This window comes from Pelagerythrobacter sp. Soil_C_18, from assembly GCF_057657235.1.
Map to the genome: position 1 here is coordinate 1 of NZ_JBDGIU010000002.1, position 55,080 is coordinate 55,080.

Below are 55,080 nucleotides of genomic sequence, written 5' to 3' on the forward strand. Positions count from 1 at the left end.
CGCGGGCGAGGGCGGCGGCCCCGGTCGCCGAGCCCGAACCCGCTTCGGAGCGCCGCGCCCCCGCCGCTGCCGCTACGACCGCACGCGATCCGGCACGGGCCGCAGCTTCAGTGCCGACTGAAGCCGAGGCTCCTGCGATCGAGGCTTCGCTCCCGGTCGAAGCGGCGGCTGCATCGGTGCCGATGGTAGCCAGCGCCCCGGAAACTGCGGCGATCGAACCGGTGCCCGATGCGGACCCGGACTGGATCGCCCTGATCGCTCTGGCCCTCGTTGGTCTGATCCCGCTTACCCTCGCGTTCCTCGCCTTCGCTTGGTTCCGCCGCCGGTCGCGCCGGGCGGGCGAGCTCGAAATGGCTGCGGCGGAACGCCAGGCCGAGCCGGTTGCAACGGCGCCGGTCGAGAACGAACCCGCTCCGGTCGCCGGGCTCGCCGCCGTGCGCGAGCCTGAGCCGGAACCCGCTCGCGACGTCCGCAATCCGTTCGATTCCTATCGCGGTCAGCCTGCGAATGGCGCGGCGGTGGTGCTGCCGCCGGAGCTTCCGGAAACCTTCGAGGAGCGCGACGCGCTGCTCAAGCAGATGATCGCGGCCAAGCCCGACCGCGCCAATCCGTTCCGCTCGACGAGGGCCCGAGCCCGGCGTGCGCGGCTGATCCTCCAGTCGCTCGGCCGCAAGTTCGAGAACGCCCGCCCGCGGATCGACTTAAGCGAGTACACCGCGAACTGGCCCGCCTTGGCGCGGCGCCCTGTGCGCTACGCCTGACCCGCGAGGGTCGCAGGGAAGGGGCGCTCCGTGAGGGGCGCCCCTTTTCTCGTGCGTACCTTCGCACTTGCAACATTTGCCGCCTTGCGCGAGAGGCGGGCTATGACCGAGCAGACCCTGATCGAAGCCGCCCGCGTATCCAAGGCCTGGCCGTTCCAGGAGGCGCAGCGTCTGCTCAAGCGTTATCCCGACGGGAAGCCCGGCGGCGCTCCGGTCCTGTTCGAGACCGGTTACGGTCCTTCGGGCCTGCCGCATATCGGCACCTTTCAGGAAGTCCTGCGCACCACGCTGGTCCGCCGCGCCTATGAGGCGCTGATCGGCGCGAAGCCGGAAGATGGCAAGACGCGCCTCGTCGCATTCTCCGACGATATGGACGGGCTGCGCAAGGTGCCCGACAACGTGCCCAACCGCGACATGCTGACCGGGCACCTCGGCAAGCCGCTGACTCGCATTCCCGATCCGTTCAACGCCGGTTTTGACAGCTTCGCCCACCACAATAACGCCAAGCTGCGCGAATTCCTCGATCGCTTCGGGTTCGAGTACGAGTTCATGTCGTCGAGCGAGCACTACAATTCGGGCGGGTTCGACGATGCGCTGCGGCAGGTGCTGCGCAGCAATCAGGCGATCCTCGACATCATGCTGCCGACCCTGCGCGAGGAGCGGCGCAAGACTTATTCGCCCGTGCTGCCGATCAGTCCGGCCACAGGCGTCGTGCTGCAGGTGCCGGTCAAGGTGGTCGACGCAGAAGCGGGTATTGTCCGCTTTACCGACGAGGACGGGACGGTCGTCGAGCAGTCGGTGCTCGGCGGCTTGGCCAAGCTGCAGTGGAAGGTCGACTGGGCAATGCGCTGGTACGCGCTCGGCGTCGATTACGAGATGTGCGGCAAGGATCTGACCGACAGCGTCACCCAGTCGGGCAAGATCGTCCAGGTGCTCGGCGGCCGCAAGCCGGAAGGGCTCATCTACGAGCTGTTCCTCGACGCCAACGGCGAGAAGATCTCGAAGTCCAAGGGCAACGGCCTGACCATCGAGGAGTGGCTGACTTACGGCAGCGAGGAAAGCCTCGGCTTCTACATCTTCCCCAATCCGAAGAGCGCCAAGCAGCTCCACGTCGGCGTGATCCCGCGTGCCGTGGACGATTACTGGCAGTTCCGCGCGCGCCTGCCCGAGCAGGAGCTCGACAAGCAACTCGGCAATCCGGCCTGGCACCTGCTGCGCGCGAATGGCGGGTTCGAAGGTGTGGAGGCTCCGGGTGCGGGCGACACCCTGCCGGTGACTTACGGGCTGCTGCTCAACCTCGTCGGTGTGCTCGGTGCGGGTGCGACGCGCGAGCAGGTCTGGTCGTACCTCGGCAACTACATCGCCGATCCCGATCCGGCCAAGCATCCAGAGCTGGACGTGCTGGTCGGCACCGCGCTTGCCTACAACCGCGATTTCGTAGCGCCGACGCTGGAACGCCGCGCGCCCACCGCGAACGAGGCGGCTGCGTTGCGCAGGCTCGACGAGGCGCTGGCGGATGTCGGACCGGGCTCTGAGGCTGAGGACTTGCAGACGATCGTCTACGAGATCGGCAAGGACGAACAGTTCGGCTTCGAGTCGCTGCGTGACTGGTTCAAGGCGCTCTACGAGACGCTCCTCGGGTCGAGCCAAGGGCCGCGCATGGGCAGCTTCATCGCGCTCTACGGCATCGAGAACAGCCGCCGCCTGATCGCCGAGGCGCTCGCGCGCGTTTAAGGCTTCCGCCTATCCGCTCACCCCCACTTGCGGGTGCGGTACCATTTGGTGATCACGTACTTCACGCCGCTCTCCACGGGAGTGCCTGCGTGCATGGTATCCTCGTTGGGCATGCCATCGGGCAGGGCGTTGTTCCATGTCAGCAGCACGCCGGGCTTCGGCGGGATCTTGATCTCGGCCTCGGTGAAATGCGTCTCGCCCCCGGCCTCGACCGCGTTGAGGAAGATCATGGCCGTCCAGCTTCGCTGGCCGCCGCGCTTGCGTTCCATCTTCCAGTAGTCTTCGGTGGTGTAGAACCAGTCGTTGTGCGGCTTGAATTCCTGGCCGGGCATGTAGCGCTGGCCCTGGATCGCCTCGCCCGTCTCGGGCTTCATGCCGAGCAAGTCGTCGATCCGCCGCGAGACGCCCGCCACGAAGGGATCGCGCGGGTCGAGATTGCCGGAATAGGACGTGCGGAAGCCGGTCGAGTAATCGGTGTCGTAAAGCGTGCTCGGCTGTGCGACGGCGTCGATCATCAGGATCAGCCTTTGGCATTCGGGTGCGCTCAGGAACTCCCCGACGGCGAAAATCTCCGCCTTGTCGGTCGGAACCTTGTAGGCTTGGGGATCCGCCTCGAGCCGTTTGCGGACGGAGGCGCCGACGCGCTTGAGCGCGTCCTTGTCGGGAATAGTCGCGGTCTTCGTCATATGGCGCTTCCCTACCAGCGCTTGTGTATGCTTCAAGAGTTCCGGAAGCCGATGGCAGAATACATCGGATCAGAGGGAGATGGATCATGAACGAAGCTTCGGGACATCGCTATTCGGGCGTCGCTATGCTGTTGCACTGGCTGCTGGCGATCGGCGTGTTTGCGCAGTGGCGTATCGCCGTAGCGGCGGAGAACGCGCCTACCGACGAAGCCGGCAGCGAGATCATGGCCAATCACTTCTCGCTGGGCGCGACTCTGCTGGTGATCGCCCTGGTGCGCCTCGTGTGGCGCTTCATCCAGCCGAATCCGCCGCTCGCGGCGCATCTTTCGACATGGGAACGCTGGCTGGCAAAGATCACGCACACGCTGTTCTACGTTCTCCTGATCGTCATGCCGCTGGCCGGCTGGCTCGCCATGTCGAAATACGGGAGCGGAGTGGACGTGTTCGGCATCTTCACCCTGCCCGCCATGCCGGTCGAAAGCGATCCGGAAGGTGCGCGCGAGATATTCCATATCCACGCGGCCGCGGGGGTCACTCTGCTGGTGATTACCGCGTTCCACATCCTCGGCGTGCTCAAGCACACCCTGATGGACCGCGACGGCAATCTGTTCCGCATGCTGCCGTTCGGAACGCCCAAGGCCTGAGGGCACATGCAAGAACCCCCGCCGGTTCGCGCCGGCGGGGGCTTGCAAAGGGCTGCCGGGCTGAGAAACCCCGGCAGCGGGGGGAAGCAGCTTACCAGAAGAAGTCGTGGATCACGTCGACCACTTCGCCGGAATATGTGTTCACCAGCAGTACGTCGTCATAATAGCGGACCCAGCGATAGGGGCCGTGCGCCGGCGGCAGGCGGTACTGCCACGGATCGTTGATCCAGTAGCGGTTGCTGTAGAACAGATTGCCGAGCCGGAACCCGATATTCACCCGGTTATAGCGATAGTTGCGATATGGCGAATAGTAGCGTCCGACGCGATAGACATGCCGGTTGGACGCGCGGTAGCGATTCCAGTCGTAACGATTGTTGTCGCGCCAGCGCCGGTTCCAGGAGCGATGGTCTTGCCGGTCGCGCCTGTCGTCCCAGCGGTCACGGCGGTTGTCACGGCGATCATCCCACCGGTCGCGGCGGTTATCACGGCGGTCCCGCACGTTCTCACGACGATCCTGATTGCGATCGCGCCAGTTTTCGCGACGGTCCTGGTTACGGTTACGGTCCCGCCGGTTCTCGCGGCGGTCCTGATTGCGGTCGCGCCGATCCTCACGGCGGTCTTGCCGCTGCTCGCGCCGGTTCTCTTGGCGATCGCTTCGCGCGCCGCTCTGCTGTACCGCGCGGCGCATCGCATCCCAGCGAATCCGCTCGTTTCCCTGCCGGGCGTTGCCCCGGCGGTCGTCGCGGTCGCGGTCACGGGCTCGTTGCTGCGTTTCAGCAGAAGCGGCAAAGGCTTCGGTGGGCAGGGCGGTCAGCGCCATTGCGGCCGCTACGGCTGCCATCGCGCTTCCTTTGAGAAATTGTCCAAGTGTCATGTCGTGGGTCTCCGTTCGTCGAGAACGCCGCGCCCACCGCCAGCGGCCCCTCTGATAAGATGAGGCTCTTTTACGGCGGGCCGAATGAGCGGAAACTGAACCGGTGAGTACGGGTGTCGTTCAGGTTCGACGCGGTTATTCTTAACATCCTTTAGTGCCGGGGTGGGGTAACCCATTTCATCACACCCCCGGCAAAAGGCGTCCACCAACCCGTCCTGATCCCTGCCGCCGCCAGGGTATCGCTGGTCCACTGATTGCAGGTGTTGCCGAGGTGATAGGTGCCGGGTGCATCGTAGAACACGTCCCAGTCTTCGTACCCGGCGTGGACGGTGCGGCGGCCGGGTGGGGCGACCTGCGACTCGATTCGCCGGACGAGGCGGGCGTATTCCGCGGGTCGCAGGCGCAGGACCCGCGCGGTTTCGCCCGGAGCAGGGCGGACATAGTGCGCAACGTGGAGGAGGCCGTCGCCGCCGGTCGCCGCGTTGATCGCGGTGGGCAGCGAAAGGTCGGCCCAGGTTGGCGTGTTCAGGAACACCTCGCGCTCGCCCCAACTGACCGAGACGTGCGTGTAGGGCCGGTCCGGCACCGGCAGGTCGGCGGCGGGGAAGTCCGCACGCCAGTCTTTCTCCGGGCTGACCAGCGGCATGACGATGGCGGTGTGGACGCCGTTGGTCTCGATCATGATCTCGACGCCGCGTTCCGGCTCCGTCCAGTCTCCATTGCGCGGGATGGAGGAGCCGATCCAGGCAAATGCCATGAACAGGCCGATGACGAGCGCGAGCCAGGCAAGGACCTTTCCCGTGACTCGCCAGACTCTCCTGTTCGCGAGCACCCGCAGGCAGTCGCGGAGCCCCGCCCCTCGGAAAAGCGAGGGGGAAGGCGAGGTCACCGCGCCGTCCGTCGCCGCAGCCAGAGGATCGACCAGTCGCCGTTCACCAGCCGCGACGCCAGGCGAAAACCTTCCCGCCGGTAAACTCGCCGCACGCGTTGCTCCTGCGTTTGGAGCAGTCCGGCGAGGAGCAGATTCCCGCCCGGCGTCACTGCGCGTGCGAAATCAGGCGCGAGTTCCACTAGCGGTCCCGCGAGGATGTTGGCGATCAGCAGATCGTACGGCGCGCGAGCCCGGAGCAGCGGATGGTGCATCCCGTCGGCGACCACCATCGCCAGTTCGCCGAGCCGGCCGCCGGCCGCGAAGCCATTCGCCGCCGCGTTGTCCTCGACCACGCCGACGCAGGCCGGATCGAGGTCGCTCGCGGTCGCCAGCGCGCGAGGCCAGAGTGCAAGCGCGGCGAAGGCGAGTAGGCCGGTGCCGGTACCGATGTCGGCAAAGTTGCGCGGGGCGACGCCGCTGCGCTTCATCGCGTCGAGCATGGCTAGGCATCCCGCGGTCGTCACGTGCTGCCCGGTGCCGAACGCCTGACTGGCGGGAATCGACAGGTTCACCACGCCCGACGCGTCGCTCGGTGCGTGCTCGGGCGTGTGGACGAAGAACCGGCCTGCACGGATTGGCTCGACGCCCAACTGGCTCTCTGTCACCCAGTCTGTCGGCGGCAGTTTCTCGGCAAGCAACTCCGGCGTGCCGCCGGCGAACAGAGCGGCCACCATGGTCCGGTCGGCACGGGTCGGTTTGCGCGGAAAGTACGCGTCGAGCCGCCAGTCCAGCGGCCTGTCTTCCGCCACCTCGCAGCCGGTGAGCACGACCTCGTCGTCCCAGTCCGGCGCATCCTCCTGCGCGACGAGTGCGGCCTGGACCGACGGCTTGTGGGCGAACGCGGTGAGTTTCCAGCTATCGGGCATGGACGCTCACTAGCCCGATCGTTCGCCCGGCGGAAGCGGCGGTAGGCGGCCGGGGATTACCGGACGTAACTCGCTCCGTTCGCGTCCACCGTCGCGCCGGTCATGCTGGCGGGGGCGTCTAGGGCGCAGAAGACGGCGATGGCGGCGATCTCGTCCGGCTCGGCGACGCGGCCCAGGGGGATGTCGGCGAGGAGGTCCGGCCCGCCGCGGCTGGCGAGGTAGTCGCCCGCCATCGCCGTGTCGGTGAAGCCCGGTGTTATCGCGAAGCTCAGAATGTCGTCCTTGGCATAAGCCCGGGCGATCGTCTTATGCAGCGCAAGCATGCCTCCCTTCGCGGCGGCGTAGTGCCAGTGGGCCGGCGAGTCGCCACGGTGCCCTGCGCGGCTCGCGACGTGGACGATACGGCCGGGTACGCCCCGCTCCAGCCAGTGCCGCACCGCGAAGCGCGAAAGCTGCGCGGCCGAGGTGAGGTTGATCCGCAGCGTATCCTCCCACCCATCGAGCCATTCGATGTCGGAACGGTCGAGCGGATTCGCCTGGAACAGGCCGGCGTTGTTGATCAGCACGTCGATCTCGCCGCCGGCGCGGTCCAGCGCCTCTTCCCATAACATGTGCGGGGCGGTCGGTTCGGCGAGGTCGGCGCCGATGGTCTGCGCATCGTGCGCCGTGCTGGCGTGGCCGACCACGCGCGCTTCGCGCGCTTCGAGTTGCGTGCGGATCGCGGCGCCTATGCCGCGGCTGGAGCCGGTGAGGAGGATCGTGGGCATTTCCGGCGCTTATCGCACCGTCACCTGTCCGTCATCCCTGCGCAGGCGGCGATCCAGCTTCCCGTGCAGGAACTGCGCCCGCCCGTGCGGCGATGACGGGAGGGGGATTATCGCAAGCGAGCCTTGCACGTGCCTTGTCTCGCCAGTCGATTGCGCTAAGGGGAGGGCGCAATTTCAAGGGCAACCGGACAATCGCCATGGCCGAAAGACCACTCTCCCCGCACCTCAGCATCTGGAAATGGGGCCCGCACATGCTGGTCTCGATCCTGCACCGCGTCACCGGCGACGGGATGGCGATCGTCGGGCTGGGCGTGCTGCTGTGGTGGCTCGGCGCGCTGGCGAGCGGGCCGGAGGCCTACGCGACCTTCACCGGGATCGCGACCTCGTGGTACGGCTACGTCGTCCTGGTCGGTCTTTCCTGGGCGTTCTTCAATCACATGACTTCGGGCCTGCGCCACTTCGTGCTCGACATTGGCGCGGGGTACGAGCTTGGCCTCAACAAGGCCTGGTCCGTCGCGTCCCCGATCATCGGCATTGCCCTGACGGCGGCGTTCTGGGCCGCCCTGCTGCTTCTCTGAGGACTTGAACCATGGGTAACGGAACCTCGATCGGCCGCGTACGTGGGCTGGGCTCGGCGCACGAGGGCGTGCATCACTGGCTGCTCCAGCGCTTCACCGCGATCGGCAACCTCATCCTCGTGCTATGGCTGGTCGGCTCGATCCTGCTGCTGCCCGATCTCTCGTACGCGACTGTCACCGGCTATCTCTCGCACCCGCTCGCCGCGACCGCGATGGCGCTGCTGATCGTCAGCCCGTTCTGGCACGCACGCCTCGGCCTGCAGGTGATGATCGAGGACTACGTCCACACGCCCGGCAACAAATTCGCGGCGATCGCGCTGCTCAATGTCGCGACGGTCGGCGGCGCGGCCTTCGGCCTGCTCTGCGTCGCCCGCATCGCATTCGGAGGAGCCGCCTGATGGCCAACCCGGCACCCAAGACCGCCACCAACAACGAACCGACTCAGAAGGCCGGGCAGCAGCCGGCCTATCCGATCGTCGACCACACTTACGACGTGATCGTGGTCGGCGCCGGCGGCTCGGGCCTGCGGGCGACGATGGGCGCGGCCGAAGCCGGCTTGAAGACGGCCTGCATTACCAAGGTATTCCCGACCCGTTCGCACACAGTGGCGGCGCAGGGCGGCATCGCGGCCAGCCTCGGCAACAACACGCCCGATCACTGGTCGTGGCATATGTACGACACCGTCAAGGGCTCCGACTGGCTCGGCGACCAGGACGCGATCGAATACATGGTGCGTGAGGCGCCGCAGGCGGTCTACGAGCTCGAGCATGCGGGCGTACCCTTCAGCCGCAATGAGAACGGCACGATCTACCAGCGTCCGTTCGGCGGTCACATGCAGAACATGGGCGATGGGCCGCCCGTGCAGCGGACTTGTGCCGCAGCGGACCGCACGGGGCACGCGATGCTCCACGCGCTCTACCAGCAGAGCCTGAAGTACGATGCGGACTTCTTCATCGAATACTTCGCGCTCGATCTGATCATGGACGGCGGCGTATGCCGCGGCGTCATGGCGATGTGCCTCGACGATGGCACGATCCACCGTTTTCGCGCCAAGGCCGTCGTTCTGGCGACTGGCGGCTACGGCCGCTGCTACTACACCGCGACGAGCGCGCACACCTGCACCGGCGACGGCGGCGGCATGGTGCTGCGCGCCGGCCTGCCGCTGCAGGACATGGAGTTCGTGCAGTTCCACCCGACCGGGATCTACGGCGCGGGCGTGCTCATCACCGAGGGCGCGCGCGGCGAGGGCGGCTACCTCACCAACTCCGAAGGCGAGCGCTTCATGGAGCGCTATGCTCCGAGCGCGAAGGACCTTGCGAGCCGCGACGTCGTCAGCCGCTCGATGGCGCTGGAAATGCGCGAAGGACGCGGCGTGGGGCCGGAGAAGGATCACATCTTCCTTCACCTCGATCACATCGATCCCAAGGTGCTCGCGGAGCGCCTGCCGGGCATCACCGAGAGCGGGAAGATCTTCGCCGGCGTCGATCTGACGCGCCAGCCGCTCCCCGTCACGCCCACCGTCCATTACAACATGGGCGGCGTTCCCTGTAACTATCACGGCGAGGTCGTCACCATCGGCCCCGACGGCAACCCGGAAACGGTCGTGCCCGGGCTGTTCGCGGTGGGCGAAGCGGCCTGCGTGTCGGTTCACGGCGCGAACCGCCTCGGTTCCAACTCGCTGATCGACCTGGTGGTGTTCGGCCGCGCGACTGGCCATCGCCTCAAGGAGATCATCAAGCCGGGCACCGGCCACGAAGAGCTGCCGCAGGACAGCGCCGATCTCGCGCTCGCGCGCCTCGATCATTTCCGCCACGCCAGCGGTGGTTCGCCGACCGCGGAAATCCGCGCCGAGATGCAGAAGAACATGCAGAAGCATGCCGCAGTGTTCCGCGACAGCAAGCTGCTTTCCGAAGGCGTCGAGCTGCTCCGCAACGTCAACAAGCGGATGGAGGACATCCACGTCTCCGATCGTTCGCTGATCTGGAACAGCGATCTGATCGAGACGCTCGAGCTCGACAACCTGATGGCGCAGGCGAACGTGACCATCGCCTCTGCCGAGAACCGCAAGGAAAGCCGCGGCGCCCATGCGCACGAAGACTTCCCCGAGCGGGACGACGCCAACTGGATGAAGCACACCGTGGCATGGTTCGAAGGGTGGGGCGGAAACGGAGGCGCGGTGAAGATCGATTACCGCCCGGTTCACGAATACACGCTCACCGACGACATCGAATACATCAAGCCGAAGAAACGGGTGTACTAACCATGCAGATCGCGGTCCTGACGTTCGACGGGTACAATGAACTCGACTCGTTCGTCGCGGCAGCGATCCTCAACCGCATGCATGGGGCGGGGTGGAAGGCGCACATCGCGGCCCCCACGCCGCTCGTGACGTCGATGAACGGCGTGACCGTCGAACGTCAGAAACCGCTCGAATTCGCGCGCGAGGCGGATGCGGTGATCATCGGCAGCGGCATCCGCACCCGCGAGATCGCGGCCGATCCCGTCATGCTGGCACGGATCGAACTCGATCCTGAGCGGCAACTCATCGGGGCGCAATGTTCGGGCACGCTGCTCCTGGCCAAGCTGGGCCTGGTCGGCAACCTGCCTGCCTGCACGGACCTGACCACCAAACCATGGGTGATCGAAGCGGGTGTGAACGTGATCGACGCCCCGTTCGTGGCGCACGGCAATGTCGCGACGGCGGGCGGCTGCCTCGCTTCGCAATATCTCGCGGCCTGGATCATTGCGCGGCTTGCCGGAGAGCGTGAAGCGGAAGAGGCGCTGCACTACGTCGCCCCTGTCGGCGAGAAGGACGTCTATGTCGATCGCGCCATGGCCGCAGTGCGGCCCTTCCTCGGCGCGGCGGTCGCGGCCTAACCGGAGGAATGGCGATCCAGTCCGGCGTTCGATGAGGGCCATTCTACTGCTTCCTCTGACGGCGCTTCTGGCCAGCGCCTGCGCTGCGCTGCCGCCACCGCCCGAGAACCTCGATCTTGATCCCTTCTATACGAAATACGTCGAGGCTGATGGCATTCCCATCGTCGGCTCTCCGCGCGTCGCCGACGAGGCTCTGGTCAATGCCCGCTCGATCGTCGAGGACATGCTGGCGCATCGTCCCGATCTGGCCACGGTGCTCGCGCGCAAGGACTATCGGGTGGCGATCCTCGCGGAAGAGGAGGCGATCACCGATCTGCCGGAAAACGCGCACTGGACCAAGCCTGCGCCCGACGACCCGCGGCTGACGCGCTGCGAGCGGAAGCACTATGAGACGCGGATCGGAAGCCTGACCGACCGCGAGTACTGGAACGCCCGCGCCCGAGGCATCGGCGGCGTCCACACGGTCGGGGCGGAGGAGGACGTGCTCGGCAAGCGCACGAGCCGCTATTTCGGCGAGACGATCCTCGTTCACGAGTTCGCGCACAACGTCCTCGAGGCAATTCGCGCCGCCGACCCGCAACTCTACGCCGAGGTCGAAGCTGCTTATGCCAAGGCACTCGAGGAAGGTCTCTGGCGTGACGAATACGCCAGCACGACCGTGCAGGAATACTGGGCGGAAGGGACGCAGTTCTGGTTCAACTCGAACCGCCTGGCGGTCTTCGACGGCCAGCAGATCCTGAACCACGCGGATCTGGAGACATACGATCCGCGCCTCGCCGCGGTCCTGCGCATGGCATACGGCGAACGCCACCGCCTCGCCGCAGACCCATTCCACCGCCACCCGGCGCGTGTACCGCCTGGGCCGATCCCGGAGAACACTGCCGAGGTGTGCTGAGGCGGCCGGCGCTCCGGTCGATTTTCCCGGCCAGACCTGTAGAAGGGGCGAGACCCCATCAGTCCCTGCCGAGTCGAGACCATGAACATGTCCACCCCAGTCGAGAGAACGCGCGAGGAGGTTCGCCAGGCGCGTGAAGCGAAGCGTGCGGCGGCCGCGGCGCTCGGGGTGGACGAACATTATGTTTCGGAGCTGGTCGAGCGGTTCTACGCCGCCATTCGCGAGGACGACCTGCTCGGCCCGGTCTTCGCGGAGCGGGTCGAATCGTGGCCCGAGCATCTTTCCCGGATGAAGAGCTTCTGGCGCTCGATCCTGTTCAACAGCGGCGAGTTCTCCGGGAATCCGATGGTCAAGCACGTGGTCATCCCTGGCCTGGAGGAACGGCACTTCGCCCACTGGCTGACGCTGTTCTACGCCACGCTTCGCGATCTGGAGGGCGATCCCGGTGCCTCGTCGCTGGTCGGCGAACGCGCGCGGGCGATTGCCGACAGCCTCCTCACCGGCATAACCATTCGCCGCGAAGGAATTGGCGGCTCGCGAGCGGGGGAAGGGCTGCCGCGTATCTGACGCGTAGGTCTTGCCGGCGCTATTCGCCGGGCGCGCGCGAGTCCGCCCGCCGTGCCTCGATGATCTTCACCGGCTCGGCGAGCATCTGGCCCTTCATCCAGCCTTCGCCCTTGTTCGGGTCGGTCGGCGCAGCGTGAATCGCGCGGACGACGTCCATTCCCTCGACGACATGGCCGAAGGCGGCATAGCCGGCGCGCAGCTCGGGATCTTCCGAGGTGGGATCGGCATCCATTCCCGCCTGCTCCTGCAGCATGATCGAGAAGTCGCCGGTGGCCGTGCCGGGCGCGTTCCGCGCCATGGAGAATGCGCCCGCGGTGTGAAGCACGCCCGTCTCGCTCGTCGGCTCGTGCGCGATCGGGGGAAGGACGCGCTTCGGATCGTGCTGCGTACCCGCCTGGATGAGCCCATTGGGTTGCTCACCCCAGTCGAGCCGCATGGCGCGGTAGAAGACGATCCCGTCGAAGCGGCCCTCGTCGACATAGCGCAGGAAGTTCGCGGCGGTGACAGGTGCCCGCTCGGTCTCGATCGCGGCGGTGATGTCGCCCATCGTCGTCTCGAGCACGACGAGGGTCGTTTCGGGTTCGGCTTCCCGGGAAGGTTGAGGGCCCGCCGCCTCCTGCGCCAAGGCGCCGGAAGCGAGTACGAAGGGCAGGGCGAGCGCGGCGAATCGTCTGAACATGCCGCGATTATGCCGGACTTTCACCGCAGCCGCAGCATCTCGCGGTCGAGCTGATCGATGGAGGTCACGCCCATCAGGCGCATACCTCGCTCGATCTCATCCTTGAGCAGCATGAGCGCGTGCTCCACGCCCGCCTGTCCGGCGGCGGCCAGCGCGTAGAGATAGAGCCGTCCGCCCGAGGCCGCGGTGGCGCCCTGCGCCAGTGCCTTCAGCACGTGTGTCCCGCGCCGCACGCCGCCGTCGCAGATCACCTCGATCTCGCCGCCCACGGCATCGACGATCTCCACGAGCTGGTCGAACGGCGCGCGGCTGCCATCGAGCTGGCGGCCCCCGTGGTTGGAGACCATGATCGCGTCCGCCCCGATCTCCACGGCGCGGCGCGCGTCGGCCACGCTCATTACACCCTTGAGGCAGAACGTGCCGCCCCAGTCCTGCCGGATGCGTGCGGCCGTGTCCCAGTCCATCGCGGTGTCGAGCATGGTGTTGAAGTATTCGGCGATCGAAACCGCACGGCCCGTGCCTTCGCGGACGTGCGTATCGAGGTTGGGCAGGCGGAACTTCTCGCGGAATACGTAATCGAGCGCCCAGCGCGGCCGCGTGGCGTAGGACCAGACCGCGCTCGGCGTGAAGCGGGGCGGGGTGGTGAAACCGCTGCGCGCGCACCGCTCGCGCTTGCCGGCGACGATCGTGTCGACCGTCAGCGCCACGGCATCGAACCCGGCGGCCTTGCAGCGCTCGATCATCGAGGTGTTCAGCCCTGCGTCCTTGTGAACGTAGAGCTGGAACAGCTTGGGTGTTGACACGAGTGACGCGATCTCTTCGATGCTCACGGTCGCGAGGCTGGAGATCCCGAACCACAGGCCGAACCTCTCGGCAGCGCGCGCCACGGCGCGCTCTCCCTGCCAATGGAACACGCGCTGGAGCGCCGTGGGGCTGAGCATCAGCGGCAGCGCGCTGCGGCGGCCCATGATGGTGCAGCTCGTGTCGATCTCGGCCACGCCCGCGAGCACGTTAGGCACGAGGTCCACCTCGTCGAACGCAGCCGTGTTGCGGGCGCGGGTGATCTCGTCGTCCGCCGCACCGTCGATGTAATCAAACACCGGCCACGGCAGCCGCCGCCTCGCCAGAAGGCGCAGATCGCCGACGTTGTGGCAGTCCGACAGACGCATGAGTGGGCTCTACCAGCAGCATCGGCAGGCGCCAATCGGTTCATCCACGCTTAATGTTTACAGGCGTAGTCGACAGGTCTACAAACGTAGACGCAAAACCGGGGAGGTTTTCGTGGCGAAGTCCGAAGAAGACGAACGGCCCGAACGCATCAGCGATGCCGAGCACGCGGTGATGGAAGCGCTCTGGGCGAAGAGCCCGCTGACCGCCGCCGAAGTGTGCGAGGCGGTCTGCGCGGAGCGCGACTGGAGCTTGCCGACGGTCAAGACGCTGCTCTCGCGGCTTGTGACCAAGCAGGCGGTCGCTACCAAGCCGGATGGGCGGCGGTTTCTCTATACCCCGCTGTTGGCGCGCGCTGACTACCTCGGAGATGAATCGCGGCGTCTGGTGGACCGGTTGTTCGGCGGCCGCGCTGCGCCGCTCTTCGCTCATCTCGCGCAGGAGGAGGCGTTGACCGACGCCGACATCGCGGAGATCGAGGCACTGCTGAAGGAGCTGAAGCAATGACCTGGCTTCTCGATACGCTCGTCTGGACCGCCACGCTGATCGCGCTGGTCCTCGTTCTGCGGCGCCCGGTCGCGCGCCATTTCGGGGCGAAAGCGGCTTACGGACTGTGGCTGCTGCCGTTCCTGCGCCTGCTGCTGCCGCCGATCACGCTGCCGGCCTCGCTCGCGCCCGATACGGCGGCGGCGCCCGTCGCAGCGCCTTTCGAGGCGACCTATCTCATCATCGATCAAGCTGCCGCCCCGGACGGGATGGGTGCAGCAGTGGAGGCAGCGTCGCCGACAGTCCCCTGGGCGGCGGCGCTGCTTGCACTGTGGCTCGCAGGCGCGGCGGTGTTCCTGTGGCTGCGCTTTTCCGGGTACCACCGGATGCGCCGCGTGTTGCTCGCCGGAGCGGTGCCGGTGGGCGAGGCAGGCAAGATTCGCCTGGTCGAGACGCCGGAGACCAACGCTCCCATCGCGTTCGGCGTGCTGGACAAGGTCGTGGCGCTGCCGCCGGGCTTCATGGCTCAGCGCGATCGCGCCGCACGCGACCTGGCGCTGGCACACGAGCTTGCTCACCACCGCGGGCACGACCTGTTGGCGAACTTCGCCGCGCAGCCGCTGTTCGCACTGCACTGGTTCAACCCGCTCGCCTATGCCGGGTGGCAGGCGATGCGCCGCGATCAGGAGGCGGCGTGCGACGCCCGCGTGGTCGAGAAGAGCGACCGCGAGACTCGCGCCGCTTATGGCCAGGTCATCGCCAGCTTCGCTGCCGGTCCGCGGGTCGCGCTCGCCGCACCGATGGCCTGTCCGGTCCTGGGCGACAAATCGATCATCCACCGTTTGAGGAGCCTTACCATGTCCGAGATCACTCCGCGCCGGCGTATGGCCGGGCGCGCACTGGTTGCCGCCGGGCTTCTCGTCCTGCCGTTGACGGCTTCGATCAGCTATGCGGAAACCATAACGCTACCGGAGCCGCCCGAGCCACCGGCTGCGCCGACCGCTCCTGCCGACGTGCCGCTGGCCCCGCCCGCTCCCCCGGCACCTCCCGCACCGCCGGCACCGCTTCCGCTTCAGGTCGTCGGCGACCATCCTGATGGTGAGCACCGCCACATCGTCGTCCATCGGCTCGATGGTGACCACAAGGGGGAGCCGATGGTCGTCAAGATGCAAGGTGACGGCGCGACTTGGGAGGGCAGTGCTCCGCGCCTCTCTCCTGAAGCGCGAGCAGCTCACCTCAAGGCACTCGAAGAATTCGAGAACGAGTTCGGCGAACTTGGTAAACTCGGCAAGCTTGGCAGCTTGGGCGAGCGTATCGGACACCAAGTGCGCATCGCTCTGGCTGACATGCCTGAGGTCCCGCGCGTGATTGAGGGCTGCAGCGGCACCCAGGTGATCCACGAGAGCTCCGAGGATGGACGGCAGGTGATCCGCATCTGCACCGCCGCGATCAACGCCGAAGCGATGCGCGGCTTGCGCGAGGCTCGGGCGGAGATCGCTCGCGACCGAGCGATCTCAGCGGAGATGCGGGCGCGCGTGCTGAGTTCGCTGGACGAGTCGATCGCGCGGATTGCCGCGAAGAACTAAGCCGCGGCGGTTCAACCACCCACTGGCTGCACGACTTCCTCGGAAACGAAGGTGATCCCCCGGTCGCCTTCGTTTTCCGTTCCTGGTTTCTCGACGGCGGGCGCAGCTTGCGCATTGGCGGCGCCGAACGCGAGTTGGGTTTCGGCCCATTCGACGCGGTCGTCCTTCGTCACGTCGATCTTCGCGAATGCGGGGCGGGCGGGATAGGCGCAGCCCATCTGTTCACCCAGGCCTTTGAGATAGCCGCGCCGGATCAGCCCGGCGACGATCGCCGCCTCGAACTCGCGCTGGTGGTCTGCGGCGCCAGTAATCTCGCGCACGATGCTGCGGAAGGGAATGAACGATCCCACCGCGCTTTTGGCAATGCGGCCGACTGAGATGTCGTCACGGTCCTCGTCGGCGATGTCGAGGTCGGCGCCGAGCACGGCATCGAGCTGGGCGATCGCCCCCTCGACTTCGCCGCATTCGTCCAGCCCTTCGTTCGTATAAGGCGACTGCGCCGCGGTGAGCAGGATTTCCGGAATCGGATCCTTAGCGAGGTTGAGATCGGTAAGCGGCGTGGTGGCGATGTCCTTCATGTCCGGATCGCGGTCGCGCACGTTCGCCTGGTCGCGCGCCGCGAGCGGCGCGCCGGCCAGGACCGACGCGAGCGCGAGCGCCCTAGCGCATGTCGAAATATGCATCGCACACACTATCATCGGCCTGCTCCATTCCGCGCCGCAGGGCTTCCGAGCGCTGTGCGCTCGAACCGTGGGTGAAGCTTTCGGGGCTGACCTGCTGCCCCGCCTGCCGCTGGAGCGTATCGTCGCCGATCGCGCTCGCGGCGCGCAGCCCTTCCTCCATATCGCCGGGGTCGATCAGGTTCCGGTTCTTGCCCGCCCAGACGCCGGCATAGCAGTCCGCCTGCAGTTCCATCCGCACCTGCAGCTCGTTGGCGCGGCCCGGGTTCTGCGACTGCGCGCTGCGCACCTGCGCGGCGAGTCCGGTGAGATACTGGATGTGGTGCCCGTATTCGTGCGCCATGACGTAGTAGCGGGCAAAGTCGCCGCCTGCGCCGAGCTCGCGGGCGAGCGTGTCGTAGAAGCTCGTGTCGATATAGATGCCCTGATCCGCAGGGCAGTAGAACGGGCCCATCGCGCTCGAGGCGCCGCCGCAGCCGGAGTTGGTGCCGCCGGCGTAGAACTCGAGCACCGGGTCTTGGAAAGCGATCCCCGCGCGCTCGAACTCGGGTTGCCAGGTGCGGTTCAGCGAGTCGAGCGCGTTGCAGCCTTCGAGAGCATATTCGTTCTGTTCGCAGACCTGGGTTTCCGACAGATCCGATTGCGGCTGCTGCCCGGCCGGCGCGTTCTGCTGGACGCTGTCGATCGTGCCGAGCATCTGGCCGGGGTCCACTCCGAACACCAGCGCGGCGACGACCACGATCACCAGCGTGCCGCAGCCGACCTTGCCGCCACCGCCGCCGGGAAACCGGCCGCCACCGCCGCCGCCCTGGCGTACGCGAATATTGCGCGGATCGAACCGGTTGAGCCTCATCAATTCATCTCCCCGAAGGCGCGTCCGCCGATAGTATCTGGACAGGTGCAGACTTGCCCGCAAAAGCCGTTTAGGCAAGGCTTTGGTCATCAAATCTGCAGGGGGTATAGAATGTTCCTTTCAGGCAAGCGTGCGCTCGTCACAGGGTCGACCTCCGGGATCGGCCTTGCGGTCGCGCGCGCGCTGGCGGCCGAAGGGGCGGAGATCGTGCTCAACGGCTTCGGAGAGGAAGCCGAGATCGCCCGGCTGTGCGACGAACTCCGCGCGCAGCATGTGGGGACGGACCTGACCACGCGCGAAGGATGCGACGCGCTGTTGGATGGGGCCGGGCCGATCGATATCCTCGTCAACAATGCCGGGATGCAGCACGTCGCGCCGGTCGATGCCTTCCCGGTCGAGAAGTGGGACGCGATCATCGCGCTCAACCTGACCGCAGCGTTCCACACGGTGCGCCGCGCGGTGCCGCACATGAAGGCGCAGGGCTGGGGACGGATCGTCAACGTGGCGAGCGCGCATTCGAAGACCGCATCGCCGTTCAAGAGCGCCTATGTCGCCGCCAAGCACGGGCTCGACGGCTTCACCAAGACGATCGCGCTGGAACTCGCGCGGAGCGGAGTGACGGCGAACTGCGTCAGCCCGGGCTATGCCTGGACACCGCTGGTCGAGAACCAGATCCCCGACACGATGAAGGCACGCGGTCTGTCGCGCGAAGAAGTGATCGACGACGTGCTGCTGGCCAAGCAGCCGACCAAGAAGTTCGTCCAGCCTGCGGAAATCGGCGCACTCGCCGTGTTCCTGTGCCGCGATGAAGCGGGCAACGTCACCGGTGCCAACTGGAGCATCGATGGCGGCTGGACCGCCGAGTAGCCGGCCGGTGGGGGCAGGGGCGCATATGCACCGCTGGGCGGTGATCCTTCTCGCGGTGGCCGCCGTGAGTTGCGCTCCTGCGCGGATGGATACGGCGCCGGCCGACAGCCTCGAGGTCATCGAAAGCGAGCTGGCGGCTGACGTCGCCGTGCTGGCGAGCGACGGGTTCGAAGGCCGCCGCCCCGGTACGGACGGCGAAGCGAAGACGCTGCGCTATCTCGCGCAGCGGTGGCAGGCGGCCGGGCTCGAGTCGGGCACGAACGATCCGGCGAATCCGTGGTTCGCGCCGGTGGCGCTGCAACTCATCATGCCGGAGCACTTCGAAGCCGCCTTCTTCCGCGGCCGCCGCAAGCTCGCGCCGCCGGAAGGTTCGGTCCGCCTCTACACCTCCGGACGCCGCTCGCTGCTCGAACGCAGTCCGGCGGTGTTCGTCGGACGCAGGGGGGGATCGCTCGATCAGGCCGAGCTCGCCGGGCGCATCGCAGTGATGCTGTGGGATCATCCACGCAAGGTAGAGCAACGCGAGGCGCTGCTGGAGAAAGGCGCCGCAGCCGTGCTCGCGATCGTCCCCGATGCCGCAGAGCTGGCGGAGCTCGCCGATCTGCGGAGCAAAGGCTCTTACCGGCTGGCGGGCGCGGAAGACGGCGCCCAGCTCGACGGGCTCGTGTCGCGGGAAGGCGCGGAGGCGCTGCTGGGCGCCGAGCACTTCGCGGCACTTTCCGCCGCTGCAGGGCGCGAAGGCTTCAGACCCGTTCCGCTCGACATCGAGGCGCGCCTGGAGGCGACCTCGCTCTCGCGCGAGGTGCGCACGCACAATCTCATTGCGCGCCTGCCGGGCCGCTTGCCAAACGCTGGCGCGGTGCTGCTGCTCGCCCACTGGGACCATTTCGGGCACTGCGCAGAAGGGCAGGGGCCGGATGCGATCTGCAATGGGGCGGTCGACAATGCCAGCGGCCTCGCAGTGCTGGGCGCAATCGCAAAGCGGCTCGCGCAGGGGCCGCAGCTCGACCGGGACGTCTATTTCGTGGCAACCACGGCGGAAGAGTGGGGCCTGCTGGGCACGCGGGCCTTCGCGCAGGATCCGCCGTTGCCGCTCGATACCATCGTTGCTGCGTTCAACGTGGACACGATCGCCGTGGCGCCGCGTGGCGGCCCGGTGGCGATCGTGGGGCACGGTATGACGGCCCTGGACGACGAAGTGGAGCGCATCATAGCCAGCCTTGGCCGCAAGCTTGGCGATCACGACTACGCCAACCGCTACGTCCGCAGGCAGGATGGCTGGGCCCTGCTGCAGCACGACGTGCCCGCGCTGATGGTCTCCAGCGCCTTTGCCGATCGCGAGGCGATGGAAGCCTATATGCGCGACCGTTATCACCGCACCGGCGACGTCACCGACGCGATGCAGTTCGGCGGCGCGGCGGAGGACGTGCTGCTGCATCTGGCGCTGGTGCGGCACTTCGCCAGTCTCAGCGGTTACCAGGCCGCCTAGCCATAAATTCCCGCTCACCCCTAGCGGGGGCCGGTACATGCGGTTACATGGGCCGCCACGATTCTCCCGGCGAAAGATTTTACGTGGCTTCGATCGACATCCCCCTCGGCCTTACCTTCGACGACGTGCTCCTGCGTCCGGCCGAAAGCGACATCCTCCCATCCATGGCGGACACGAGCACGCGGCTGACGCGCGACATCGCGCTCAATATCCCCGTGCTGTCCGCCGCGATGGATACGGTGACAGAGGCGGACATGGCAATCGTCATGGCACAGCTCGGCGGGATCGGCGTGCTCCACCGCAATCTTACCATCGAGCAGCAGTGCACCGCGGTGCGCGCGGTCAAGCGGTTCGAGAGCGGCATGGTGGTCAATCCGATCACCATCTCGCCCGACGCGACACTGGGCGAGGCGCAGGCGCTGATGACGCAGCACCGGATCAGCGGCATTCCCGTGACCGACCGCGGGGGCACGCTGGTCGGCATACTGACCAATCGCGACGTGCGCTTCGCCGAGAACCCGCAGCAGCCGGTGCGCGAACTGATGACGACCGACAATCTCGCCACCGTGCCGCTCGGCACCGGGCAGGACGAAGCGCGCCGCCTGCTGCACCAGCGGCGGATCGAAAAGCTGCTGGTGGTCGACCACGACTATCGCTGCATCGGGCTGATCACGGTCAAGGACATCGAGAAGGCCGTAAACTATCCCAATGCGACCAAGGATGTCAGCGGACGCCTGCGCGTCGCAGCGGCGACGACCGTGGGCGACAAGGGTTTCGAGCGGACGCAGGCGCTGGTCGACGCGGAAGTCGACGTGGTGATCATCGACACTGCGCACGGCCACAACAAGGACGTCGCACGCGCCGTGGAGAGGGCGAAGACTCTCTCGAATTCGGTCCAGATCGTCGCTGGCAATGTGGCGACGGCGGAAGCGACACGTGCGCTGATCGACGCGGGCGCGGATGCGGTGAAGATCGGCATCGGCCCGGGCTCGATCTGCACCACGCGGATCGTTGCGGGCGTCGGCGTGCCGCAGCTCACCGCGATCATGGAATGTGCGGAGGAAGCGGCGAAGTCGGGCGTTCCGGTGATTGCCGACGGCGGCCTGCGGACGAGCGGTGATGCGGCCAAGGCGCTGGCGGCGGGCGCCTCGACCGTCATGGTCGGCTCGATGCTCGCCGGCACGACCGAGAGCCCCGGAGAGACCTTCATTTATCAGGGCCGTAGCTACAAGGCTTACCGCGGCATGGGCTCCGTCGGCGCCATGGCGCGCGGCAGTGCCGACAGGTACTTCCAGCAGGACGTCTCGGCGATGAAGCTGGTGCCCGAGGGGATCGAGGGGCAGGTGCCGTTCAAGGGGCCCGCGGCGGACGTGATCCACCAGCTCGTCGGCGGCATCAAGGCGGCGATGGGCTATACCGGCAGCGCCACGATTGGCGATCTGCGCACGCGCGCGAAGTTCGTCCGCATCACCAACGCAGGGCTGAGCGAGAGCCACGTGCACGACGTCGCCATCACCCGCGAGGCGCCGAATTATCCGACGCGTTGAGCCTGGCACGCCCCTCCTCTTCAGGGGAGGGGTAGCGAGCCTAGTCGCAGCAGGGTGGTGCCGAAGCACGGCGCGCCGCTTTGCGTCGTGCCACCTTCCCCCGACCCCCTCCTCTGAAGAGGAGGGGGAGAGATGACCCCCGCCGCGCGGGTGCAGGCCGCGATCGAACTGCTCGATGCCGTCATCGTTGCAGCACGAGGTAAGGGCGCGCCGGCGGACCGGTTGATCGCCGATTACTTCCGCCAGCGCCGCTATGCCGGGAGCAAGGACCGGCGCGCGGTGCGCGAGCTCGTTTATCGGGCGATCCGCGTTTGCGGGCCGGTCCCGTCCAGCGGCCGTGCGGCGATGATCGCGCTGGGCGCCGAGGACGAAGCGATCCTGCAGCTTTTCGACGGCTCGCCCCATGGCCCGGCACCGCTCGCCATCGGCGAAGTCGGTGCGGAACCCGGTCTCGCGCCGCGATGGCTGGTCGAGGCGCTCGCGGGCTCCGATGTCGGGGGAGATGAGGCCGCGGCCCTGCTGGACCGCGCCCCGCTCGATCTGCGGATCAACACGCTCAAGGCAGGCCGCGAAAATATCGACCTGCCCGAACAGGGCGAACCGCTCGCCGCACCGAACGCATTGCGCTTTCCGGCGGGCACTTCGGTCGATCAGTGGCCCGCGTACCGCGAGGGGCTGGTCGAGATCCAGGACCATGGCAGCCAGCTCGCCTGCATGGCCGTGGAGGCTCAGCCGGGGGAGACGGTGATCGACCTCTGCGCGGGGGCGGGCGGCAAGACGCTGGCGCTGGCCGCTGCAACGCAGAACCGCGGCACCCTGATCGCAAGCGATACGGACCGCGCGCGGCTGACGAACCTTGCACCGCGGGCCGAACGGGCAGGCGCGGGAATGATCGAGACGCTGCTGCTGAACCCGGGCCGCGAGATGGAGGCGCTCGAACGCTTTGCGGGCGCGGCCGACGCGGTGCTGGTCGATGCGCCATGCTCGGGCACCGGCACATGGCGCCGCAATCCCGAGGCGCGCTGGCGGCTGGACCAGGCGCAACTCGCGCGGTTCGCGGAGACGCAGGACCGGTTGCTCGGCCTTGCTGCGCAGCTCGTGCGGCCGGGCGGGCGGATCGTCTACGTCACCTGTTCGCTGCTCGACATCGAGGGCGCGGACCGCATCGCGCGTTTCCTTGCCGATAACCCCGAATGGCGCGCCGACCCGCCCGATCTTCCCCTTGGCCGGAAACGGGGGAGCGGCGTGCGCCTGACGCCATTCCACGACAATACAGACGGATTTTTCATCGCGCGTGCAGCCTTGCCGTGTTAACCGGCGGCACTATGGCAGAGGAACCATCTGCAAGTGCCCGGGCCTACCAGGAGTTGATCATGCGTTTTGCCCCCGCAGCCGTTGCCCTTTCGCTGGCCGTTGCGCTTACTGCAAGCGTCGGGATGGGAGCGGAACGCGAAGCCGACCCGCGCGCGGCGGCGCTGATTGCGGAAGGTCGCGCGGCACTCGCCGCCGACCAGCCGCAGCGCGCGATCGACGCGTTCGAAGCCGCACTGGCAGTCGATCCCGGCTATACGCCTATCTTCCTCGATCTCGCTCAGGCGTCGCGTGCCGAGGGGCTGCAGGGCAAGGCGATCCACTATTACCGCGAAACGCTGGCGCGCGATCCGGGCAATCTCGCGGCGATTTCCGGCGAAGGCGAAGCCTTGCTGGAGAAAGGCGCCGTCGAGAAGGCGAAGGCCAACCTGGCGAAGCTCAAGAGCATGTGCGGCGAGGGCTGTCCCGAGACCCGCGAACTCGCCGCATCGATCCAGCGCGGGCCCACCGCGCCGGTGCTGACGGCCGAGGCGATCATGCCCGAAGCGCAGGTATCGCAGCAGAATTGATCGTCTAGCGAGCGCCGCTCGCGCGGGAGTTCGCGCGGCGCACTACACCAACTCTCGGAACGCTTCCACGACCGCGCGATAGACGCGCTTCTTGAACGGCACGATCAGTTCGGGAAGCTGCTCGGGCTCGACCCATTTCCAGTCGCAGAATTCCGGCGGGTCGTGGGCTTCGAGGTCGATGTCCGTATCGCTGCCGCCGAAGCGGGCGAGGAACCAGACCTGTTCCTGCCCGCGGTACTTTCCGCCCCAGAGCTTGCCCATCAGCTCCTCCGGCAGGTCGTAGCGGACCGGCTCCTCCATCCGCTTGAGGATCGAGACATGCTCGGCCCGCGCACCTGTCTCCTCGGCCAGCTCGCGCAGTGCGGCAGCCACGAGGTCTTCGCCCTCGTCGACGCCGCCCTGCGGCATCTGCCACCAGTCGCCTTCCTTGTTGTCGATGCGGCGGCCGACGAAGACCTTGCCGTCGGCGTTGACCAACATGACCCCGACGCAGGGGCGGTAGCCGAGTTCGTCCATGTGCTTTCGTGCCTTAACTTGCGTGCCGCTCGAGCATCAGCCTGATCGCGGCGAGGAAGGAATCGAGGTCCTTCTGCCCGCTCGGGATCGCCTCGCGCAAGGTGGTAAAGCCATGAATGATCCCGGGAAACTCGAGATAGCAGACCTCCGTCCCCTGCCGGATAAGGTGCGCGGCATAGCTGCGGCCCGAGTCACGCAGCGGGTCGAGCCCTGCTGTGCACAGGACGGTGGGCGGCGCGCCTGAGCAGTCGCCGGCCATCGGCGTGTGGCGCGGATCGCTCGGATCGCCGCCGTAGTTGTCGGTGAACCATGCCATCGCCGCGCCGGTCAGGAAGAAGCCCTCGAAGAAGTCCTTGAGGCTCTGGTGCTGGCGCACATCGTCCGCCACCGGATAGATCGGCGCCTGCACGATCACCGGCACCCCGGCGGGCCGCGCGCAAAGCTCGTTCGCGGTGACGATCGTCAGGTTGCCGCCCGCGCTGTCGCCGGTGATGACGAGGCCGGTGAACTGCCGCCCCAGCGCGTCCGGGCTCGACGCGATCCAGCGCGCTGCCGCCTCGCAGTCGTCGGGCGCGGCGGGGAAGGGATGCTCGGGCGCGAGGCGGTAATCGACCGATACCACCGGCAGGTCGAGCTGGTGGGAGATTTCGGTGCAGAGCGAATGGTAGACCTCGAGGTCGCCGATCGTGAACCCGCCGCCGTGGATGAACACGACGCAGGGTCCCGGCGCGCGAGTCTCCTTCGTGTCGTAGAAGCGCAGTGGAATATCCCCCGCAGGTCCAGGGCAGGCGAGGTCGCGGATCACGGCGAGGGGGCGCGGTTCGGCCTCCGCCAGCGTGCCAAGCATTCGCATCCCCTCTCGGCCTTCCTCGACCGGCAGCTCCTCGACTCCGGGACGGCCCATCTGCTCGAGCATGTCGAGAAATCCGCGCACATCCTCGCGCACGTAATGTTCGGTATCGGCCAATGTCCCCTCCCCCAATCGGTTGCTTTTCGCAATCCTAGCGCGCAGCCGGTGCTTTTCCACTCGACATTTTTCACCCGGGGGAGAAAAACTTCATTGCGGGCGTTGGGGCGGATACATAGGTGCCGCAGCGTAGACGAGTGCACCGCCAAGTGCGGCGCCTGAAAAGGAATTCCGATGGCTACCCAAGCCGCCGACACGCCGCTGGAAGCGGAAAACCCCGATGCCGTTGTTGTGCGCTTCGCCGGAGACTCCGGCGATGGCATGCAGCTCACGGGCGGGCAGTTTACGCTCTCCACTGCGCTCGCGGGCAACGATCTTGCGACGTTCCCCGACTTTCCGGCCGAAATCCGCGCGCCGCAGGGCACACTGTTTGGCGTTTCCGCCTTCCAGATCAACTTCGGCAGCCGCCAGATCAACACCGCGGGCGATGCGCCGGACGTGCTCGTGGCGATGAACCCAGCGGCACTCAAGGTGAACCTAGCGGCACTGAAGCCGGGCGGATTGATCATCGCCGACACCGGCGAGTTCACCAAGCGCAACCTCGACAAGGCGAAGTACGAGAGCAATCCGCTCGAGGACGGCAGCCTTGCAAAGTACGACCTGCTCGCGTTCGACATCAGCGCGCTGACGGTCGAGGCGGTCAAGCCGTTCGGCCTCGGCAACAAGGACGCGCTGCGCAGCAAGAACATGTGGACCCTCGGCCTTGCGCTGTGGATGTTCGACCGTCCGCGTGAGCCGCTGCACGAGTGGCTGCGGGCCAAGTTCAAGACCAAGCCCGACATCGCGAACGCCAATATCGCCGCGCTCGATGCGGGGCATGCTTACGGCGAGACGGCGGAGCTTTCGGGCCCGCTCAAGCAGCTTCACATTGCACCGGTGGCCAGTGCGCCGGGTCTGTACCGCACGATCACGGGGGCGGAGGCGGTTTCGCTCGGCCTCGTCGCGGGCGCGCAGCTCGCTGAGCTGCCGATGTTCTTCGGCGGCTATCCGATCACGCCGGCGAGCGCGATCCTGCACCACCTCACGCGGCTCAAGGAATTCGGCGTCACCACCTTCCAGGCGGAAGACGAGATCGCCGCCATCTGCGCCGCGATCGGGGCGAGTTACGCCGGACAACTGGGCGTCACCTCGTCGTCGGGCCCGGGCATCGCGCTCAAGGGCGAGGCGATGGGCCTGGCGATCATGACCGAGCTGCCGCTGGTGATCGTCAACTCGCAGCGCGGCGGGCCGTCCACCGGCCTTCCAACCAAGACCGAGCAGAGCGACCTGTACCAGGCGGTCTACGGCCGCAACGGCGATGCGCCGATGCCGGTGATCGCTGCCCGCAGTCCATCCGACGCGTTCGAGTGCGCGATTGAGGCGTGCCGCATCGCGGTCCAGTACATGACCCCGGTCATGCTGCTGACCGACGGCTACATCGCCAATGCGGCCGAGCCGTGGAAAGTGCCGGATCCGGCGAGCTACGAGAAGTTCCCGGTGCAATTCCTGACCGAGAAGAACGACGGCGACCAGCTGCTGCCCTACAAGCGCGACGCGAAGGGCGCGCGGCCGTGGATCAAGCCGGGTACGCCGGGCTTGCTGCACCGCATCGGCGGCATCGAGAAGCACGAGCTGACCGGCAACATCGATTACTCGCCCGACAACCACCAGAGGATGACCGACGCCCGCAAGGCGAAAGTCGAGGACGTCGCGGTGCCGGACCAGGAAGTTGCGCTCGGCGAGGCGACCGGCAAGCTCGCGGTGGTGGGCTGGGGCTCGACCTACGGCCCGATCCACCAGGCGGTGGGCCGCGCGCGGCGCAAGGGTCTGGACGTCAGCCATATCCACGTGCGCCACATCTGGCCGCTGCCGGCCAATCTCGGCGCGCTGCTCAAGGGCTTCGACAAGGTTCTCGTGCCCGAGATGAACACCGGCCAGTTCAAGACGGTGCTGCGTGACCAGTTCCTGGTCGATGCCGAGCCGCTGACCAAGACCAGCGGCCAGCCGTTCCAGATCGCCGAGCTGGAAGAAGCGATCGGCAAGTACTTCGACGGCATTCCCGGCAACGAAGGCGGCGAGGTTCCGGCGAACGAGCAGCAGCTGCCGATATCCGAATCCGGCCATGACGACGGGACCTATCCCGACGCCCCTTTCCACGGCGACGACGCCGCGCTCCCGGGCGAGGGGTCGGACACCGGGGCGGTGAACCAATGATCACGTCACGCCATCACGGCGCAAGCGGGGACCGCTCTCCCCATCGTGGAACTTCGCTGCACCAGATCCCGGCCTGCGCCGGGATGACGAGGTAGGTTATGAACGCCCCAGTAAAGATCGAAACCACCCTCAAGGACTGGGAGACCGACCAGGAAGTTCGCTGGTGCCCGGGCTGCGGGGACTATGCGATCCTCAAGGCCGTGCAGCGCACGCTGCCGCAGCTCGGCGCGGACCCAGCCAACACCGTGTTCATCTCCGGCATCGGCTGCTCGAGCCGCTTTCCGTACTACATGGAAAGCTACGGCTTCCACACGATCCACGGCCGCGCGCCGGCGGTGGCGACGGGTGTGAAGCTCGCCAATCCCGATCTCGACATCTGGCTGGTCACCGGCGACGGCGACGGACTGTCGATCGGCGGTAACCACCTGATGCACGTGCTGCGTCGCAACGTGAACATGCAGATCATGCTGTTCAACAACGAGATCTACGGCCTGACCAAAGGCCAGTACTCGCCGACCAGCCGCGAGGGTACGAAGTCGCCCTCGACCCCGCTCGGCTCCTACGACCACCCGGCGCGGCCCGCCGCCTTCGCACTCGGATCGGGCGCGCGCTTCGTCGGCCGCGGATTCGACGTGTCGAAGAACCTGCCCGACGTGCTCAAGGCCGCCCACGCGCACCAGGGCGCGGCGTTCATCGAGATCTTCCAGAACTGCATCGTCTACAACAAGGACGTGTTCAACGACTTCGCCGCACCCAAGGGCGCCGAGGACCGGCAGCTCTGGCTCGAGAACGGCGCGCCGATGCTGTTCGCTGGCGGCACCAGGGGCATCGCGCTCGATCGCGACCGTCTGGAGCTCAAGGTGGTCGACGTGGTGGATGGCGATTGGCAGGCGGCCGAGGTGCTGGTGCACGACGTCACCAACCGTTCGATCGCACACATGCTGGTCGAAATGCCGTTCGGCCCGTTCCCCATGGCCCTCGGCGTCCTCTACGACGACCCGCGCCCGACCTTCGAAACCGCCGTCATCGAAGAGCGTGCGAAGGCGAGCGAGGGCAAAACCGCGGACCTCGCCAAGCTCCTCGGCCAAGGCCAGACCTGGACCGTCAGCGGAACGGCTGCCGATCCGGTGTGAGGTTTTGATAATCGCACTAAGACACTAAGGCGCAAAGATGCCGCGCGACGACGAGCTGGAGCACCTGGCGCGCGCAGCCGTCGATTGCGGATACCGGTTGCATATGGATATTGGCCCGGGTCTGCTCGAAAGCGTCTATGAAGTTGTCCTAGCGCAGATGATCGCTGAAAGAGGCTTGCGCGTCGCTCGCCAGGTTGCGGTTCCCATCAGGTATAAAGGCGTTGTCGTAGACAACGCATTCAGGGCCGACCTCATCGTCGAAAATCGCTTGCTCATCGAGCTTAAGTCAACCGAACGCCACGCGCCGATTCATGCAAAGCAGGTGATCACCTACCTGCGTCTGACTGGGTTGCGGTTGGGTATCCTCATGAACTTCGGCCTCACGACGTTCAAAGGCGGCGTTCAGCGCATCGCCAACGACTATCACAGTGGGTGGAGCAGTGAATGACCTCTTTGTGCCTTAGTGCCTTAGTGCGAGAAAATCTGGCCTTGTCGCCGGCTGTTGCGCGAAACAACTGATGGACAACATCACTCACAGCCTTGTCGGGGCGTTGATCGGGCAGGCGGGGCTCAAGCGGAAGACGGGGCTGGCGATGCCGGCGCTGATTATCGGCGCGAACCTGCCGGACGTCGACGCGGCGTGCTTCTTCTGGCTCGACGGGGTGCAACATCTCGGGTTTCGGCGCGGGATCACGCATGGCCCGATCGCCTGGGTGCTGCTGCCCTTGATCCTTGCAGGGTTGCTCTGGTGGTTCGACCGATGGCAGGCGAGCCGTGGGCGGCGGCCGGAGAAGCGACTGCCGGTCCATTTCGGCTGGCTCTACGCGCTCAGCTTCATCGCCTGCCTGTCGCACCCGGCGCTCGACTGGCTGAACAGCTATGGCATCCGCCTGCTCGAGCCGTTCTCGAGCCGCTGGTTCTACGGCGACACGCTGTTCATCATCGACCTGTGGCTGTGGGCGTTGATGGGACTGGCGACGTGGCTCTCGCTCAGGCGCGAGCGGCTAGGCCGCAATTGGAGAATGCCTGCGCAGGTCGCACTGGCGGCGACGTTTCTCTATGCGGCGGCCAATCATGGCGTGACCCGCTGGGTCGAACTGGCGCAGTCCGCGCAGCCTGCGATCGCGAGTCCGCAGTTGCTCGCGTTCTGGGGGCGCGAAGTTATCGTGCCGGAGGGACCGAACAGATGGCGGATCGACGGCAAGCCAGTGGGCGACTGCGCGCTGGGGCCGGTTCGTGCCGCCGCGAGTGGCGACGCTCAGCTTGCCGCCTTCCTATTCTGGTCCCGAGCGCCGTTCGCCGAGCGTGCGCCGGACGATTCCGTGGTGATCCGCGACGCGCGCTTCTACGATCCGCGTGCGCGGGATCGCTTCAGTGTCGCGTTGCCCGATGTGAGGTGCGAGCCGCTTTCCTGACGGGCAGGGCAAACTGGTCGCTCTCCGCCGCCGCCTTTGCAGGCCGGTAGAGCAGCGCTGCGGCCATGAAGGCCCAGCCGGCGCCGCCGAGCCAGCCGGCGACCACGTCGCTCGGAAAATGGACGCCGAGCATCACGCGGCTCCAGGCGACCATGGCGGAAATCAGCATTGCCGCGCCGACCAGCATCAAGCGCACCGGTTGCCGGCGGCTCAGCGCGGCGAAGGCGAGGGCCATGGCGATATAGACCACGGCCGCGTTGAAGCTGTGGCCCGAAGGGAAGCTCTCGCCGCCGGCGTTCATCAGGTGCGGGACGATCTGCGGCCGCTCGCGCCCGACGAGCGCCTTGAGGCCCGAGTTGACCAGCCAGCCCGCCGCGACTGTCATCGCGAAGAGCACCGCCTCGCGCTTCAGCCGGAGGAACAGCAGCGCGACGACCGCGCCGATCGCGAACAGGTTGCGCAGGAACACGCCGCCGAGCGCGGTGATGTCGCGCACGATCTCGCGCACCAGCTCCGGCCCGACGAGCGCCAACTCGGTGCCGGTGCGTCCTGACAGCAGCCCAACCCGGTCGAAAGCCTCCGTACGTCCGTTCGCGACGAGCCAGACGACGATGGCGAAGCCCGTCCAGCACAGAGCGCCGGCGACCAGCGCCTTGCGCCGGTCGATCGTGAACCCGCGCTCCGGCAGGCGGACCGTCTCTGCCGGAAGGTGATGCGCGTCGCGGGGGAACTCGTCCATTGCTGGGGCAACCCGCGGCCGGATGGGCCGTTCCCCCTTGCGGGCCTTAGACTGCCTCGATCCGCCGGATCATCAGCCATTTGGCGAAGAGCACGGCCACGAGCGGCAGGACGGCGCTCGCCGCAAGCAGCCAGTCGGGATGCGGAACCATCCGCGTGCTCCACACGCCGAGCAGCGCGATCAGGAGCCCCACGATCCATGCGGGGAGCACGCGCCGCGAAACCGCAATCGCGGCGCAGGCGCCCGCCAGCGCGCCGAGAAACCATGCGAGCGCGACGGCGATCCGCGCCTCGACCGGGATCAGTTCCATCGCCTGCGCCGGATCTTCCACACTGGCGAGATCGGGCGGGGGAGGCAGCACCGCATCGCCGATCGTCTGGACGATCGCCATCGCGATCATGGCGTCGACCAGCCCGGCCACCACCGCCAGGGCATTGCGTATCAACGGATTGCTCATCGTGGCTCCCCCTCCCGTAACACGCCGATGGTCGCACGATCCCGCGGAAATGCGCACTGCCGTTCGCGCCGGATCTCATGCTTGAACCGCCGTTTCCCCCGGTCCATAGGAACGGCATGAAGGCAGAGGGGATAGGCAGGGGCGAAACCCTCCTCACTGGCGGCGCGCGGTTCGAGCGCAGCCCTGGCCTGCTTGCGCGCCTGTTCGCGCCGGGGTTCCACAAGATTCTCGATCGCGTCGACGCGGGACTCGAGAGCGGGTCGATTACCGGCCGCCTGCCTGACGGCACCACGCGGGTGGTCGGCGGACGGGCGCCCGGCTTCGATGCCGAGGTGACGATCCACGACTGGCGCGCGCTCATGCGGCTCGCCACCAATGGCTCGATCGGCTGGTATCAGGCCTGGGAAGCCGGCGAGTGGGACAGCCCCGATCCGGTGCCGCTCTTCGCCCTGTTCATGGCCAATGGCGACGCCCTGGGCGATACCGGCCGCGCGCGGGGGCCGTTCCGCTGGGCCGCGCGGCTCGCGCACTGGATGAACCGCAACACGCCCGAAGGTGCCGAGCGCAACATTCACGCGCACTACGACCTCGGCAACGACTTCTACGCCGCCTGGCTTGATCCGACGATGAGCTATTCCTCGGCGATCTGGAGCGAGGGCGACGACCTGGAGGCGGCACAGCGACGCAAGTGGGCGCGCCTCGCCGAACGGGTCGGCACGCCGGAGACCTTGCTCGAGATCGGCTGCGGCTGGGGCGGGCTGTCGGACTTCTTCGCGCGGGCCGGCGCGCGGGTCACCGGCATCAGCTTGTCGGAGGAGCAGCTTGCCTGGGCGCGCGAGCGGCACGACGCGGGCATCGATTTCCGCAAGCAGGATTACCGCGATGTCGAGGAGCGCTTCGACGTAATCGTCAGCGTCGAGATGGTCGAGGCGGTCGGGCGCGAATACTGGCCGAGCTACTTCGACTGCATCGCGCGCTGTCTGAAGCCGGGCGGCCGCGCGGCGATCCAGTTCATCTCGATGAAGGACAGCCTGTTCGAGGCTTACGCCCGGAGCGCGGACTTCATCCAGGCCTACGTCTTCCCCGGCGGCCTGCTGATCCGCACCAGCGAGTTCGAACAGCTCGCGCGCGAACGCGGCCTCCGGTGGGAGCTCTGCGAGAGTTTCGGGCTCGACTATGCGGCGACCTTGAAGGCCTGGCGCGAACGGTTCGATGCGGCCGCCGGACAGGGGCGGCTGCCGGCCGAGTTCGACGAGCGCTTCCGCCGGCTCTGGCGGTTTTACCTGATGTACTGCGAAGGGGGGTTCCGCGGGGCCGGAATCGACGTTCAGCAGGTTACGCTGGTCAAGGAGGGGTAAGGGAATGCGGATATTCGGGATTGCGCTGGCGGCAGCGCTGCTGGCGGGCTGCGCGAGCGCGCCGGGTGAGTCGACGCTCGCCGAGCGGGTCGAGGTCTATCCGACCCAGCCTTCCGAAGCGATCCCGCTGGAGGACCAGCAGGTCCTCTTCTGGGACGACGCCACGCGCGCCGACCGCTTCCGGCGGATGGAGAACTTCTTCGCGGGCGTCGAGGCGACCCGTGCGGGCGACGCGCGCGAACTGCCCGCCGGTCCGCCGCTGCCCGCCGAGACCGCAGCGGCGGTCGATGCCTTCCTCGCCTCGAGCAACGCGGCGGGGATCATGGTGATCGACGACGGCAAGGTCCGTTACGAGAAATACGGGCTCGGCTTCGGGCCGGAGCAGCGCTGGACCAGCTTCTCGGTCGCCAAGAGCTTCACCTCGACTCTGCTGGGCGCGGCGGTCGCCGACGGGCTGATCGGGAGCATGGACGATCCCGTCACGCGCTACATCCCCGAGCTGGCCGGAACGGCTTACGAAGGCGTGAGCGTCGAGCAGCTCGCGACGATGACCTCGGGCGTGAAGTGGAACGAGGACTACACCGACCCGAACAGCGACGTTGCCAAGATGCTCAACGTTGCGCCGGTGTCCGGTGAATCGCAGGCCGTGACTTATGCGCGCACGCTGGAGCGCGAGGCGCCGGCGGGCGACAAGTGGGTCTACAAGACGCTGGAGACCAACCTGCTCGGCGTGCTGGTGGAGGAAGCGACCGGCCGGAGCCTCGCCGACTACGCCAAGGAGAAGATCGTCGATCCGGCGGGCTTCGCGGGCGACCTGTTCTGGATGACCGACTTGACCGGCGGCAATATCGGCGGCTGCTGCCTGTCGATCCGGTTGTCCGACTACGCGCGCTTCGGCCAATTCGTGCTCGAAGGCGGGGAGGGCGTCGTGCCGCAGGGCTGGTTCGCGGAGGCGACCGGGAAGCAGGTGGCGTTCGACACGCCGGGCTTCGGTTACGGATACCAGTGGTGGACCTATCCCGGCGCTTACGGCGCGCAGGGAATATTCGGTCAGGCGATCACGATCGTGCCCGAGGACCGGCTGGTGGTGGCCGTGGTCAGCAATTGGCCGGTGGCGTCGAGCCGCGATCTGCGGCTCCAGTGGGGCGGTCTCGTGCAGGCAATCGCGGCGGCGGACTGATACTCTCAGCAGGCGCTGCGGTAGACGCCGCCGCTGCGGTGCTTGCTGACGATGTTGTCGTGGACGATCGGGCTCAGCAACTCGGCAAAGGCGCAGCCGACCTGGCAGTTGTCCCACCAGATCACCTGAGCCTGCAGCGCGCCGAGGCCGGGCAGGGTGATCCAGCACACCTGCCCCGGATGCATGCGATTGATCGCAGCCGCGGAAAAGCCGGAGATCGAAAGATCGTGGACGACCGTCTGGAAAGCGCGGCCGCCGGAAGCGCGGAGCTGCGCGGGGATCGTCAGCTTGGTTCGGGGCGCGCAGCGATCCTCCTGCGCGGCGATCACATAGCGTCCGGAAGATTGGACCGTCATCGCCTGGTTTCCTTTCCCAAAGAACCTGAACCGCGCATCGCGCGCGGGCGCTCGGGAAACTTGGGCGCTGCTGCTTTCCGCGGACTTACGGAGCAGGGTTAAGCGGGATTAACCACGCGCTCGCGGTGGCGCGTCTCGAAGCCCTCGGCGACGAGCGCAGCGATGCGTTCACCCACGACGCCGGGATGTTTGACCGTTTCGGGATCCTCGCCCGGATAGGCCTTGGCGCGCATCGCGGTGCGGGTCGCGCCCGGATCGACGATCGCAACGCGGATGTCGCCCAGCTTGCGGACTTCCTCGGCATAGCTGTCGAGCAGCGACTCGAAGGCCGCCTTGGTCGAACCGTAGGCCGACCAGAAGGCGCGCGGCTCCGAGCCGACGCTGCTGGTAAGCCCGACGACACGTGCGCCGCCGCTGCGCTTCAACAGCGGGTCGAATGCGGCGAGCAGGGCCTGCGTCGCGAGCAGGTTAGTCGTGACGGCCTGCGCGAACTGCTTGGGCTCGATCTGCGTCACGGGGGTCAGCGTCGGCAGGTAGGCGGCCGACATCACCAGGATGTCGAGCTTGTCCCACCGGCTCGCGACCGCGGATGCGAGGCGTGCAACCCCGTCCTGCTCGGCCAGATCGAGCGGGGCGATCGTCGCGCTGCCGCCAACGGCGTGGATCGCGTCCTCGACCTGCTCGAGCGCGCGAACGTCGCGCCCGGTGAGGACAACGTGCGCGCCGTCCTTCGCCAACGCCACTGCCGTCGCCGCGCCGATCCCGCGGCTCGCGCCAGTGACGAGCGCAATGCGCCCTTCGAGAGGCTTGGTGTCGGGCATCAGGCGACCTTGTCGAACGGGAGCTGCGCCTCGCGATCCTCGCGCGTGGCGAGGTCGGTCAACGGGGTGGGATAGTCGCCGGTGAAACAGGCGTCGCAAAACTGCGGGCAGGCTGCATTGCGCGGCTGATGGCCCACGGCGCGGTAGAGGCCGTCGATCGAGACGAACGCGAGGCTGTCGGCCTTGATGAACTCGCGCATAGGCTCGATTTCCATGCGGGCCGCCAGCAGTTTGGAGCGCTCGGGCGTGTCGACGCCGTAGAAGCACGAATGTGCGGTCGGCGGGCTGGCGACGCGGAAGTGGACTTCGGCTGCGCCCGCCTCGCGCATCATCTCCACGATCTTGAGGCTGGTCGTGCCGCGCACGATCGAATCGTCGATCAGCACGATGCGCTTGCCCTCGACCAGCGCGCGGTTGGCGTTGTGCTTGCGCTTCACGCTCGAATGGCGCGCGCCGTCGCTCGGCTGGATGAACGTGCGCCCGACGTAGTGGCTGCGAATGATGCCGAGCTCGAAGGGCACGCCCGACTGTTGTGCATAACCGATCGCCGCCGGCACGCCGCTGTCGGGCACGGGCACGACCAGATCCGCCTCCACCGGGCTTTCGATCGCGAGCTGCTCCCCGATCGCCTTGCGCGCGGCATAGACACTGCGTCCGTCGAAGATCGAGTCGGGGCGGCTGAAATAGACGTGCTCGAAGATGCACGGCCGCGACCCACGCGCGCCGAACGGATGGAGCGAATCCACGTTGCCGTCGAAATCGACCTTCACCAGTTCGCCGGGCTCCACCTGGCGCACGAACTCGGCGCCGACGATGTCGAGCGCGACCGTCTCGCTCGCGAACACGACCGCATCGCCCATCTTGCCCATCACGAGCGGGCGAATGCCCAGCGGGTCGCGGCAGGCGATCATTCCCTCGGGCGTCATCACCACCAGCGCGTAGGCGCCCTCGATCAGGCGCAACGCATCGATCAGGCGGTCGATCATCGTGGGGTAGCGGCTGGTCGCCACGAGGTGGATGATGACCTCTGTGTCCGACGTCGACTGGAAGATCGCACCCTTGCTCACGAGTTCCTGCCGCAGCGTGCCCGCGTTCGAGATATTGCCGTTGTGCGCCACGGCAAAGCCGCCGCTGGCCAGATCGGCATAGAGCGGCTGGATGTTCCGCATGCCCGACCCGCCGGTGGTCGAATAGCGCACGTGGCCGGCCGCCATGAAACCCGGCAGTTCCGCGATCGCCTCGCTGGACGAGAAGTTCTCCGCCACGTGGCCGAGGCCGCGGCGCTGGTAGAATTCGCCGCCGTCGAAGCTGATGATGCCGGCCGCTTCCTGCCCGCGGTGCTGCAGTGCGTGGAGGCCGAGCGCGGTCGCAGCCGTGGCGTCCGCGGCGTTGACGGCTCCGAAGACGCCGCACTCCTCGCGGAGCTTGTCGCCGTCCTCGTCGCGGAACGGGTGGGTGAGGTTCATGTAGATGCGATCCGGGTTTGCGCGCGTCTCGGGGCGCTCAATGGCGATGTTGCAGCCCGATTACAAGGGGCGCCTGGGCCTGCGGGGTGCCCCGGGGATTTCATTGCGCAGACAGGAAAGGGTGCCTAAAGCTGCGCCACACCTCAGAACAGACGAGATCGCTCGCCTTGATCCTCACCCTCTTCGAACGAACAATCGCCAAGCGATACCTGTTGCCGGGACGGGGGGAGGCGTTCATCGCGCTGGTCGCCGGGATCAGCGTCGGCGTGGTCATGCTCAGCGTCGCGATGCTGGTGATCGTGATGAGCGTGATGAACGGCTTCCGTGCCGAACTGCTCGACAAGATCGTGGGGCTCAACGGCCATGCGATCGTGCAGGCCTACGGCCAGCGGCTGGACAATTGGGAAACCATTCTGGAGGATATTCGCGAAACACCCGGCGTCGTCAGCGCCTCTCCGCTGATCGAGCGGCCGCTGCTGATCAGCTTCAACGGCCGGGTCGAGGCGATCCTGGTGCGCGGCAATACCCAAGGCGATATCGAGAAGCTCTCGCCCAATGTCCTCGCTGGCAATATCTCGGAGCTTCAGCCAGGCGAACGCAATGTCGCGATTGGCGCGCGCCTGGCGGAAAACCTTGGGCTTCGCCTCGGCGAGACGATCACGATCATCAATCCTGAAGGGCGCGCGACGCCGTTCGGTACGATGCCGCGGCAGATCGGCTACCGCGTCGCGGCGATCTTCGAAATCGGGATCTACGACTACGACCAGAAGTTCGTCGTCATGCCGATGCAGGAAGCGCAGCGACTGCTGCTCCTCGGCGACACGGTCGGGATGATCGAGGTCAAGACCACCAACGCCGACCGGGTCGAGGAGATCATGGCGCCGATCGAGCGTAATCTCGCCGGCCGCGCAGTGGTCAACGACTGGAAGACCATCAATTCGACCCTGTTCGAAGCACTGCAGGTCGAGCGGGTGGCGATGTTCTTTGCCTTGAGCTTCATGGTCCTGGTCGCCGCATTCAACATTCTTTCGAGCCTCGTGATGCTCGTGCGCGCCAAGACGCGAGACATCGCGATCATGCGCACGATGGGCGCCACCCGGCGCAGCCTGCTCAAGATCTTCGTCACGACCGGCTTTACGGTTGGCGCGATCGGCACCGTGGCGGGGCTGGCGCTCGGTTTTCTCGTGCTCGCCTTCCGCCAGCAGATCGTGAAGGTGATCGAAGTCGTCACGGGGCAGAACCTGTGGGACCCTTCGATCCGCTTCCTCTCGATGCTGCCCGCGCGGGTCGATCCACTGGAAATTGCCGGCATCGTCGCGCTGGCGCTGGTGCTGAGCTTCCTCGCAACGCTCTACCCGGCGTACAAGGCGGCGAGCACAGACCCCGTGCAGGTGCTGCGCTATGAGTAACCCCGTCGTCCGCCTCAGGAACCTGACGCGCAGCTTCGAGCAGGGCGGCGAGCGCATCGACGTGCTGCGCGGCATCGATCTCGAGATCCAGCCCGGCGAGATCGTCGCGCTGCTCGGCCCTTCGGGCTCGGGCAAGTCGACGATGCTGCAGGCGGTGGGGCTGCTCGAAGGCGGCTTCGGCGGCTCGATTGAGATCGCCGGCACTGCCGCAAGCACGCTGCCTTCGGACGGCCGCACGCGCGTGCGGCGCGAGCACCTCGGCTTCGTCTACCAGTTCCACCACCTCCTGGCCGATTTCAATGCGGAGGAGAACGTGATGCTGCCGCAACTCGTGGCGGGCAGCGGGCGGGACGAGGCGGCCGCGAGGGCGCGCGAACTGCTCGGCGCGCTCGGCCTTTCGCAGCGGCTCGACCACCGCCCCAGCCAGCTTTCGGGCGGCGAGCAGCAGCGCGTGGCCGTGGCCCGCGCGCTCGCCAATCGGCCCACGCTGGTGCTGGCCGACGAGCCGACCGGAAATCTCGACGAGCACACCGCCGACCGCGTGCTCGCGCAGTTTCTGGAACTCGTGCGCGGCGAAGGCAGTGCGGCATTGGTGGCGACGCACAACGAGCGGCTTGCAGGCAAGATGGACCGGGTGTTCCGTCTGCACGAGGGCCGGCTGGAGTAGCGGACCCGGCGCCCGCTTCGGACGTTGGTCATGCAGAAGGAGGAACCGCATGACCGATCATCCCAGCACGTTCAAAGCCGCCAAGACCCACGAAGAGGGCATTCAGTGGGACGATCGCGCATCGATCCACTCCGCTCATGACGGGCAGGGCGTGCTCGACGGCGCCAAGGGCCTGCGCCGCGGCACGCTCGCTGAGATGGTGGCGCAGGTCATGGCCTATCCGCCCGAGCAGCGCGATGACTTCGTCATCCAGAAGGCGGGCGATCACAAGCTGAAGCGCGCCGAAATCGAGGCGCTGGCGGAGCGGAGCGACTTTCCGGGATGATCACGTCTCGCCGCGTGGTATGCCGGCGCAAGTAGTAGGGAGGCTCGCCGTATGACCACGATCGCCGATTTCACCGTCACCACCAACCGCGGCGAGGCGCTCGACCTTAAGGATAAGCTCGGCAAAGTGCTGCTGGTGGTCAACACCGCCAGCAAGTGCGGCTTCACGCCGCAGTACGAAGGGCTGGAGAAGCTCTACAAGGATAATGCCGATCGCGGCTTCGAGGTGCTTGGCTTCCCGTGCAACCAGTTCGGCGCGCAGGAGCCCGGCAGTGCCGAGGAGATCGCCGAGTTCTGCAAGGTGAACTTCGGCGTCACTTTTCCGCTGATGGCAAAGGTCGACGTGAACGGCGACGACGCATCGCCGCTGTTCGATTGGCTGAAGAAGGAAGCGCCCGGCCTGATGGGTTCGAAAGCGATCAAGTGGAACTTCACCAAGTTCCTGATCGACCGCGACGGCAAAGTCGTGCGCCGCTACGCGCCCACCGACAAGCCGGAACGGATCGCGGAGGACATCGAGGCGCTGCTCTGATTCCATCTCCGCGTCGGCCCGGCTTCCGCTGGGATGACGAGAGCGAGGCTGCCGGACCTGGCCGCGGATGGTGTCGGGGAAAGGGCAAGCCGATGCCTTGGCGAATCCTGCTGCGGTCCGCATATTGCCGGCCATGCCTTTTGCCCCTTTCGTTCCTTTGCGCGTGCTGTCGTCGTATTCGATGCTCGAAGGGGCGATCGATCCCAAGGCGATCGCCAAGCTGGCGAAGGAGCGCGGCTTCCCGGCGATCGCAATCTGCGACCGCAACGGGCTCTATGGCGCCGTCATGTTCGCCAAGGCCTGTATCGACGAGGGCGTGCAGCCGATCGTCGGAACGCTGCTCGGCGTGGCGCGCGATGCCGAGGGCAAGCAGGTCGACTACCTGCCGCTCTACGCGCAGGACGAGGCTGGCTACGACAACCTCTGCCACCTCGTAAGCAAGGCGCATCTGGAACGGCCGCTCGAATTCGAACCGCATGTCGCGCTGGCCGACCTGGAGGGGCGTACTGAGGGTCTGATCGCGCTCACCGGGGCGAGCGAGGGTGCGCTGACACGGCTGCTCGCCGACGGCCAGCGGGATCATGCCGATGCCCAGCTCGACCGGCTCGAGGCTCTGTTCCCCGGCCGGCTCTACGTCGAGCTCGCACGGCGCGGCAATGCGGTCGAGGATGCGGCTGAGGGTGCGCTGATCGACCTCGCGTACCAGCGCGACCTGCCGCTGGTGGCGACGAACCCGGCGAACTTCGCCGAGCCGCATATGTACGCCGCGCACGATGCCATGCTCTGCATCGCCGGTTCGACGCATATCGAGGCGGACGAGCGCGCTCGTTCCAACCGCGAAGCCTGGGTCAAGCCGGCGGATGACATGGCCGAGACGTTCGAGGACTTGCCTGAAGCGACCGCGAACACGCTGGTGATCGCGCAGCGCTGCGCCTTCGCCCCGCCAAGCCGCGCCCCGATCCTGCCGAGCCTTGCCGGCGATCTCGAGGGCGAGGCAAAGATGCTGGCGGAGGATGCTCGGAAGGGGCTCGTCGCGCGGCTGGAACCCTACTATCCGGAATCCGTCCATGCGGAGCTCGTCGACGCCCTGTGCGCGCCGTCGGTCGAGGCGCTCGAAGCGAGTGCGCAGGCGTTCGAGAGGCTTCGGACGGGCGGCATCTGGGACGAGGTTCTCGAATACAAGAAGCGCCTCGAATTCGAGGTCGAGATCATCGTCGGGATGGGGTTTCCCGGCTACTTTCTGATCGTTGCCGACTTCATCAAGTGGGCCAAGGACAATGGCATTCCCGTGGGGCCGGGCCGCGGCTCGGGCGCGGGCTCGTTGGTCGCCTGGGCGCTCACGATCACCGACCTCGATCCGATCCGCCTCGGCCTGCTCTTCGAACGCTTCCTCAACCCCGAGCGCGTCTCGATGCCGGACTTCGACATCGACTTCTGCGAAACCCGTCGCGGCGAAGTGATCCGCTACGTCCAACGTAAGTACGGACACGATCACGTCGCGCAGATCATCACGTTCGGTAAGCTCAAGGCCCGCGCCGTGCTGCGCGACTGCGGGCGCATCCTGCAGATGAGCTACGGGCACGTCGACCGGTTGTGCAAGATGGTGCCCAACCATCCGACCGATCCGTGGACCCTGCCGCGCGCGCTGAACGGGGCGGCCGACTTCAGGCGCGAGTACGACAACGACAACGAGGTCAAGCGCCTCGTCGACCTCGCGATGCAGCTCGAAGGCTTCCCGCGCAACAGCTCGACCCACGCGGCGGGGGTGGTGATCGGCGACCGGCCTTTGGCAAAGCTCGTCCCGCTCTACCGCGATCCGCGTTCGGACATGCCGGTGACGCAGTTCGACATGAAGCACGTCGAGAGCTCCGGCCTGGTGAAGTTCGACTTCCTCGGGCTCAAGACGCTGTCGGTGCTGCGCAAAGCGGTCGACCTGCTCGCCAAGCGCGGGATCGAGGTCGACCTCGGTGCGCTCGCGTGGGACGATCCGGCGGTCTACGAGCTGCTGAAGCGCGGCGACACGGTCGGCGTGTTCCAGCTCGAATCGGAAGGCATGCGGCGCACGCTGACGGCGGTGAAGCCGACCAAGTTCGAGGACATCATCGCGCTCGTCTCGCTCTACCGGCCGGGTCCGATGGACAACATCCCGCTGTTCGGCAAGCGCAAGGGCGGAGAGGTGCCGATCGAGTATCCGCATCCCAAGCTCGAAGGCATCCTGGCCGAGACCTACGGGATCTTCGTCTATCAGGAACAGGTCATGCAGGCGGCGCAGATCCTCGCCGGCTATTCGCTCGGCGACGCCGACCTGCTGCGCCGCGCGATGGGCAAGAAAGTCCAGGCCGAGATGGACGCGCAACGCCAGCGCTTCGTCGACGGGTGCAAGGAAGTGTCCGGTATCGAACCCAAGCAGGCGAACGAGTTGTTCGACTTGATCGACAAGTTCGCCGGCTACGGCTTCAACAAGTCGCACGCCGCGGCCTACGCGCTGCTCGCCTACCAGACCGCATGGCTCAAGGCGCACTACCCCGAAGAGTTCTACGCCGCCTCGATGTGCTTCGACATGCACCAGTCGGAAAAGCTGGCGTTGTTCGTCGACGATGCGCGGCGGGGCGGGGTCGAAGTGCTGGCGCCCGACATCAACCGCTCGGAAGCCGAATTCACCGTGGAGCGGACCGACGACGGTTATGCCGTGCGCTATGCGCTCGCGGGCATCCGCAACGTCGGCGAGAAGGCGATGGAGGCGCTTGCCGCAGAGCGCGAAGCGCACGGCTGGTTCGAAACGCTGCAGGACCTGTTCGAGCGGATTCCGAAGGGGTCGATGAATAGCCGCCAGCTTGAAGGATTGATCTGCGGGGGCGCGCTCGACGGGCTCGAGCCGGATCGCGCGAAGCTGTTCGCCAACATCGACATGTTGCTCGCCGTCGCGGATGCCGCGAACCGCGAGCGCGAGAGTGGGCAGGTCGGTCTGTTCGGCGGTGAGGAGGCGGCGGGCGATACATTGCGGCTGAAAGATGCCGAGCCGTGGAGCCGCGCCGACCGCATGGCGAAGGAGCGCGAGAATTTCGGCTTCTACTTCTCAGCCCACCCGGTCGAGCAGTATCGCGCCGTCGCCTCGGCCAACGGCGCACGCAGCTATCAGAGCCTGATGCAGGGGGGCGGCCCGGCCGGCGGCCGGCAGCCCGCGGTGATGGCGGCGATGGTCGAGAAGGTGAACAAGGGCCGCACCCGCCGCGGCGGCGAATTCGTGCGCGCGGACTTCTCCGACAGCTCGGGCCAGTTCAGCGCGGCCTGCTTCGAGGAAACGCTGGTCGAGAGTTTCCAGAAATGGGCGGCGGAGGGCACCTGCGTGCTGCTCAACGTCGAGCTCGACAGTCCCAGCCCGGACGAGCCGCCGCGCGTGACCGTGCGCGGGGCGCGTCCGCTCGACGAGGTGAAAAGCGGATCGCGGATGCTGCTGACGATGGACGTGACCAGCGCCGAGGCCGTCGCCGAGCTCAAGATGGCGCTGGAGATCGGCACGCCCGGCCACGGCGAAGTGCAGGTGCGGTTGAAAATCGGCGGCGAGAGCGAACCGCTTCTGCGGCTTGGCCGCGACTACCGGCTCGACGGCGAACTCGCGGAGCGCCTCGCGGAGATCGACGGGCTAGAGAACGTCGCGCTGGCTACCCAGCGGGGCGGCGGGCACTTGCGCCTCGTCGCCTGAGTCCCGCACCGTCTCGGCGGCAGTTTGCGACCTGTTGAAGAGATTCGTGTAGCGCGCCGCGAGCAGCAAGATGGTCGGGACCGCCATGGTGTTGAGGATGTCCTTCACGTTCTCGCGACCGATGGCGCTCTCGAATGGGCCGGGCATTCCCCGAATATCGAGGATCTCGCCCGCAAAAGCGGCGAACAGCACCAGTAGCCACGGCTTCCACTGGTGCACCTTCCATCCGAACAGGACGCACGATCCGAACAGGACGATCAGCGCGACGTAGATGTGCAGCGCGTCCCTCGCGAGATGCAGGTGTTCGACGAGATAAATCTTCGATTGCTGGAATGGATTCATTCATCCCGCCTGCCGCCGATTGCCAAGCCGCGCAAGCGGCGGCATGAAAGTGGCAAAGAGAAATCTAACGGGAGAGAAATGCTGATGCTTGGAGCCATGCAGGACTGGGACCTCGTGGTCACCCACCTGATCGACCACGCCGCTCGCGAACACGGCGCGCGCGAGCACGTGACCCACTGGGCCGACGGCACCGAAACGCGCGCCACCTGGGCCAGCGTGCGGAGCGATGCGTTGAAGATGGTGCAGGCCCTGCAGGCGCTCGGCATCGAGAAGGGCGACCGGATCGCGACGCTGGCCATGAACCACTCGCGCCATCTGGTGAGCTGGTACGGCGCGGTAGGGGCCGGCGGGGTGCTCCACACGATCAACCCGCGCCTGTTCGACGATCAGCTCGAATATATCGCCAACCACGCCGAGGATCGGGTGCTGCTCTACGACGCGGCGTTTCAGCCGATCGTCGACAAGATGCGCGAGAAGTGGACCACGATCGAGCACTACATCTGCTACGATCCGCCGGCAGGGTTCTCTGGATTGGCCTTCGAGGACTGGATTGGCGCTCATGACGGTGGAGCGAACTGGGTCGCGGTCGATGAACGCGATCCCTGCATGCTCTGTTACACCAGCGGCACGACCGGGCATCCCAAGGGCGTTCTCTACGAACACCGATCGACCATGCTGCACGCCATGGCGGGAGTTCAGCCGAACAGTTTCGATTTCGATGCGCGCAGCGTGATGCTGCCGGTCGTGCCGATGTTCCATGCGGCGAGCTGGGGCCTGCCCTGGGCGGGCGCGATGACCGGAGTGAAGTTCGTCTATTCGGCCGTCAACGATCCGGCCGTTCTGTGCGAGCTTCTCGAGCGGGAGGGCGTGACCCATTCCGCCGGCGTGCCGACGGTGTGGCTGGCGATGTTCCAGCACTGCGACGCCACCGGCACGCCGCTGCCCAAGCTGCAGCAGGCGATCATCGGCGGCTCGGCCGCGCCGCGCTTCATGATCGAGCGGCTGATGAAGAACGGCAGTCGCGTCGCCCACGCCTGGGGCATGACCGAGACCAGCCCGATCGGCACCGTCGGCGCGCCGACACCCGATTGGGACAGCCTGCCTTTCGAGGAGCAGGTCGACATCGTCACGCGTCAGGGCCGCCCGGTGTTCGGCGTGGAGCTGCGCACGGTCGACCTCGACGACTGGACGAAGGAATTGCCCCGCGACGGCAAGACCGCGGGCGCGCTGCAGATCCGCGGGCCGTGGATCATCAAGCGCTACTTCAAGGCGGAGGAGGACGCGGTAACCGCGGACGGCTGGTTCGACACCGGCGACGTCGGCATCCTCCACCCCGACGGCACGCTGCAACTGACCGACCGGACCAAGGACGTGATCAAGTCGGGCGGGGAGTGGATCAGCTCGGTCGAGCTCGAGAACGCCGCCTGCGGCCATCCGCACGTTGCCGAGGCCGCCGCGATCGGCATGCCGCATTCCAAGTGGGACGAGCGCCCGGTGCTGTTCGTGGTGAAGAAGCAGGGGCAGGACCTGACGGCCGGGGATGTGATCGAGCACCTCGAACCGCTGGTCGCCAGGTGGTGGCTGCCCGACGCGGTCGAATTCGTCGACGAGATCCCGCACACCGCAACCGGCAAGATCAGCAAGAAGGACTTGCGCACGCGGTTCGCGGATTATGTGCTTGAGGAATGACGGAGGAGCGAATGACCGCCTACATCGACCCCAGCCGTGCGAACTTCGACAGCTTCAAGGCTCTCCCGCGCGACGAGCCGATCCACATGCTCAACCTGCTGCTCTACCGCGACGAGGCTGAATATCCGGACGGTCACGAACACGTCGGCAAAGGCTGGACCGGCCGCCGCGCCTATGAAGAATACGGCGCAACCTCCGGTCCCATCTTCCGACGCGTGGGCGGCACGATCGTCTGGCGCGGCGCCTTCCAGGCGATGGTGACCGGTCCGGAGGATCGCCGCTGGCACGATGGCTTCGTCGCGCAATACCCGAACAGCGCAGCGTTTTTCGAGATGATCAAGGACCCGGATTACCAGCAGGCTGTCGTCAATCGCACTGCTGCGCTGGCAGACAGCCGCCTCGTGCGCTTCAAGCCGGGCGAGGGTGGGGAGGGGTTCTGACGGCGCCTTTCGGTAGCGTCCGGGAGCGGTGTGGATTATTATTCGCTCCACAAAGGTGACGCGCGATGAATTCCGATGTGCGAATGTCCACCGCGAACGTGACCCGCATCGCCGCGTGGTCGGCCGCTGGCCTTGTCCTTTGCGCGCCGCTTGTCGCAATGCAGTTCACCAGCGAGGTGGACTGGACGGCTTTCGACTTCATCGTTGCGGCAATCATGCTGGGCACGATCGGACTGATCGCGGAAACCCTGTTTCGCCAATCGGCCAAGCTCGCATACCGCGTTGGAGCAGGTTTCGCGCTCGGTGCCGTACTCTTCACCGTCTGGGCGAACCTGGCTGTTGGGATCGCAGGGAACGAGGCCGATCCGTTCAACCTTCTGTACTTCGGACTGCTTGCGCTCGTTGTCGTTGCGGCGGTGCTGGTGCGGTTCCGAGCATCGGGCCTGACGCTCACCTCCATCGGCGCAGCAGGGGGTCTCGCTCTTTTGGGGGCGGTAGCCGCGTCGCGCGGTTATGCGATCTGGCCGCAGACAATCGTGCTCATGCTCCCCTGGATCGCCGCAGCCGTATTCTTCCGTCACGCGGAGCCGTCACACACCGCTTAGAGTAGCCGCATCTGCCCGCCGATCTCCGGCGGCCTGAACTGCGAGCAATCGAGCTCGAACCGTTCCTTTCCGATTCCCGCGCGTTTGCAGGCGATGCGGAAGCGGGCGCGGAAGAGGTCGGCCCACACGCCGCTCGGCTTCATACGGGTGAAGAAGTCCGGATCGTTGTCGCGCCCGCCTCGGATCGAGCGGACGATCGACATGACCTTGTCGCCGCGCTCGGGGAAATGGACCGAGAGCCATTCGCGGAACAGCGGAGCGACCTCGTGCGGCAGGCGTAGCGGTATCCAGCCGGCCGAGCGCACGCCGAGCGCGGCCGCGCGCGCGACGATCTCCTCCATGAATTCGTCGGTGATCGCGGGGATGATCGGCGCGATCGAGCAATGCGCCGGTACGCCCGCCTCGACCAATTTTCCCAGTGCCGCGAGGCGCTTCGCCGGCGCGGCGGCACGCGGTTCGAGCTTGCCCGACAGCTTGGGATCGAATGTGGTGATCGAGATCGCCACCGCCACCAATCGCCGCTCGGCCATTGCAGCGAGAAGATCGAGATCGTCGAGCACACGGTCGGACTTGGTGGTGATCGTGACCGGATGGCGCGCATCAAGACACACCTCCAGGATCTGGCGGGTAATGCGGTAACGCCGCTCGATCGGCTGGTAGGGATCGGTGTTGGTGCCCATCGCGATCGGGCGAGGGCGGTACTTCGGCTTCGCCAGCGTCTCGCGCAGCAGTTGCGCGGCGTCGGGCTTGGCAAAGAGCTTGGTCTCGAAATCTAGGCCCGGCGAAAGGTCGTGATAGGCATGCGTCGGCCGCGCGAAGCAATAGACGCAACCGTGCTCGCAGCCGCGATAGGCGTTGATGGAGCGATCGAACGCGATGTCGGGCGAGCGGTTGAAGGAAAGGATTGTCTTCGGCCGCTCCTCGGTGACCGTCGTGCGCAGCTTCACCGGTGGGCCGTCGAGCGCCTCCATGTGGTCGCGCCAGTCGCCATCTGCCTCGCGTGCCGCCAGCCCGAATCGCGTCGGCACCGCGCCCGACTGGGCGCCACGGCCGTGGACTTCTGGGTCGAGGCGGCGTTCCATTTTGTAGAACATATAAGGAACATTGCCGCAGCGCCAGTTTGTTTTTCATGCAAAGGCGCGAAGAGGCTGTCGTCTCACCTCTCCCCGGGCCCAATGGTTCACACGAAGACACGAAGATGGCGCGCCTGCGGCGAAGCCGAGCTCCGATTCTTGCAGACGAGCTTGGTGCGACGGCGCGGTGAGAGTGCGCCACCGCGTGCCGCGCTACATCTTCGTGTCTTCGTGTGAACAACGCTCGGACGCCCGACGCCATATCCGAGGCCGAACCTCTTCGCGCCTTTGCGCCTTTGCGTGAAAAATTACGCCACTCGCTGGCGCGGACGTGAAGAGGCGGTCACTCCCGCGCTGTCACGCGCACTCCGCCGCCGCCAGAGAGTTCGGGGAAGGTCGGCCACAGTCCCTGCGCGAGCGCGGTCCGGCTCTCCGACGCACCGCCCGCCTGGCGCTCGTACATCCAGTAGTTGCGCATGACGATCGAGACGTAGCCGCGCGTCTCCCAATACGGGATGCTCTCCATGTAGAGCAGCGGATCGCCGAGATCGCGCACTTCGGTGTTCCAGCGGCCGATCGGCGTGAGGCCTGCATTGTAGGCGGCCATGACCTTCGGCAGCAGCCCGCCCGTCGCCGGCGCGTCGCGGAGCATCCGGAGATGCGCTTGCCCGAAGGCGAGGTTGATCTCCGGCCGCGCGAGATCGCTGGGCGAGCCGGCAACGCCGAGCCTGCCCGAATGGTCTATCGCCGCAGCGGGCATGATCTGCATCAGGCCGCGTGCACCCGCCGGGCTGACGGCATCGGCGCGGAAAACCGATTCCTGCAGCGTGTGCGCGTAGGCGAGCGCGGGGTCCACCTTCCATCCGTTGACCGGCGCCCATCGCGGTGCGGGATAGCGCAGTGCCGGCTCGGCCGCCGCGCCGCGCGGGGCATTGTGGGCCATCCAGAGCTGGGTGGAGGGCAGCCCCATGTCGCGCGCGAGGCGTGAGAGCTCGTCGTAATTCTCGGGATTGCCGATCCGTGCCTCGTGCCGCAGGACCTCGTCCGCCAGATCGTCGCGCCCGATTTCCGCAAGCGCGATGGCGATCCGCACGTTCTCATTCTCGCGCAGCTTCTGCCAGTCCTCCATCGCGAAGTCGGCGCCGGCGTGCGTCTGGGGCAAAGCCTGGCCGAGCTGCTCGCGGGCGAGCATGCCATAGAGCGTCTCGTCGAACCGCGCTGCACCGCGCAACTGCTCGTCCGCCCCTTCCGGGTTACGGCAGCGGACCAGTGCGCGGCTTGCCCAATAGAAGGCAGCCGCGGTGAGTTCGTTGTTGGTCGATCCGCTGGCGGCCCGCCGGAAGGCATCCGCCGCCATGTCGCAATCGCCCATGCGCCAGGCAGCGAGCCCGGCGACCCAGTCGCCTTCCGCCACCCACGCGCCGGACCCCTGCCGCGCCGTCAAGGCCAGCGCCAGCGCGGCGGGATCGTTGTTCTCGATGTAGTAGCTCCACGCGACGCGCTGGCGCCATTCGGCGCGCGCGGGCGGGCTGAGCAGGGCATCGACGCCATCGAGCAGCAGACGTGCGCCGCCGGGGTCGTCGTTGGTGATCCGCTCCAGGATCGCCGCGCGCACGTCGCTCGGCATCGTGCCGTCGCCGACAGTGGCGGGGCGCACTCGCTTGGAAGCGTAGGGCTGCCGCACGAAACTCCGCTCTTGCGGCAAGTACGGAGCCGACATGAGCCCGCGGGTCAGGCCGAGATTGCCCATCTGCTCGGCCTGCGGCAAGCGGCTGCCCGAGGCAAACCAAGCCTGGATGGCCGGAAGTTCGACCCGGGGGCTGTTGGCGGCGAGATAATATTCGGCGCGCGCGACCTGGTGCAGCGGCCCGTCGCCGCGTTCGGCGAACATGGCCTGGACCCGCGCCCAATCCTCGCGGTCGATCGCCTGGAAGAGCTGCGAATAGTATTCGCCGTCGGGCCGGCTCAGCAGTTGCGGGACATTGCTGTTGAGAGCGCGGGAGCGGAAATATTCCGCGCTGCTGTTCGCTGCGGCCGGTGCCGCCACGATCGCGGACGCGAGAACAGCGGCAACCGCTGCCGCCAGCTTCCAACCCCGCTTAATCCGTCCGTCCGTCGCCATACGTCCAATCGAGCCAGCATCGCCAGAACCGCTCGCGCCGCTTCGCTGAACGGAGCATATCCGCGAGCCCTCCGGCCCCCATGGCAGGAATGCTTCGCCCTTCATGGTTAAATTCCGGTAAAATTGCAGGACGTTGCGCCATGTCGTGTCCCAACAGCGGTGGGATGTTGCGCCCGAGGAAGAGGATACGCCGGGGTTCGGCCAGGCCCATCTGGTGGGCGAGCAATTCGCCGAACCCGGCGGAACGGATCGCGCTCCAGTCAGGGGCAGGGTCGTGGCGCGGCAGAAGGGACGCGAGATAGACTGCATCGGCGGCAATGCCCGCTGCGCGCAGGAACCCCTGCAGGAGCGCGCCCTCCGGCCCTGACAGGAGCCGTTCGCCGTCGCTGTCTTCCGGCTGGTTGACGACGATCATCAGCGCCGCCCGGGCCGGCCCCACGGGCGCCACACGAGGAAAGGCGCCGCCGTGGTCGAGCGTGTCGGCGGTGAGCCACCATTGACGAAATGCCGCGAGATCCTTCGGCCAGGCGGAGCGGTCAGCGTCGATTTTCGGCGGCGCTTCCGCCTGCGGTGCCAGCGGCGCGGGAGCCGCCGCCACTGGTATGGGAGCCGGCTCGGCCGCTTCGTCCTCCGGCGGAGCCAGCCAATCCGTAGCGTCCTCGGCGAAATCGCAATCGACGCCGGCCTCGCGCCACCAGTCGAAGGCGGCGGCCAGCTGGTCGGGAAGGGGCGGGGGCGGGCGTTCGGCCATCTCGGCTGCGGTCTTGACCTGCCCCGCCGCAGCAATCAAGGCATGATCCAAGCCTCGTCAACGCAATATTCGAAGGACCGAACCGGAAATGAGCGAACGCGAATCGATGCCGTGCGACGTCGTGATCGTCGGCGGGGGCCCTGCCGGCCTCGCCGCGGCGATCCGTCTCAAGCAGATCAACGATGCGCTCGAAGTCGTCGTTCTCGAAAAGGGATCGGAGATCGGCGCACACATCCTCTCGGGCGCAGTGGTCGATCCGATCGCGCTCGACGAACTGCTCCCCGAATGGCGCGAGCAGAACTGCCCGATGGCGGAAACGCCGGTGACCGACAACTGGCACTGGATCCTGGGCAAGTCGGGCAAGTGGTCCATGCCGCACCTGCTGATGCCGCCGTTCCTGTCGAACGATGGTTGCTACACGGGGTCTCTCGGCAATCTGACCCGCTGGCTCAGCGAGCAGGCTGAGGCGCTGGGCGTGATGGTCTTCCCGGGCTTCCCGGCCGCCGACGTGCTGTTCGACGAGAGCGGCGCGGTTGCCGGTGTGGTGACGCAGGACATGGGCGTCGCCGCCGACGGCAGTCACAAGCCCGACTACCAGCCGGGCATGGAGATCCACGCCAAGTACACCCTCTTCGCCGAGGGCGCGCGGGGCAACCTGACCAAGCGGATGAAGGCGAAGTTCGACCTGGAGGCGGATTGTCAGCCGCAGGTCTATGGGCTCGGCGTCAAGGAGTTGTGGGACATCGATCCCGAGAAGCACGTCCCCGGTCGCGTGATCCACACACAGGGCTGGCCGCTTTCGGAAAGCGACACCTGGGGCGGCGGTTTCCTCTACCATCAGGCGAACGGACAGGTCGCGATCGGCTTCGTCACCGCGCTCGACTACGAGAACCCCTACGTCTCGCCGTTTCACGAATTTCAGCGCTGGAAGCACCACCCGGCGATCCGTGAGTACCTCGAAGGCGGCAAACGCGTCGCCTACGGCGCGCGCGCGATCAACGAGGGTGGTTGGCAGTCTGTGCCGAAGCTGGCGTTCCCCGGCGGCACGCTGATCGGCTGCGCTGCGGGTTTCGTCAACGTGCCGCGGATCAAGGGCAGTCACACCGCGATGAAGAGCGGCATGCTGGCCGCGGAAGCAGTCGCCGCTGCGATCTCGGACGGAAGCGAAAAGACCGAGCTGTCGGATTACGACGCCGCCGTCCGTTCGAGCTGGATCGCGGACGAGCTCAAGAAGGTGAAGAATGCGCAGCCCGCCGTCGCCAAGTTCGGCGGCGACATCGGCACGGCTCTCGCCGGAATCGACATGTGGATGCGCACGCTCGGCATCGGCCTGCCGATCACGATGAAGCACACGCCCGATTACACGCACACGCACCGGGCCGACCTTCACCGGCCGATCGACTATCCCAAGCCCGACGGCGTGATCAGTTTCGACCGGCTCACCTCGGTCTCCTATTCCTACACCAACCATGCCGAGGACCAGCCCTGCCACCTCAAGGTCAAGAACATGGCCTTGCAGGAGGCGAGCGAGCTCGGGGTCTTTGCCGGCCCTTCCGCCCGCTATTGCCCGGCCGGCGTTTACGAATGGGTCGATGTCGAGGAAGGCGATCCCAAGTTCGTCATCAACTCGCAGAACTGCGTCCACTGCAAGACCTGCGACATCAAGGACCCGAACCAGAACATCGAATGGGTGACGCCCGAGGGCGGCGGCGGTCCGAACTATCCGAATATGTGAGGAATTGCAGGCGGTGTGCGGATCTTTCTCTCTCCCCTTCAGGGGAGAGATACGCAGGCTTGGCGCGAAGCGCCTAGCCGGAGTTGAGAGGGGGGCATTTGGCGTGCGCGACATCCCCCTCTCCCAACCCTCTCCCCTGAAGGGGAGAGGGCTCTGATGCGCGAAACCGCCTACGCCAAGATCAACCTCGCGCTGCACGTCCGCCGGCGGCGCGCGGACGGCTATCACGAGCTCGAGACGGCCTTCGCCTTCGTTGACGCGGGCGACGAACTGACCGCGCGCGCTGCGGCGCAGGACAGTCTGACGGTGACCGGCGAATTCGCCGGAGCGCTCGACGATCCGTTCGGCAACATCGCCGCCGGGGCGCTCGGCAAGCTGCCGCGCGCCGACGGACTGGCGGTGACGCTGGACAAGCGCCTGCCGGTCGCCGCCGGGCTCGGAGGTGGCTCCGCCGACGCCGGCGCGGTGTTCCGCATGATCCGCGAGCGCTACGGCTTGCCCGACGACTGGCAAGAGCGCGCCGCCCGTCTCGGAGCGGATGTTCCGGCCTGCGTCGAGAGCGAGGCCTGCATCGGGCGCGGCACCGGGACGGAGCTCGCGCCGCTGGAGAACGACCTCGCGGGAACGCCCGTGCTGCTGGTGAACCCGCGCGTGCCGCTTGCGACGGCGGCCGTGTTTGCGGCCTGGGATGCAAAGGACCTGGGTCCGCTGCCCGATGGCCCCGCGTCGCAGGCCATGCGCGAGGGGCGCAACGATCTCGAAGCGCCTGCCATCGCACAATGCCCGCAGATCGCGGATGTTCTCGCCGCCCTGCATGGATCGGGTTCCTTCGCGAGCCGCATGTCGGGTTCCGGCGCGACGTGCTTCGCCCTCTTCGAGAACGGCGATGCTCTGGCCGATGCGGCGGCTCGGCTCGCCTCGGACCATCCCGACTGGTGGCAAATGCAAGGAAAGCTGAGATGACCGGCTATTCGCCCTTTCGGCACGTTGGCGAGGTCGCGCCGGGCGGGATCGTGTGCGTCGCGGACCACGCGTCCAGCTTCGTGCCCGACGACATTCCGCTCGGCATCGCACCCGATCTGCTGGGCAAGCACATCGCGGTCGACATCGGTGTGGAGGGCGTCGCGGAGCAGATGGCGCTGGGCCACGGCATTCCGGCGCATATTGCCTGCATCAGCCGCCTCGTCTGCGATCTGCATCGGGAAGAGGATTCGCCCGCCGTCGTTCCGACCGCCAGCGACGGGTACGTGATCCCGGGCAACGTCGACGCCGATCTTGAGGAGCGGCTGGCGCGGTTCCACAGGCCTTATCATGCGGCACTCGAAGAATGGCTCGACGCTGCGCGGCCCGAGCTGATCGTGGCGCTCCACAGCTTCACGCCGCGGCTCGAGAGCGGGGGTGAGGAGCGTCCGTGGGAGGTGGCACTGCTCTATAACCAGGACGATCGGGCCGCGCGGCACGCCATCCGCCTGTTCGCCGAGGAAGGGCTGACCGTCGGCGACAATCAGCCCTATTCGGGCAAGCAGCTCAACGCGACGATGAACCGTCATGCGGAGGCGCATGGCCGGCCGTACCTCACGATCGAGGTCCGTCAGGACATGGTCGAACGCGAGGTCGACCAGGTGCGCTGGGCCGGGCTCGTGGCGGATATTGCCCGCCGGACGGTGCTTGCCCTGAAGGGCACCTAGCGGCACCCAGGAGCACCTAGGGGAACCGAAGGGCGCAGAGCTGTTGCCGGCAAAAGAATTTCCCTTTCGACCGCTGCGCGCGATGCTTTAGGGGTGGCCGGAACCCCAATCCCGCAACATCTGGAATTCGTCATGCCCGCCTACCGCTCCCGCACTTCGACCCACGGCCGTAACATGGCCGGCGCGCGCGGGCTGTGGCGCGCGACGGGCATGAAGGATGACGATTTCGGCAAGCCGATCGTCGCCGTCGTCAACTCCTTCACCCAGTTCGTGCCTGGTCACGTCCACCTCAAGGATCTGGGCCAGATGGTCGCGCGCGAGATCGAGGGGGCGGGCGGCGTGGCGAAGGAATTCAACACGATCGCTGTCGACGACGGGATCGCGATGGGCCACGACGGCATGCTCTATTCGCTGCCGAGCCGCGACCTGATCGCCGACAGCGTCGAGTACATGGTCAACGCCCACTGTGCCGATGCGATGGTGTGCATTTCCAACTGCGACAAGATCACGCCGGGCATGTTGATGGCGGCGCTGCGGATCAATATTCCGGTCGTGTTCGTCTCGGGCGGGCCGATGGAGGCGGGCAAGGTCGTGCTGAAGGGCAAGGAAGTCGCGCTCGACCTGGTCGATGCGATGGTGGCCGCCGCCGACGAGAGCTACACCGACGAGGAAGTGGCCGCGATCGAACGTTCGGCGTGCCCCACCTGCGGCTCGTGCTCGGGCATGTTCACGGCCAATTCGATGAACTGCCTGACCGAAGCGCTCGGCCTCTCGCTGCCGGGCAACGGGTCGACGCTGGCGACCCACGCCGACCGCAAGCAGCTCTTCCTGCGCGCCGGGCGGCTGGTGGTGGAGCTGTGCCGCCGCTGGTACGAGGAGGACGACGCCAGCGTCCTGCCGCGCACCATCGCGAACATTTCGGCGTTCGAAAACGCGATGAGCCTCGACATCGCGATGGGCGGATCGACCAACACCGTGCTCCACCTGCTCGCCGCCGCGCACGAGGCGGGGGTGGACTTCACGATGGCCGATATCGACCGGCTGAGCCGCCACGTGCCCTGCCTCTGCAAGGTCGCGCCGACCAAGGCGGACGTTCACATGGAGGACATTCACCGCGCCGGCGGGATCATGGCGATCCTGGGCGAGCTGGACCGCGCGGAACTGCTTAACACCGCCGTGCCCACCGTCCACAGTCCGACTCTGGCCGACGCGCTGGACTCCTGGGACATTGCGCGCACCAACAGTCCCGCGGTGCAGGAATTCTTCCGCGCCGCGCCCGGCGGCGTGCCGACGCAGACCGCTTTCAGCCAGAACCGCCGCTGGGACGCGCTCGATCTCGACCGGCGCGATGGCGTGATCCACTCGGCGGAGCACGCCTTCAGCACGGACGGCGGCCTCGCGGTTCTCTACGGCAATATCGCCGAGGACGGCTGCATCGTTAAGACCGCTGGCGTGGACGAGAGCATCCTCAAGTTCTCCGGCTCCGCGAAAGTCTATGAGAGCCAGGACGCGGCGGTCTCCGGGATCCTGATGGACCAGGTGGGCGAAGGCGACGTCGTCGTGATCCGCTACGAAGGGCCGCGCGGGGGGCCGGGGATGCAGGAAATGCTCTATCCCACGAGCTATCTCAAATCGAAGGGCCTCGGGAAAGCCTGCGCACTTCTGACCGACGGGCGTTTCTCCGGCGGCACCTCGGGGCTCTCGATCGGCCACGTCTCGCCCGAAGCGGCGGAGGGCGGGGCCATCGGCCTGGTTCGGGACGGCGACAGGATCGCCATCGACATTCCCGGGCGGACGATCCATCTGGACTTGTCCGACGAAGAGCTCGCGCGCCGGCGCGCGGAGATGGACGCGAAGGGGGATGCGGCATGGCAACCGGTGGAGAAGCGCAAGCGGCAGGTCTCGACTGCGCTCAAGGCCTATGCCGCGATGACCACCAGCGCCGCGCGCGGCGCGGTGCGCGACGTTTCCCAACTGGCGCGCAA

53 protein-coding genes and 1 pseudogene (1 of these 54 only partly in view) are annotated in these 55,080 nt (G+C 66.9%); 34 read left to right on the plus strand and 20 right to left on the minus strand.

All coding sequences use genetic code 11. From position 1 onward, the window contains the following. Together AC3A5N_RS05570 and AC3A5N_RS05575 are read left to right on the plus strand one after the other, a co-directional pair. Window positions 1–761 (plus strand): annotated as a pseudogene (locus AC3A5N_RS05570) (hypothetical protein); the annotation flags it as partial. A 102-nt stretch (window positions 762–863) separates the two neighbouring features. Next, on the plus strand, window positions 864–2,495 hold the full coding sequence (locus AC3A5N_RS05575; RefSeq protein ID WP_487736330.1) for a lysine--tRNA ligase: 1,632 nt from the start codon (window positions 864–866) through the stop codon (window positions 2,493–2,495). A 17-nt stretch (window positions 2,496–2,512) separates the two neighbouring features. On the opposite strand, the gene AC3A5N_RS05580 is transcribed toward AC3A5N_RS05575, so the two are convergent. Continuing rightward, window positions 2,513–3,181 (minus strand): prolyl hydroxylase family protein, encoded by a 669-nt coding sequence (locus AC3A5N_RS05580; RefSeq protein WP_487736331.1) that lies wholly within the window; start codon window positions 3,179–3,181, stop codon window positions 2,513–2,515. Between the two features lie 86 nt (window positions 3,182–3,267). Here AC3A5N_RS05580 and AC3A5N_RS05585 point away from each other — a divergent pair, with 86 nt between their 5' ends. Next, on the plus strand, window positions 3,268–3,825 hold the full coding sequence (locus AC3A5N_RS05585) for a cytochrome b (protein WP_487736332.1): 558 nt from the start codon (window positions 3,268–3,270) through the stop codon (window positions 3,823–3,825). A gap of 91 nt (window positions 3,826–3,916) precedes the next feature. Here the strand turns inward: AC3A5N_RS05585 and AC3A5N_RS05590 are convergent, their stop codons facing one another. The 4 genes from AC3A5N_RS05590 to AC3A5N_RS05605 all read right to left on the minus strand — a co-directional run bounded on the left by AC3A5N_RS05590 (window position 3,917) and on the right by AC3A5N_RS05605 (window position 7,263). Further along, a complete protein-coding gene (locus AC3A5N_RS05590) occupies window positions 3,917–4,645 on the minus strand; it encodes an RcnB family protein (RefSeq protein WP_487736333.1) in 729 nt (242 codons plus the stop codon). Window positions 4,646–4,850: 205 nt separating this feature from the next. Beyond that, window positions 4,851–5,456 carry a DUF2459 domain-containing protein gene (locus AC3A5N_RS05595; RefSeq protein ID WP_487736334.1) on the minus strand — a complete coding sequence of 202 codons (606 nt, stop codon included), beginning with the start codon at window positions 5,454–5,456 and terminating at the stop codon, window positions 4,851–4,853. A 128-nt stretch (window positions 5,457–5,584) separates the two neighbouring features. After that, entirely contained in the window at window positions 5,585–6,496 is a 912-nt protein-coding gene (locus AC3A5N_RS05600; protein WP_487736335.1) for a 50S ribosomal protein L11 methyltransferase, read from the minus strand. 56 nt (window positions 6,497–6,552) lie between these two features. Beyond that, a complete protein-coding gene (locus AC3A5N_RS05605) occupies window positions 6,553–7,263 on the minus strand; it encodes an SDR family NAD(P)-dependent oxidoreductase (protein ID WP_487736336.1) in 711 nt (236 codons plus the stop codon). Between the two features lie 197 nt (window positions 7,264–7,460). On the opposite strand from AC3A5N_RS05605, the gene sdhC reads away from it, so the two are divergent. From sdhC to AC3A5N_RS05635, 6 genes are all read left to right on the plus strand, one after another. After that, complete coding sequence (sdhC, locus tag AC3A5N_RS05610) at window positions 7,461–7,841, plus strand: succinate dehydrogenase, cytochrome b556 subunit (protein WP_487736337.1); 381 nt, start codon at window positions 7,461–7,463, stop codon at window positions 7,839–7,841. A gap of 11 nt (window positions 7,842–7,852) precedes the next feature. After that, on the plus strand, window positions 7,853–8,239 hold the full coding sequence (gene sdhD, locus AC3A5N_RS05615; RefSeq protein WP_487736338.1) for a succinate dehydrogenase, hydrophobic membrane anchor protein: 387 nt from the start codon (window positions 7,853–7,855) through the stop codon (window positions 8,237–8,239). After that, the gene (gene sdhA / locus AC3A5N_RS05620) at window positions 8,239–10,101 is read left to right on the plus strand and encodes a succinate dehydrogenase flavoprotein subunit (protein ID WP_487736339.1); all 1,863 of its coding nucleotides are present in this window, start codon (window positions 8,239–8,241) and stop codon (window positions 10,099–10,101) included. Before sdhD ends, sdhA begins: the two co-directional genes overlap by 1 nt. A 2-nt stretch (window positions 10,102–10,103) precedes the next feature. Continuing rightward, complete coding sequence (locus tag AC3A5N_RS05625) at window positions 10,104–10,718, plus strand: DJ-1/PfpI family protein (RefSeq protein ID WP_487736340.1); 615 nt, start codon at window positions 10,104–10,106, stop codon at window positions 10,716–10,718. Window positions 10,719–10,749: 31 nt separating this feature from the next. Further along, entirely contained in the window at window positions 10,750–11,613 is an 864-nt protein-coding gene (locus tag AC3A5N_RS05630) for a glycoside hydrolase (RefSeq protein WP_487736341.1), read from the plus strand. An 87-nt stretch (window positions 11,614–11,700) separates the two neighbouring features. Beyond that, window positions 11,701–12,180 carry a group III truncated hemoglobin gene (locus AC3A5N_RS05635; protein ID WP_487736342.1) on the plus strand — a complete coding sequence of 160 codons (480 nt, stop codon included), beginning with the start codon at window positions 11,701–11,703 and terminating at the stop codon, window positions 12,178–12,180. A gap of 19 nt (window positions 12,181–12,199) precedes the next feature. Here the strand turns inward: AC3A5N_RS05635 and AC3A5N_RS05640 are convergent, their stop codons facing one another. After that, window positions 12,200–12,859 carry a peptidylprolyl isomerase gene (locus tag AC3A5N_RS05640; RefSeq protein ID WP_487736343.1) on the minus strand — a complete coding sequence of 220 codons (660 nt, stop codon included), beginning with the start codon at window positions 12,857–12,859 and terminating at the stop codon, window positions 12,200–12,202. Between the two features lie 20 nt (window positions 12,860–12,879). After that, a complete protein-coding gene (locus AC3A5N_RS05645; RefSeq protein ID WP_487736344.1) occupies window positions 12,880–14,028 on the minus strand; it encodes an alpha-hydroxy acid oxidase in 1,149 nt (382 codons plus the stop codon). 112 nt (window positions 14,029–14,140) lie between these two features. Here AC3A5N_RS05645 and AC3A5N_RS05650 point away from each other — a divergent pair, with 112 nt between their 5' ends. Together AC3A5N_RS05650 and AC3A5N_RS05655 are read left to right on the plus strand one after the other, a co-directional pair. Continuing rightward, complete coding sequence (locus AC3A5N_RS05650; RefSeq protein WP_487736345.1) at window positions 14,141–14,533, plus strand: BlaI/MecI/CopY family transcriptional regulator; 393 nt, start codon at window positions 14,141–14,143, stop codon at window positions 14,531–14,533. Then, window positions 14,530–16,098, plus strand: coding sequence for a M56 family metallopeptidase (locus tag AC3A5N_RS05655; RefSeq protein WP_487736346.1), 1,569 nt, complete (start codon window positions 14,530–14,532; stop codon window positions 16,096–16,098). Before AC3A5N_RS05650 ends, AC3A5N_RS05655 begins: the two co-directional genes overlap by 4 nt. 11 nt (window positions 16,099–16,109) lie before the next feature. Here the strand turns inward: AC3A5N_RS05655 and AC3A5N_RS05660 are convergent, their stop codons facing one another. Both AC3A5N_RS05660 and ypfJ read right to left on the minus strand, forming a co-directional pair. Beyond that, window positions 16,110–16,781, minus strand: coding sequence for a hypothetical protein (locus AC3A5N_RS05660; protein WP_487736347.1), 672 nt, complete (start codon window positions 16,779–16,781; stop codon window positions 16,110–16,112). Further along, window positions 16,759–17,631: a KPN_02809 family neutral zinc metallopeptidase gene (gene ypfJ, locus AC3A5N_RS05665; RefSeq protein WP_487736348.1), complete on the minus strand. Its 873-nt coding sequence runs from the start codon at window positions 17,629–17,631 to the stop codon at window positions 16,759–16,761. Before ypfJ ends, AC3A5N_RS05660 begins: the two co-directional genes overlap by 23 nt. Window positions 17,632–17,742: 111 nt before the next feature. Between ypfJ and AC3A5N_RS05670 the strand changes: the two genes are divergently transcribed. The 5 genes from AC3A5N_RS05670 to AC3A5N_RS05690 all read left to right on the plus strand — a co-directional run bounded on the left by AC3A5N_RS05670 (window position 17,743) and on the right by AC3A5N_RS05690 (window position 23,414). After that, a complete protein-coding gene (locus AC3A5N_RS05670) occupies window positions 17,743–18,498 on the plus strand; it encodes a 3-hydroxybutyrate dehydrogenase (protein ID WP_487736349.1) in 756 nt (251 codons plus the stop codon). Between the two features lie 85 nt (window positions 18,499–18,583). Then, window positions 18,584–19,987 (plus strand): M28 family metallopeptidase, encoded by a 1,404-nt coding sequence (locus AC3A5N_RS05675; RefSeq protein ID WP_487736350.1) that lies wholly within the window; start codon window positions 18,584–18,586, stop codon window positions 19,985–19,987. A 92-nt stretch (window positions 19,988–20,079) separates the two neighbouring features. Beyond that, window positions 20,080–21,534, plus strand: a complete 1,455-nt coding sequence (guaB, locus tag AC3A5N_RS05680) for an IMP dehydrogenase (protein WP_487736806.1) — start codon at window positions 20,080–20,082, stop codon at window positions 21,532–21,534. A gap of 132 nt (window positions 21,535–21,666) precedes the next feature. Continuing rightward, window positions 21,667–22,848: an RsmB/NOP family class I SAM-dependent RNA methyltransferase gene (locus tag AC3A5N_RS05685; RefSeq protein ID WP_487736351.1), complete on the plus strand. Its 1,182-nt coding sequence runs from the start codon at window positions 21,667–21,669 to the stop codon at window positions 22,846–22,848. 59 nt (window positions 22,849–22,907) lie between these two features. After that, window positions 22,908–23,414 carry a tetratricopeptide repeat protein gene (locus AC3A5N_RS05690; protein WP_487736352.1) on the plus strand — a complete coding sequence of 169 codons (507 nt, stop codon included), beginning with the start codon at window positions 22,908–22,910 and terminating at the stop codon, window positions 23,412–23,414. A gap of 42 nt (window positions 23,415–23,456) precedes the next feature. Here the strand turns inward: AC3A5N_RS05690 and AC3A5N_RS05695 are convergent, their stop codons facing one another. Both AC3A5N_RS05695 and AC3A5N_RS05700 read right to left on the minus strand, forming a co-directional pair. Beyond that, window positions 23,457–23,930 carry an RNA pyrophosphohydrolase gene (locus tag AC3A5N_RS05695; RefSeq protein ID WP_487736353.1) on the minus strand — a complete coding sequence of 158 codons (474 nt, stop codon included), beginning with the start codon at window positions 23,928–23,930 and terminating at the stop codon, window positions 23,457–23,459. 13 nt (window positions 23,931–23,943) lie between these two features. After that, entirely contained in the window at window positions 23,944–24,897 is a 954-nt protein-coding gene (locus tag AC3A5N_RS05700) for an alpha/beta hydrolase (protein WP_487736354.1), read from the minus strand. A 174-nt stretch (window positions 24,898–25,071) separates the two neighbouring features. Between AC3A5N_RS05700 and AC3A5N_RS05705 the strand changes: the two genes are divergently transcribed. The 4 genes from AC3A5N_RS05705 (at window position 25,072) to AC3A5N_RS05720 (ending at window position 29,638) form a co-directional block, all read left to right on the plus strand. After that, window positions 25,072–27,090, plus strand: a complete 2,019-nt coding sequence (locus AC3A5N_RS05705) for a 2-oxoacid:acceptor oxidoreductase subunit alpha (protein WP_487736355.1) — start codon at window positions 25,072–25,074, stop codon at window positions 27,088–27,090. A 98-nt stretch (window positions 27,091–27,188) separates the two neighbouring features. After that, window positions 27,189–28,223 (plus strand): 2-oxoacid:ferredoxin oxidoreductase subunit beta, encoded by a 1,035-nt coding sequence (locus AC3A5N_RS05710; protein ID WP_487736356.1) that lies wholly within the window; start codon window positions 27,189–27,191, stop codon window positions 28,221–28,223. A gap of 37 nt (window positions 28,224–28,260) precedes the next feature. Beyond that, the gene (locus tag AC3A5N_RS05715) at window positions 28,261–28,671 is read left to right on the plus strand and encodes a GxxExxY protein (RefSeq protein WP_487736357.1); all 411 of its coding nucleotides are present in this window, start codon (window positions 28,261–28,263) and stop codon (window positions 28,669–28,671) included. A gap of 70 nt (window positions 28,672–28,741) precedes the next feature. Then, a complete protein-coding gene (locus AC3A5N_RS05720; protein ID WP_487736358.1) occupies window positions 28,742–29,638 on the plus strand; it encodes a metal-dependent hydrolase in 897 nt (298 codons plus the stop codon). Here the strand turns inward: AC3A5N_RS05720 and AC3A5N_RS05725 are convergent. Both AC3A5N_RS05725 and AC3A5N_RS05730 read right to left on the minus strand, forming a co-directional pair. Then, window positions 29,595–30,377: a phosphatase PAP2 family protein gene (locus AC3A5N_RS05725; RefSeq protein WP_487736359.1), complete on the minus strand. Its 783-nt coding sequence runs from the start codon at window positions 30,375–30,377 to the stop codon at window positions 29,595–29,597. The genes AC3A5N_RS05720 and AC3A5N_RS05725 overlap by 44 nt on opposite strands. A 46-nt stretch (window positions 30,378–30,423) precedes the next feature. Next, a complete protein-coding gene (locus AC3A5N_RS05730; protein ID WP_487736360.1) occupies window positions 30,424–30,834 on the minus strand; it encodes a hypothetical protein in 411 nt (136 codons plus the stop codon). 116 nt (window positions 30,835–30,950) lie between these two features. Here AC3A5N_RS05730 and AC3A5N_RS05735 point away from each other — a divergent pair, with 116 nt between their 5' ends. Both AC3A5N_RS05735 and AC3A5N_RS05740 read left to right on the plus strand, forming a co-directional pair. Further along, window positions 30,951–32,192, plus strand: a complete 1,242-nt coding sequence (locus tag AC3A5N_RS05735; protein WP_487736361.1) for a class I SAM-dependent methyltransferase — start codon at window positions 30,951–30,953, stop codon at window positions 32,190–32,192. A 4-nt stretch (window positions 32,193–32,196) separates the two neighbouring features. Beyond that, window positions 32,197–33,372, plus strand: coding sequence for a serine hydrolase domain-containing protein (locus tag AC3A5N_RS05740; RefSeq protein ID WP_487736362.1), 1,176 nt, complete (start codon window positions 32,197–32,199; stop codon window positions 33,370–33,372). A 5-nt stretch (window positions 33,373–33,377) separates the two neighbouring features. Here AC3A5N_RS05740 and AC3A5N_RS05745 read toward each other — a convergent pair whose 3' ends face one another. From AC3A5N_RS05745 to purF, 3 genes are all read right to left on the minus strand, one after another. After that, window positions 33,378–33,728: a PilZ domain-containing protein gene (locus AC3A5N_RS05745; RefSeq protein WP_487736363.1), complete on the minus strand. Its 351-nt coding sequence runs from the start codon at window positions 33,726–33,728 to the stop codon at window positions 33,378–33,380. A gap of 98 nt (window positions 33,729–33,826) precedes the next feature. Continuing rightward, entirely contained in the window at window positions 33,827–34,549 is a 723-nt protein-coding gene (locus AC3A5N_RS05750; RefSeq protein ID WP_487736364.1) for an SDR family NAD(P)-dependent oxidoreductase, read from the minus strand. Further along, window positions 34,549–36,015, minus strand: a complete 1,467-nt coding sequence (gene purF, locus AC3A5N_RS05755; RefSeq protein ID WP_487736365.1) for an amidophosphoribosyltransferase — start codon at window positions 36,013–36,015, stop codon at window positions 34,549–34,551. Before purF ends, AC3A5N_RS05750 begins: the two co-directional genes overlap by 1 nt. Before the next feature lie 167 nt (window positions 36,016–36,182). Between purF and AC3A5N_RS05760 the strand changes: the two genes are divergently transcribed. From AC3A5N_RS05760 to dnaE, 5 genes are all read left to right on the plus strand, one after another. After that, on the plus strand, window positions 36,183–37,424 hold the full coding sequence (locus AC3A5N_RS05760; RefSeq protein ID WP_487736366.1) for a lipoprotein-releasing ABC transporter permease subunit: 1,242 nt from the start codon (window positions 36,183–36,185) through the stop codon (window positions 37,422–37,424). Next, entirely contained in the window at window positions 37,417–38,091 is a 675-nt protein-coding gene (locus AC3A5N_RS05765) for an ABC transporter ATP-binding protein (RefSeq protein WP_487736367.1), read from the plus strand. Before AC3A5N_RS05760 ends, AC3A5N_RS05765 begins: the two co-directional genes overlap by 8 nt. A gap of 49 nt (window positions 38,092–38,140) precedes the next feature. Further along, entirely contained in the window at window positions 38,141–38,416 is a 276-nt protein-coding gene (locus AC3A5N_RS05770) for a hypothetical protein (protein ID WP_487736368.1), read from the plus strand. Between the two features lie 51 nt (window positions 38,417–38,467). Beyond that, complete coding sequence (locus AC3A5N_RS05775) at window positions 38,468–38,947, plus strand: glutathione peroxidase (protein WP_487736369.1); 480 nt, start codon at window positions 38,468–38,470, stop codon at window positions 38,945–38,947. Window positions 38,948–39,080: 133 nt separating this feature from the next. Then, the gene (gene dnaE, locus AC3A5N_RS05780) at window positions 39,081–42,650 is read left to right on the plus strand and encodes a DNA polymerase III subunit alpha (protein WP_487736370.1); all 3,570 of its coding nucleotides are present in this window, start codon (window positions 39,081–39,083) and stop codon (window positions 42,648–42,650) included. Here the strand turns inward: dnaE and AC3A5N_RS05785 are convergent. Next, complete coding sequence (locus AC3A5N_RS05785; RefSeq protein WP_487736371.1) at window positions 42,591–42,992, minus strand: hypothetical protein; 402 nt, start codon at window positions 42,990–42,992, stop codon at window positions 42,591–42,593. The genes dnaE and AC3A5N_RS05785 overlap by 60 nt on opposite strands. Before the next feature lie 84 nt (window positions 42,993–43,076). On the opposite strand from AC3A5N_RS05785, the gene AC3A5N_RS05790 reads away from it, so the two are divergent. From AC3A5N_RS05790 to AC3A5N_RS05800, 3 genes are all read left to right on the plus strand, one after another. After that, complete coding sequence (locus AC3A5N_RS05790) at window positions 43,077–44,681, plus strand: long-chain fatty acid--CoA ligase (RefSeq protein ID WP_487736807.1); 1,605 nt, start codon at window positions 43,077–43,079, stop codon at window positions 44,679–44,681. An 11-nt stretch (window positions 44,682–44,692) separates the two neighbouring features. Beyond that, window positions 44,693–45,121: a DUF1330 domain-containing protein gene (locus tag AC3A5N_RS05795; protein ID WP_487736808.1), complete on the plus strand. Its 429-nt coding sequence runs from the start codon at window positions 44,693–44,695 to the stop codon at window positions 45,119–45,121. A gap of 98 nt (window positions 45,122–45,219) precedes the next feature. Further along, window positions 45,220–45,726 (plus strand): hypothetical protein, encoded by a 507-nt coding sequence (locus AC3A5N_RS05800; RefSeq protein WP_487736372.1) that lies wholly within the window; start codon window positions 45,220–45,222, stop codon window positions 45,724–45,726. Here AC3A5N_RS05800 and AC3A5N_RS05805 read toward each other — a convergent pair. The 3 genes from AC3A5N_RS05805 to AC3A5N_RS05815 all read right to left on the minus strand — a co-directional run bounded on the left by AC3A5N_RS05805 (window position 45,723) and on the right by AC3A5N_RS05815 (window position 49,672). Then, window positions 45,723–46,808 carry a PA0069 family radical SAM protein gene (locus AC3A5N_RS05805; RefSeq protein ID WP_487736373.1) on the minus strand — a complete coding sequence of 362 codons (1,086 nt, stop codon included), beginning with the start codon at window positions 46,806–46,808 and terminating at the stop codon, window positions 45,723–45,725. The two genes, AC3A5N_RS05800 and AC3A5N_RS05805, sit on opposite strands and share 4 nt — an antisense overlap. Window positions 46,809–47,142: 334 nt before the next feature. Further along, the gene (locus AC3A5N_RS05810) at window positions 47,143–48,921 is read right to left on the minus strand and encodes a lytic transglycosylase domain-containing protein (protein WP_487736374.1); all 1,779 of its coding nucleotides are present in this window, start codon (window positions 48,919–48,921) and stop codon (window positions 47,143–47,145) included. Next, a complete protein-coding gene (locus AC3A5N_RS05815; RefSeq protein ID WP_487736375.1) occupies window positions 48,899–49,672 on the minus strand; it encodes a uracil-DNA glycosylase family protein in 774 nt (257 codons plus the stop codon). Before AC3A5N_RS05815 ends, AC3A5N_RS05810 begins: the two co-directional genes overlap by 23 nt. Window positions 49,673–49,760: 88 nt before the next feature. Here AC3A5N_RS05815 and AC3A5N_RS05820 point away from each other — a divergent pair, with 88 nt between their 5' ends. From AC3A5N_RS05820 to ilvD, 4 genes are all read left to right on the plus strand, one after another. Next, window positions 49,761–51,407 carry an electron transfer flavoprotein-ubiquinone oxidoreductase gene (locus tag AC3A5N_RS05820; RefSeq protein ID WP_487736376.1) on the plus strand — a complete coding sequence of 549 codons (1,647 nt, stop codon included), beginning with the start codon at window positions 49,761–49,763 and terminating at the stop codon, window positions 51,405–51,407. A 156-nt stretch (window positions 51,408–51,563) separates the two neighbouring features. Beyond that, a complete protein-coding gene (locus tag AC3A5N_RS05825) occupies window positions 51,564–52,370 on the plus strand; it encodes a 4-(cytidine 5'-diphospho)-2-C-methyl-D-erythritol kinase (protein ID WP_487736377.1) in 807 nt (268 codons plus the stop codon). Further along, a complete protein-coding gene (locus AC3A5N_RS05830) occupies window positions 52,367–53,095 on the plus strand; it encodes an N-formylglutamate amidohydrolase (protein WP_487736378.1) in 729 nt (242 codons plus the stop codon). The genes AC3A5N_RS05825 and AC3A5N_RS05830 overlap by 4 nt, the downstream gene beginning before the upstream one ends. A gap of 132 nt (window positions 53,096–53,227) precedes the next feature. Further along, on the plus strand, window positions 53,228–55,080 hold the 5' portion of the coding sequence (gene ilvD / locus AC3A5N_RS05835; RefSeq protein ID WP_487736809.1) for a dihydroxy-acid dehydratase. Its footprint extends 4 nt past the window's final position; the window shows 1,853 of its 1,857 coding nt (coding positions 1–1,853); its start codon is at window positions 53,228–53,230; the stop codon falls past the right edge of the window.

Coding starts and splice junctions, on each gene's coding strand:
- AC3A5N_RS05600 (WP_487736335.1), bottom strand. CDS start 6,496: ATGCCCGATAGCTGGAAACTCACCGCGTTCGCCCACAAGCCGTCGGTC.
- AC3A5N_RS05735 (WP_487736361.1), top strand. CDS start 30,951: ATGAAGGCAGAGGGGATAGGCAGGGGCGAAACCCTCCTCACTGGCGGC.
- sdhC (WP_487736337.1), top strand. CDS start 7,461: ATGGCCGAAAGACCACTCTCCCCGCACCTCAGCATCTGGAAATGGGGC.
- AC3A5N_RS05640 (WP_487736343.1), bottom strand. CDS start 12,859: ATGTTCAGACGATTCGCCGCGCTCGCCCTGCCCTTCGTACTCGCTTCC.
- AC3A5N_RS05805 (WP_487736373.1), bottom strand. CDS start 46,808: ATGGAACGCCGCCTCGACCCAGAAGTCCACGGCCGTGGCGCCCAGTCG.
- AC3A5N_RS05685 (WP_487736351.1), top strand. CDS start 21,667: ATGACCCCCGCCGCGCGGGTGCAGGCCGCGATCGAACTGCTCGATGCC.
- AC3A5N_RS05695 (WP_487736353.1), bottom strand. CDS start 23,930: ATGGACGAACTCGGCTACCGCCCCTGCGTCGGGGTCATGTTGGTCAAC.
- sdhA (WP_487736339.1), top strand. CDS start 8,239: ATGGCCAACCCGGCACCCAAGACCGCCACCAACAACGAACCGACTCAG.
- AC3A5N_RS05810 (WP_487736374.1), bottom strand. CDS start 48,921: ATGGCGACGGACGGACGGATTAAGCGGGGTTGGAAGCTGGCGGCAGCG.
- AC3A5N_RS05705 (WP_487736355.1), top strand. CDS start 25,072: ATGGCTACCCAAGCCGCCGACACGCCGCTGGAAGCGGAAAACCCCGAT.
- AC3A5N_RS05710 (WP_487736356.1), top strand. CDS start 27,189: ATGAACGCCCCAGTAAAGATCGAAACCACCCTCAAGGACTGGGAGACC.
- AC3A5N_RS05730 (WP_487736360.1), bottom strand. CDS start 30,834: ATGAGCAATCCGTTGATACGCAATGCCCTGGCGGTGGTGGCCGGGCTG.
- AC3A5N_RS05790 (WP_487736807.1), top strand. CDS start 43,077: ATGCTTGGAGCCATGCAGGACTGGGACCTCGTGGTCACCCACCTGATC.
- AC3A5N_RS05655 (WP_487736346.1), top strand. CDS start 14,530: ATGACCTGGCTTCTCGATACGCTCGTCTGGACCGCCACGCTGATCGCG.
- AC3A5N_RS05630 (WP_487736341.1), top strand. CDS start 10,750: ATGAGGGCCATTCTACTGCTTCCTCTGACGGCGCTTCTGGCCAGCGCC.
- AC3A5N_RS05595 (WP_487736334.1), bottom strand. CDS start 5,456: ATGGCATTTGCCTGGATCGGCTCCTCCATCCCGCGCAATGGAGACTGG.
- AC3A5N_RS05585 (WP_487736332.1), top strand. CDS start 3,268: ATGAACGAAGCTTCGGGACATCGCTATTCGGGCGTCGCTATGCTGTTG.
- AC3A5N_RS05830 (WP_487736378.1), top strand. CDS start 52,367: ATGACCGGCTATTCGCCCTTTCGGCACGTTGGCGAGGTCGCGCCGGGC.
- AC3A5N_RS05770 (WP_487736368.1), top strand. CDS start 38,141: ATGACCGATCATCCCAGCACGTTCAAAGCCGCCAAGACCCACGAAGAG.
- AC3A5N_RS05715 (WP_487736357.1), top strand. CDS start 28,261: ATGCCGCGCGACGACGAGCTGGAGCACCTGGCGCGCGCAGCCGTCGAT.
- AC3A5N_RS05825 (WP_487736377.1), top strand. CDS start 51,564: ATGCGCGAAACCGCCTACGCCAAGATCAACCTCGCGCTGCACGTCCGC.
- AC3A5N_RS05745 (WP_487736363.1), bottom strand. CDS start 33,728: ATGACGGTCCAATCTTCCGGACGCTATGTGATCGCCGCGCAGGAGGAT.
- AC3A5N_RS05670 (WP_487736349.1), top strand. CDS start 17,743: ATGTTCCTTTCAGGCAAGCGTGCGCTCGTCACAGGGTCGACCTCCGGG.
- AC3A5N_RS05765 (WP_487736367.1), top strand. CDS start 37,417: ATGAGTAACCCCGTCGTCCGCCTCAGGAACCTGACGCGCAGCTTCGAG.
- AC3A5N_RS05580 (WP_487736331.1), bottom strand. CDS start 3,181: ATGACGAAGACCGCGACTATTCCCGACAAGGACGCGCTCAAGCGCGTC.
- dnaE (WP_487736370.1), top strand. CDS start 39,081: ATGCCTTTTGCCCCTTTCGTTCCTTTGCGCGTGCTGTCGTCGTATTCG.
- AC3A5N_RS05750 (WP_487736364.1), bottom strand. CDS start 34,549: ATGCCCGACACCAAGCCTCTCGAAGGGCGCATTGCGCTCGTCACTGGC.
- purF (WP_487736365.1), bottom strand. CDS start 36,015: ATGAACCTCACCCACCCGTTCCGCGACGAGGACGGCGACAAGCTCCGC.
- AC3A5N_RS05775 (WP_487736369.1), top strand. CDS start 38,468: ATGACCACGATCGCCGATTTCACCGTCACCACCAACCGCGGCGAGGCG.
- AC3A5N_RS05820 (WP_487736376.1), top strand. CDS start 49,761: ATGAGCGAACGCGAATCGATGCCGTGCGACGTCGTGATCGTCGGCGGG.
- ypfJ (WP_487736348.1), bottom strand. CDS start 17,631: ATGAGGCTCAACCGGTTCGATCCGCGCAATATTCGCGTACGCCAGGGC.
- AC3A5N_RS05645 (WP_487736344.1), bottom strand. CDS start 14,028: ATGCGTCTGTCGGACTGCCACAACGTCGGCGATCTGCGCCTTCTGGCG.
- AC3A5N_RS05690 (WP_487736352.1), top strand. CDS start 22,908: ATGCGTTTTGCCCCCGCAGCCGTTGCCCTTTCGCTGGCCGTTGCGCTT.
- AC3A5N_RS05740 (WP_487736362.1), top strand. CDS start 32,197: ATGCGGATATTCGGGATTGCGCTGGCGGCAGCGCTGCTGGCGGGCTGC.
- AC3A5N_RS05635 (WP_487736342.1), top strand. CDS start 11,701: ATGTCCACCCCAGTCGAGAGAACGCGCGAGGAGGTTCGCCAGGCGCGT.
- AC3A5N_RS05575 (WP_487736330.1), top strand. CDS start 864: ATGACCGAGCAGACCCTGATCGAAGCCGCCCGCGTATCCAAGGCCTGG.
- AC3A5N_RS05590 (WP_487736333.1), bottom strand. CDS start 4,645: ATGGCGCTGACCGCCCTGCCCACCGAAGCCTTTGCCGCTTCTGCTGAA.
- AC3A5N_RS05720 (WP_487736358.1), top strand. CDS start 28,742: ATGGACAACATCACTCACAGCCTTGTCGGGGCGTTGATCGGGCAGGCG.
- AC3A5N_RS05605 (WP_487736336.1), bottom strand. CDS start 7,263: ATGCCCACGATCCTCCTCACCGGCTCCAGCCGCGGCATAGGCGCCGCG.
- AC3A5N_RS05725 (WP_487736359.1), bottom strand. CDS start 30,377: ATGGACGAGTTCCCCCGCGACGCGCATCACCTTCCGGCAGAGACGGTC.
- AC3A5N_RS05795 (WP_487736808.1), top strand. CDS start 44,693: ATGACCGCCTACATCGACCCCAGCCGTGCGAACTTCGACAGCTTCAAG.
- sdhD (WP_487736338.1), top strand. CDS start 7,853: ATGGGTAACGGAACCTCGATCGGCCGCGTACGTGGGCTGGGCTCGGCG.
- AC3A5N_RS05815 (WP_487736375.1), bottom strand. CDS start 49,672: ATGGCCGAACGCCCGCCCCCGCCCCTTCCCGACCAGCTGGCCGCCGCC.
- AC3A5N_RS05625 (WP_487736340.1), top strand. CDS start 10,104: ATGCAGATCGCGGTCCTGACGTTCGACGGGTACAATGAACTCGACTCG.
- AC3A5N_RS05675 (WP_487736350.1), top strand. CDS start 18,584: ATGGATACGGCGCCGGCCGACAGCCTCGAGGTCATCGAAAGCGAGCTG.
- AC3A5N_RS05785 (WP_487736371.1), bottom strand. CDS start 42,992: ATGAATCCATTCCAGCAATCGAAGATTTATCTCGTCGAACACCTGCAT.
- AC3A5N_RS05660 (WP_487736347.1), bottom strand. CDS start 16,781: ATGCATATTTCGACATGCGCTAGGGCGCTCGCGCTCGCGTCGGTCCTG.